This window comes from Polyangium jinanense, from assembly GCF_028435265.1.
Classification (GTDB): Bacteria; Myxococcota_A; Polyangia; order Polyangiales; family Polyangiaceae; genus Polyangium; species Polyangium jinanense.
In genome coordinates this window covers 1-57,671 of the sequence record NZ_JAGTJK010000035.1, presented here as the reverse complement: position 1 = coordinate 57,671, position 57,671 = coordinate 1, and the positions used below count along the sequence as shown (strand labels likewise).

47 protein-coding genes (1 of these 47 running past the window's edge) are annotated in these 57,671 nt (G+C 67.8%); 17 read left to right on the top strand and 30 right to left on the bottom strand.

Annotation, left to right across the window (positions count from 1 at the left end; genetic code table 11):
• Positions 1–82, bottom strand: partial view of a VOC family protein gene (locus tag KEG38_RS38765; RefSeq protein WP_272425480.1) — the 5' end (the start) only. 314 nt of this gene lie to the left of the window's left edge; the window shows 82 of its 396 coding nt (coding positions 1–82); its start codon is at positions 80–82; the stop codon falls past the left edge of the window.
• Between the two features lie 112 nt (positions 83–194).
• Between KEG38_RS38765 and KEG38_RS38760 the strand changes: the two genes are divergently transcribed.
• On the top strand, positions 195–971 hold the full coding sequence (locus KEG38_RS38760; protein ID WP_272425479.1) for a TetR/AcrR family transcriptional regulator: 777 nt from the start codon (positions 195–197) through the stop codon (positions 969–971).
• A 9-nt stretch (positions 972–980) separates the two neighbouring features.
• Here KEG38_RS38760 and KEG38_RS38755 read toward each other — a convergent pair whose 3' ends face one another.
• The 3 genes from KEG38_RS38755 to KEG38_RS38745 all read right to left on the bottom strand — a co-directional run bounded on the left by KEG38_RS38755 (position 981) and on the right by KEG38_RS38745 (position 6,394).
• Positions 981–4,448: an ATP-binding protein gene (locus KEG38_RS38755; protein WP_272425478.1), complete on the bottom strand. Its 3,468-nt coding sequence runs from the start codon at positions 4,446–4,448 to the stop codon at positions 981–983.
• Positions 4,449–4,499: 51 nt separating this feature from the next.
• Positions 4,500–5,093 carry a glutathione S-transferase family protein gene (locus tag KEG38_RS38750; RefSeq protein ID WP_272425477.1) on the bottom strand — a complete coding sequence of 198 codons (594 nt, stop codon included), beginning with the start codon at positions 5,091–5,093 and terminating at the stop codon, positions 4,500–4,502.
• Between the two features lie 152 nt (positions 5,094–5,245).
• Positions 5,246–6,394 carry an iron-containing redox enzyme family protein gene (locus KEG38_RS38745; RefSeq protein ID WP_272425476.1) on the bottom strand — a complete coding sequence of 383 codons (1,149 nt, stop codon included), beginning with the start codon at positions 6,392–6,394 and terminating at the stop codon, positions 5,246–5,248.
• A gap of 425 nt (positions 6,395–6,819) precedes the next feature.
• Here KEG38_RS38745 and KEG38_RS38740 point away from each other — a divergent pair, with 425 nt between their 5' ends.
• Positions 6,820–10,791, top strand: coding sequence for a protein kinase domain-containing protein (locus KEG38_RS38740; RefSeq protein ID WP_272425475.1), 3,972 nt, complete (start codon positions 6,820–6,822; stop codon positions 10,789–10,791).
• Here the strand turns inward: KEG38_RS38740 and KEG38_RS38735 are convergent.
• Complete coding sequence (locus KEG38_RS38735; protein ID WP_272425474.1) at positions 10,781–13,567, bottom strand: DUF4215 domain-containing protein; 2,787 nt, start codon at positions 13,565–13,567, stop codon at positions 10,781–10,783. The genes KEG38_RS38740 and KEG38_RS38735 overlap by 11 nt on opposite strands.
• Positions 13,568–13,761: 194 nt before the next feature.
• On the opposite strand from KEG38_RS38735, the gene nth reads away from it, so the two are divergent.
• On the top strand, positions 13,762–14,550 hold the full coding sequence (gene nth / locus KEG38_RS38730; RefSeq protein ID WP_272425473.1) for an endonuclease III: 789 nt from the start codon (positions 13,762–13,764) through the stop codon (positions 14,548–14,550).
• 6 nt (positions 14,551–14,556) lie between these two features.
• On the opposite strand, the gene KEG38_RS38725 is transcribed toward nth, so the two are convergent.
• Positions 14,557–15,237: a hypothetical protein gene (locus tag KEG38_RS38725; RefSeq protein ID WP_272425472.1), complete on the bottom strand. Its 681-nt coding sequence runs from the start codon at positions 15,235–15,237 to the stop codon at positions 14,557–14,559.
• Between KEG38_RS38725 and KEG38_RS38720 the strand changes: the two genes are divergently transcribed.
• The 3 genes from KEG38_RS38720 (at position 15,236) to KEG38_RS38710 (ending at position 17,367) form a co-directional block, all read left to right on the top strand.
• A complete protein-coding gene (locus KEG38_RS38720; RefSeq protein ID WP_272425471.1) occupies positions 15,236–15,553 on the top strand; it encodes a hypothetical protein in 318 nt (105 codons plus the stop codon). The two genes, KEG38_RS38725 and KEG38_RS38720, sit on opposite strands and share 2 nt — an antisense overlap.
• Before the next feature lie 4 nt (positions 15,554–15,557).
• Positions 15,558–16,034, top strand: a complete 477-nt coding sequence (locus tag KEG38_RS38715; protein WP_272425470.1) for a DUF2243 domain-containing protein — start codon at positions 15,558–15,560, stop codon at positions 16,032–16,034.
• Positions 16,035–16,113: 79 nt separating this feature from the next.
• Positions 16,114–17,367 (top strand): hypothetical protein, encoded by a 1,254-nt coding sequence (locus KEG38_RS38710; protein WP_272425469.1) that lies wholly within the window; start codon positions 16,114–16,116, stop codon positions 17,365–17,367.
• Positions 17,368–17,371: 4 nt separating this feature from the next.
• Here the strand turns inward: KEG38_RS38710 and KEG38_RS38705 are convergent, their stop codons facing one another.
• A complete protein-coding gene (locus KEG38_RS38705; protein WP_272425468.1) occupies positions 17,372–18,436 on the bottom strand; it encodes a hypothetical protein in 1,065 nt (354 codons plus the stop codon).
• Positions 18,437–18,536: 100 nt separating this feature from the next.
• Here KEG38_RS38705 and KEG38_RS38700 point away from each other — a divergent pair, with 100 nt between their 5' ends.
• Entirely contained in the window at positions 18,537–20,801 is a 2,265-nt protein-coding gene (locus tag KEG38_RS38700) for a molybdopterin-dependent oxidoreductase (protein ID WP_272425467.1), read from the top strand.
• Positions 20,802–20,821: 20 nt separating this feature from the next.
• On the opposite strand, the gene KEG38_RS38695 is transcribed toward KEG38_RS38700, so the two are convergent.
• Entirely contained in the window at positions 20,822–22,087 is a 1,266-nt protein-coding gene (locus KEG38_RS38695) for a PAS domain-containing protein (RefSeq protein ID WP_272425466.1), read from the bottom strand.
• A gap of 15 nt (positions 22,088–22,102) precedes the next feature.
• A complete protein-coding gene (locus tag KEG38_RS38690; RefSeq protein WP_272425465.1) occupies positions 22,103–22,927 on the bottom strand; it encodes an ATP-grasp domain-containing protein in 825 nt (274 codons plus the stop codon).
• Between the two features lie 90 nt (positions 22,928–23,017).
• On the opposite strand from KEG38_RS38690, the gene KEG38_RS38685 reads away from it, so the two are divergent.
• The 3 genes from KEG38_RS38685 to KEG38_RS38675 are packed head-to-tail and all read left to right on the top strand — an operon-like array spanning position 23,018 to position 25,508.
• The gene (locus tag KEG38_RS38685) at positions 23,018–23,713 is read left to right on the top strand and encodes a DJ-1/PfpI family protein (protein WP_272425464.1); all 696 of its coding nucleotides are present in this window, start codon (positions 23,018–23,020) and stop codon (positions 23,711–23,713) included.
• Between the two features lie 41 nt (positions 23,714–23,754).
• Positions 23,755–25,080, top strand: a complete 1,326-nt coding sequence (locus KEG38_RS38680; protein ID WP_272425463.1) for a hypothetical protein — start codon at positions 23,755–23,757, stop codon at positions 25,078–25,080.
• A complete protein-coding gene (locus tag KEG38_RS38675; protein ID WP_272425462.1) occupies positions 25,077–25,508 on the top strand; it encodes an STAS/SEC14 domain-containing protein in 432 nt (143 codons plus the stop codon). Before KEG38_RS38680 ends, KEG38_RS38675 begins: the two co-directional genes overlap by 4 nt.
• Here KEG38_RS38675 and KEG38_RS38670 read toward each other — a convergent pair.
• Entirely contained in the window at positions 25,495–26,358 is an 864-nt protein-coding gene (locus tag KEG38_RS38670; RefSeq protein WP_272425461.1) for a fibro-slime domain-containing protein, read from the bottom strand. The two genes, KEG38_RS38675 and KEG38_RS38670, sit on opposite strands and share 14 nt — an antisense overlap.
• A gap of 275 nt (positions 26,359–26,633) precedes the next feature.
• Between KEG38_RS38670 and KEG38_RS38665 the strand changes: the two genes are divergently transcribed.
• Positions 26,634–28,169: an ATP-binding cassette domain-containing protein gene (locus KEG38_RS38665; RefSeq protein ID WP_272425460.1), complete on the top strand. Its 1,536-nt coding sequence runs from the start codon at positions 26,634–26,636 to the stop codon at positions 28,167–28,169.
• Here the strand turns inward: KEG38_RS38665 and KEG38_RS38660 are convergent.
• The 3 genes from KEG38_RS38660 to KEG38_RS38650 form a co-directional block, all read right to left on the bottom strand.
• Entirely contained in the window at positions 28,136–30,172 is a 2,037-nt protein-coding gene (locus KEG38_RS38660; RefSeq protein WP_272425459.1) for an RCC1 domain-containing protein, read from the bottom strand. The two genes, KEG38_RS38665 and KEG38_RS38660, sit on opposite strands and share 34 nt — an antisense overlap.
• 56 nt (positions 30,173–30,228) lie before the next feature.
• Entirely contained in the window at positions 30,229–30,933 is a 705-nt protein-coding gene (locus KEG38_RS38655; RefSeq protein ID WP_272425458.1) for a hypothetical protein, read from the bottom strand.
• A gap of 521 nt (positions 30,934–31,454) precedes the next feature.
• Positions 31,455–31,865, bottom strand: coding sequence for a hypothetical protein (locus KEG38_RS38650; protein ID WP_272425457.1), 411 nt, complete (start codon positions 31,863–31,865; stop codon positions 31,455–31,457).
• Between the two features lie 285 nt (positions 31,866–32,150).
• Between KEG38_RS38650 and KEG38_RS38645 the strand changes: the two genes are divergently transcribed.
• Positions 32,151–32,384 carry a hypothetical protein gene (locus tag KEG38_RS38645; RefSeq protein ID WP_272425456.1) on the top strand — a complete coding sequence of 78 codons (234 nt, stop codon included), beginning with the start codon at positions 32,151–32,153 and terminating at the stop codon, positions 32,382–32,384.
• A 193-nt stretch (positions 32,385–32,577) separates the two neighbouring features.
• Here the strand turns inward: KEG38_RS38645 and KEG38_RS38640 are convergent, their stop codons facing one another.
• The 6 genes from KEG38_RS38640 to KEG38_RS38615 form a co-directional block, all read right to left on the bottom strand.
• Positions 32,578–35,634: an HD domain-containing protein gene (locus tag KEG38_RS38640; RefSeq protein WP_272425455.1), complete on the bottom strand. Its 3,057-nt coding sequence runs from the start codon at positions 35,632–35,634 to the stop codon at positions 32,578–32,580.
• A 478-nt stretch (positions 35,635–36,112) separates the two neighbouring features.
• Positions 36,113–36,715, bottom strand: a complete 603-nt coding sequence (locus KEG38_RS38635) for a hypothetical protein (RefSeq protein ID WP_272425454.1) — start codon at positions 36,713–36,715, stop codon at positions 36,113–36,115.
• A gap of 107 nt (positions 36,716–36,822) precedes the next feature.
• Positions 36,823–36,927: a thaumatin family protein gene (locus KEG38_RS38630; protein ID WP_272425453.1), complete on the bottom strand. Its 105-nt coding sequence runs from the start codon at positions 36,925–36,927 to the stop codon at positions 36,823–36,825.
• Positions 36,918–37,118 (bottom strand): hypothetical protein, encoded by a 201-nt coding sequence (locus KEG38_RS38625; protein ID WP_272425452.1) that lies wholly within the window; start codon positions 37,116–37,118, stop codon positions 36,918–36,920. Before KEG38_RS38625 ends, KEG38_RS38630 begins: the two co-directional genes overlap by 10 nt.
• A gap of 308 nt (positions 37,119–37,426) precedes the next feature.
• Complete coding sequence (locus tag KEG38_RS38620; RefSeq protein WP_272425451.1) at positions 37,427–37,822, bottom strand: hypothetical protein; 396 nt, start codon at positions 37,820–37,822, stop codon at positions 37,427–37,429.
• Positions 37,823–37,840: 18 nt separating this feature from the next.
• Positions 37,841–38,197 (bottom strand): hypothetical protein, encoded by a 357-nt coding sequence (locus KEG38_RS38615; protein ID WP_272425450.1) that lies wholly within the window; start codon positions 38,195–38,197, stop codon positions 37,841–37,843.
• A gap of 793 nt (positions 38,198–38,990) precedes the next feature.
• Between KEG38_RS38615 and KEG38_RS38610 the strand changes: the two genes are divergently transcribed.
• Positions 38,991–39,695, top strand: coding sequence for an alpha/beta hydrolase (locus tag KEG38_RS38610; protein WP_272425449.1), 705 nt, complete (start codon positions 38,991–38,993; stop codon positions 39,693–39,695).
• Between the two features lie 24 nt (positions 39,696–39,719).
• Here KEG38_RS38610 and KEG38_RS38605 read toward each other — a convergent pair whose 3' ends face one another.
• From KEG38_RS38605 to KEG38_RS38580, 6 genes are all read right to left on the bottom strand, one after another.
• Positions 39,720–40,196 carry a hypothetical protein gene (locus KEG38_RS38605; RefSeq protein WP_272425448.1) on the bottom strand — a complete coding sequence of 159 codons (477 nt, stop codon included), beginning with the start codon at positions 40,194–40,196 and terminating at the stop codon, positions 39,720–39,722.
• Between the two features lie 689 nt (positions 40,197–40,885).
• On the bottom strand, positions 40,886–42,124 hold the full coding sequence (locus tag KEG38_RS38600; RefSeq protein WP_272425447.1) for a peptidase associated/transthyretin-like domain-containing protein: 1,239 nt from the start codon (positions 42,122–42,124) through the stop codon (positions 40,886–40,888).
• A 36-nt stretch (positions 42,125–42,160) separates the two neighbouring features.
• Positions 42,161–43,069 carry an RNA polymerase sigma factor gene (locus tag KEG38_RS38595; protein ID WP_272425446.1) on the bottom strand — a complete coding sequence of 303 codons (909 nt, stop codon included), beginning with the start codon at positions 43,067–43,069 and terminating at the stop codon, positions 42,161–42,163.
• 137 nt (positions 43,070–43,206) lie between these two features.
• A complete protein-coding gene (locus tag KEG38_RS38590) occupies positions 43,207–43,833 on the bottom strand; it encodes a dioxygenase family protein (protein WP_272425445.1) in 627 nt (208 codons plus the stop codon).
• A 202-nt stretch (positions 43,834–44,035) separates the two neighbouring features.
• On the bottom strand, positions 44,036–44,881 hold the full coding sequence (locus KEG38_RS38585) for an NmrA family NAD(P)-binding protein (RefSeq protein ID WP_272425444.1): 846 nt from the start codon (positions 44,879–44,881) through the stop codon (positions 44,036–44,038).
• A 27-nt stretch (positions 44,882–44,908) separates the two neighbouring features.
• The gene (locus KEG38_RS38580) at positions 44,909–45,757 is read right to left on the bottom strand and encodes a helix-turn-helix domain-containing protein (protein WP_272425443.1); all 849 of its coding nucleotides are present in this window, start codon (positions 45,755–45,757) and stop codon (positions 44,909–44,911) included.
• A gap of 62 nt (positions 45,758–45,819) precedes the next feature.
• On the opposite strand from KEG38_RS38580, the gene KEG38_RS38575 reads away from it, so the two are divergent.
• From KEG38_RS38575 to KEG38_RS38565, 3 genes are all read left to right on the top strand, one after another.
• Positions 45,820–46,107 (top strand): hypothetical protein, encoded by a 288-nt coding sequence (locus KEG38_RS38575; RefSeq protein WP_272425442.1) that lies wholly within the window; start codon positions 45,820–45,822, stop codon positions 46,105–46,107.
• A gap of 81 nt (positions 46,108–46,188) precedes the next feature.
• Positions 46,189–47,517, top strand: a complete 1,329-nt coding sequence (locus KEG38_RS38570) for a protoporphyrinogen/coproporphyrinogen oxidase (RefSeq protein WP_272425441.1) — start codon at positions 46,189–46,191, stop codon at positions 47,515–47,517.
• A 5-nt stretch (positions 47,518–47,522) separates the two neighbouring features.
• Positions 47,523–48,449: a sigma-70 family RNA polymerase sigma factor gene (locus KEG38_RS38565; protein WP_272425524.1), complete on the top strand. Its 927-nt coding sequence runs from the start codon at positions 47,523–47,525 to the stop codon at positions 48,447–48,449.
• Between the two features lie 320 nt (positions 48,450–48,769).
• Here KEG38_RS38565 and KEG38_RS38560 read toward each other — a convergent pair whose 3' ends face one another.
• From KEG38_RS38560 to KEG38_RS38540, 5 genes are all read right to left on the bottom strand, one after another.
• Complete coding sequence (locus KEG38_RS38560; protein ID WP_272425440.1) at positions 48,770–50,245, bottom strand: lamin tail domain-containing protein; 1,476 nt, start codon at positions 50,243–50,245, stop codon at positions 48,770–48,772.
• A 384-nt stretch (positions 50,246–50,629) separates the two neighbouring features.
• A complete protein-coding gene (gene pheA / locus KEG38_RS38555; protein ID WP_272425439.1) occupies positions 50,630–51,475 on the bottom strand; it encodes a prephenate dehydratase in 846 nt (281 codons plus the stop codon).
• Positions 51,472–52,617: a 3-deoxy-7-phosphoheptulonate synthase gene (locus KEG38_RS38550; RefSeq protein ID WP_272425438.1), complete on the bottom strand. Its 1,146-nt coding sequence runs from the start codon at positions 52,615–52,617 to the stop codon at positions 51,472–51,474. The genes pheA and KEG38_RS38550 overlap by 4 nt, the downstream gene beginning before the upstream one ends.
• Before the next feature lie 66 nt (positions 52,618–52,683).
• A complete protein-coding gene (locus KEG38_RS38545; RefSeq protein ID WP_272425437.1) occupies positions 52,684–53,751 on the bottom strand; it encodes a prephenate dehydrogenase/arogenate dehydrogenase family protein in 1,068 nt (355 codons plus the stop codon).
• Positions 53,752–53,898: 147 nt separating this feature from the next.
• The gene (locus KEG38_RS38540) at positions 53,899–56,232 is read right to left on the bottom strand and encodes a hypothetical protein (RefSeq protein ID WP_272425436.1); all 2,334 of its coding nucleotides are present in this window, start codon (positions 56,230–56,232) and stop codon (positions 53,899–53,901) included.
• A gap of 29 nt (positions 56,233–56,261) precedes the next feature.
• Between KEG38_RS38540 and KEG38_RS38535 the strand changes: the two genes are divergently transcribed.
• Positions 56,262–57,566 carry a hypothetical protein gene (locus KEG38_RS38535; RefSeq protein WP_272425435.1) on the top strand — a complete coding sequence of 435 codons (1,305 nt, stop codon included), beginning with the start codon at positions 56,262–56,264 and terminating at the stop codon, positions 57,564–57,566.
• Positions 57,567–57,671 lie beyond the last annotated feature (105 nt).

Below are 57,671 nucleotides of genomic sequence, written 5' to 3'. Positions count from 1 at the left end.
CCATGTGCCGCACGAAGAAATCGCGTGAAGCCTCGACATCCTTGACGTTGAGCGAAATTGCCGACGCGGTGGTTGCTTGCATGCGTGTGTTCCTCGATCCTCGGGAAGGCCCCTGGTGAAGGTGGACATCAACTGTGTACAATGTACAGTGTACGTAGTACGTAGTTTTCGTCAAGGGGCTGGAGACCGATTTCATGCCGCCGAACAAACCCGCGACCCCGGATCCCGCGCGCACGCTTTCGCTTCTGTGGCGGCACAGCCTGGAACCCTCGCGGACGCGGGGGCCGCGGCCGTCGCTCACCGTGGACCGGGTCGTCGAGGCTGCGATCACGCTCGCCGACGAACAGGGGCTCGACGCGGTCACGGTGCGCTCGGTGGCGCAGGCCGTGGGCGCGTCCCCGATGTCCGTCTACACGTATGTGCCAGGAGGAAAAACCGAGCTGATCGAGCTGATGCTCGACGCGGTGTACCTCCGCGCCGATCGGCCGGCGTGGGACGGGCTCGGCTGGCGCGAGCGGGTGCTTTCCGTCGCGAACCAGAACCGCGCGCTCCACGCCGCGCATCCGTGGCTGATCCACGCATCCACGAGCCGCCCGCCGCTCGGTCCGGGCGTGATCACGAAGTACGAGTACGAACTATCGGCGTTCGACGGCCTCGGTTTGTCGGACGTCGAGGTCGACGCGGCGCTCACGTTCGTCCTCGGCTTCGTGCAAGCGAACGCGCGCAGCGCGGCCGAGGCGGCGGCGCTCCCCGAGGCCACGGCGATGACCGACGCGGCGTGGTGGGAGGCGCAGGCGGAGCTCATCGGCCGGGTCGTCGATCCCACGAAGTTTCCGCGGGCCACGCGCATCGGCGAAGCGGCGGGCGCGGCCCAGGGCGGGGCATATCAGGCCGATGCGGCGTATCGGTTTGGCATGGACCGCGTCCTCGATGGACTCGGTCAGCTCGTCGAGCGTAGGAAAAAGGCTTGACGTCGCGCGTCAGCCGTCGGGGCCCATGTGGAACATCGGGATCACGACCGTAGAGCGCGCGCCGAAGTCCCCACGCTCGACCGCGAGGTATCCGCCGAGTTCCCGGCAAACCGAGGCCACGTCCTCCATCGACACGACATCCATCGTGTCGTCCGTGTCCGTCACCTCGAACCCCACCCATGGCGCGTCGCCGAGACGCCCCTCGCGCCCCTGTCGGACCCGGAACGCGACGCTCCCGGGGCGCGGTCGCAAGGCCCGCCCGCCGAAGACGCGGAGCAGGAGCCAGCGCACCTTCGGTTCGTCGCTCTCCATGAACCCGAGCTCCTCGGGTTGCTCGATTCGCAGCGCGTCGCGTGTCCGCTCGAAGGCGGGCGCCACGGCCAGCACCACCTCGGCGACGAGCGCGCCGAGCGCGAACGGCACGACCACGACCGGCCGCCCGCGCGCTTCCGTCTCGCTCTCCGTGATCACCTCGTGGAGCAGCAGATCCGCGTGCTCCTGGCGCACGCGCTCGCCGAGCGCATCCGTGCCCCAGCGCGAATACGCGTCGAGCGCGCCGTGCACATGGATCCGCGCGCGCGCCTCGTCGCCCCGGGCGCGGAAAAACGCCGCGGCCCTCTCGCGGGCAACGGCGACGTGAGGCGTGAGTCGCGCCGCCTCGGCCGCCTCGACGGCGCGTTCGTAGAGCGGGCCCGCCGCGGCGTGATCCCCCGCGATGCGTGTGCGCTCAGCGGCGAGGAGGAGGTCCTTGTGGGCGAAGTTCGCGGGACAGGCGCGCGCCCAACCGGCGATATGCGCGGCGTTTCGCCCGAAGGTCGCGTACGGCTCGTCCGAGGAGCTCACCCCTTCGGCGCAGAGGCGCGCGGCCGCGAGGCAGGTCAGGTACACGGCATCGGTGGCGAAGTAAAACCACGCCCCCGCCCCGCCTTCGCCAGCGATCACGAGCACGTCCTCGTCGTCGCCGTTCAGGAAGGCCAGCGTGATGCGCGCGGCCCGGTACCACGAGAGCGCGAAATGCACGCCTCGCTCGCGCAAGGAGGCGACGAACGTGTCCTCGTCGAAGCCGTCCCCGGAGAGCGAACGCACGTCGATCGTGCGCCCCGCGAGCGCCGCGAGGATGCGCCGTACCAGCGTCTGGACCGCGATCGACGAGGCGACCTTGGTCCGCTCCATCAATGCGAGGAGCCGCTCGGCCTCCTCGTCGACGTCCTTCAGGGGATCGCCGAGCGCGAGGCGCAAGAGCACGATGTGGCTGCACGCGTAGGACAGATAAATGTAATCGCCGGTCGCGAGCCCCGTGCGGTAGGCTTTCCGGAGATATCCGAGCACGTCGGGGATGGGCTCGAGGAAATGGGCGTACGAGCCGTACACGAAATTCAATCGGCAAGGCTCGCCCGCGCTGCCGCGTCGCTCGTCGAGCCGTAGCGCGAGCTTGCCGAACGCGCCCGCCTCGGCATAACGACCGAGCGACGTGGCGAGGTGCATGCCGTAAAGCATGTACCCATAAATGGATTCGTCGGCGTGCCCGTGTTCGAGCGAGATGTTCGCCTGGATCGCCGCGCAGAGGCTGAAGAGCGCGGGCCGAACCAGGTTCGCCGGCGCGAGCAGGTTCGTGAGGATCTCGAGCTTGGCGCGTTTGTCCGGGTCTTCGAGCGGCGCGCCCTCCGCCAGCACGGAAAGCCCGCGCGCCGCGAGCCGCTCGCGCACCCGGGCGTGCTCCTTCTCCGCGAGGATCTTCGCGGCCGCCTCGTCCCGCGGGATGTCGAGGCCGAGCTCTGCGAGGGCGTCGAGCCCCACCTCGATGGCAGAGGCCGCGCGCCCGCGCGTCGTGCGGACGGCCATGCGGACCCGGCACACGGCGGCCTTTTCGGTGCTCGTTCGTGGCGGGGCCGGCAAGGCGACGAGCAGCGCCTCGGCCTCGTCGAGCTGTCCTCGCAGATACACGCATTCGGCTCGGCCGAGGTGGAGTGCGAAAAGGAGCGTCGGATCGTCCCCGGAGAGGGCGAGCGCCGCGCCCGTCGCATAATAACGTGCCGCCGCGTCGTACGCCGTCCGCGCCTTGGCACGCGCGCCGGCCGCGAGGTCGAGCCGGGCGAGCTCGTCACGCTCGGCCGCACAGGTGATGAGCGAGGCGCCGGCATTCAGATGCTCGACGAATTCGAAGAGTTTTTCGTCGATGACGCCGCGTGCGCGCGCGTCGGCGTACAGACGACGCCCGACGAGGAGCCGGATTCGCGGCAGATCGTCCTCGCCGATGAGCTCGTAGGCGGCTTGTCGCACGCGGTCGTGCAGGAATCGGAACGGAATGGGCGCGCCGTCCGCAGCGCTGATCCGCCTGCGTGGATCGGCGGGCATGACGAGATTTTTCCCCTGCGCCTGCGCAAGGGCCGCGAGGGCATCGGCCGCCGTGGTGCCGCGCGCCGCCGCGAGATCGTTCACGTCGAAGAGCGCGCCGATGCACGCGGCGATCTGCAACGTGGCCTGTGTCTCGGCCGGGAGCTTGCGCATTTCCCGGACGATCAGGGCGACCTCGTCCTCGGGGAGCGGGGCCGTCCGGATCTGCGCGAGATCCCAGGCGAGCGCGTCGGCGGCCGCGCCCTCCGCGATGAACCCCTCCTGCACGAGGAACCGGAGGAACTCCCGCACGAAAAACGGGTTTCCGCGGGTGCGCCGGTGCACCTCGGCCGCGAGCGCCTGGATCTCGGGCCCCACGGAGGTATCGAGCGCGTCGGCGATCATCGCCTCCAGGTGCTCGGGCCCGAGGGGCGGGAGATCGAGCTCCTCGAGGCGCGTGCCGCGCTGCCGGAGCGCGACCTTCGCCGCGGTGACCGGGTGCTCCGGGCCCACTTCCTGATCGCGATACGCCCCGATCAGCAAGGTGTTTCGAATGCTGGGATCACCCGCGACGGCCAGGAGGAAGCGGAGCGAGGCGTCGTCGGCCCATTGCAGGTCGTCGAGGAACAGGACGAGTGGGTGCTCAGGGCACGCGAAGACCGAAAGGAACCTGAGGAGCGCATGCTCCAGCCGGGCCTGCGAATCCGCCGAGCTCGCCGAGGACGACGTCGCCGCGGACGATCGCGATGATGGCGCTCCGATCATCGAGCGCGCGCTCGGAAGCGTCTCGACGAGGATGGCCGTGCCCTCGCCGAGCGCCTCGTACAGGCGCTCTTGCCATTCGGCCGTATCGCCCCCCTCGCCGTCGCCGAGCACGCGCTGCGCCAGATCGTCGAGCGCGCGCAGAAGCGTGGCGAACGGGACGGTGCGGTTGTACTGGTCGAATTTGCCGGCGACGAGGTGGCCGCGCCGGGCGGCGAGCGAGGCGCCGAGCTCCTCGACGAGCGTCGATTTTCCCGCGCCTGCCCAGCCCGAGACGAGCACGATCTCGCTCGCCCCGGTGGCGGCGCGCTCGAAGGCCCGGAGCAAGGCCCAGACCTCGGCCTCGCGCCCATACCGCTTGTCGGGTAGCTGGAACCTCACGCGTCGCTCACCGCTCCCGCAAAAGCTTGGCCCCGAGCACGTCGATTCGAATCAAAGACCCGGCATGGGCACGTATCCAGGCAGCGCGCGGACACGTTCGACCCAGGCAATGACGTTGCGGTAATCGTCGAGCTGTACCTTGCCCTCCCGGACGAGGCCGACGTACGGGAAGACAGCGATATCGGCGATGGTCGGCCGATCGTGCTCGAGCCAGGCGCGTTTGGCGAGGTGGGCGTCGAGGACGTCGAGGGCCGCGCGGCTCCGGTCCTGGGCGAGGCCGAGATCGAGCTGGACGCCGAGGAGGAAATGCAGCCGCGCGAGGAACGGGCCGTGATGGACCTCGTTCGCGGCGAACGAGAGCCACTGCACGACGCGGGCGAGCCCGGCCGCGTCGGAGGGCAGCCACGCCTCGCCCCCGTACTTCCGCGCGAGATAGACCAGGATGGCCTGCGAATCCCGCAGCGTCTCGTCGCCATCGACGAGCACGGGGACCTGGCCGAGCGGGTTCATCGCGAGGAACGAGGGGGTTTTGTGTTCGCCGTTCAGGAGGTCCACCACGATCTCCTCGTGCTCGAGGCGGAGCATCGAGAGCAGGAGGCGCACCTTGTGGCTATTCCCGGACAGCGGATGCGAATAAAGCTTCATATCGGTCGGTATCTTTCCAGCCGAAGCGAATCTTTCCGTGACGTCACGAAAAGCCTCGTGTTCACCCGCGATCCCCTGTGAAACAGCGGACGTCGGGCAAGGGAGGTGCGCTCGTGGCGCGTGCCGGAGTATCGACCGCCGTGCGGGCGCAGTCAAACTACGTGGAGCGCATCGGCGCCGCTGCCGTGCGTCACGGTACGCTCGGCAACGAGGCGCGCGCGCACGGCGTTTCGCACCTCCGCGCGTTGCGCCTCGTTGTCGAGCACGAATTCGACGCAGAAGCCACCATGCTCGCCTGCCGGAGAGCGCACGCGGCCTGGGATCGGGAGCACCGCGTTGAAAAGCCCGTCGATCGATACCTCGATCGTGGCGTCGAGCGGCGGCGGCCGAACCCCGGCGAGCACGAGCCCGAAGGGCCCGAGCGACGTCGCCCTCCCCGCCTGCCACGCGCCGCCCTCGTGCCTCATGCGCACGGGCAGATCGCAATGCCTGCGGCCCGCGTGGAGAGGTGCAACCGGCTCCCGGGCGAAAGCCCCGTCGATCAGCGGGCGAATGCCATCCGTTGCAGACGGGGTGAGAATCTCGGCCGGACACATCGCGTCGAACAACGACCACCACACGTGGACCCCGTAGGCCATCGCGTAAGCAATGCGACGCGCCGACGCTGGATGTTTCCAGCCCTCCTCGCAAAGCGCGAACAGGGAGACGGCGTGTTCGGCGTCGATCTCCGCGTGCAGGCGGTAATGGCGCTGGGCGTCGAGATCGCCCCAGAATCGCTCGTGGATGGTCTGGGCGAGCATCGTCGATATCTTGATGTGCGTATACTCGACGATGCCCGTGGCCGCGGCGCCCATCTCGGCAGGGTTCACGAGGCAGAAATCGAGGAGCGACTGGTAAGCGACGGCGACGCGGATCGGGCACTCCCGCGCCGCCTCCGCCACGTCGAGGCCAATGGCGCGCAGGTACCCCGCGAACGTGTCGCGGTGCGTGCCCTCGAGGGAACCGTGCCCGTGCTCCTCGACCACGTTTTCATACACGGTGGCGAGGCGCCGCTCCATCGCAGGCACGCGCGCGAGCACGGCCGTCAAGGCACGGGAAAAATGTTCAACGAAGTGCAAATAGGGCGCCTGGCTCCGGCGAAACTCCTCGAGCCTCGTCGTAGGCGCTCGCATCCATGAGAAGTACGGGTGCTTGCCGAAATCGTAGACGCGGCTCAACGCCTCGGCGCCGTCGAGGACCGAGGAACCGGCGGTGATCTCCGAAAGCGTGATGTCGGAAACGCGGTGAAGAAGAATGGGCATGGCGTCGCTCCCCGCCTTTTCCAGCTTCCGATGTGACCTGCGAAAGCTACGAAGAGAAGGAAAACACGGCTTCGACGGAGGGTCAACGACGCATTCGTGCGACGTCGCCTGTACGGTCATTGAATTGTCAGGCCCCGTGCACGAAGCTCCCGGCGAGCGCTCGGACACGCGCGCCTCGAACCCGTCGCTCGCATCACAATACATGCTTCGTACCGCGTCGACGCCTTCGCGGCAGCGCGCGCCGTTCGTCCACGATTTTTGATACCCATAGACGAATCCGTCAGAAATATGACTCCCATGCCATCGAAGAAATGCGATCGGAGCAAAAGAAAATCGCTGACGAACTGGCGTAGGCTGCGGTAATGAGCACATTGCGGGGGCTCGAGATCCATCGTGAACGACGAGATCGACCTATGTCCCCGCCGATGAACGGGTCCCACCATGGGCGCGCGCGCCTCGGCCCGGGGGAGGTCGTCGCGGGCCGTTTCCGCCTCGAAGAGCTCGCCGGAAAGGGCGGGATGGGCGAGGTCTTTCGCGCCCGCGACCTCCACACCGGCGCCCTCGTCGCGCTCAAGCTCCTCTATCCCGCCGAGAACGGCTTCGAGCAGGCCGCCCGCTTCGACCGGGAGGCGCGGCTCCTGTCCCAGCTCGGGCATCCGGGAATCGTCTCGTACCTCGCGCACGGCAAAGCCGAGGACGGCCGACCGTATCTCGTCCTCGAATGGCTCTCCGGCCACGATCTCGGCAAGCGCCTCGCCGAGGGGCCGCTCGACGTGCGTGATTGCGTGACCTTGCTCCTCACGCTGGCGAACGCGCTCGCCGCCGCCCACGCAAAGGGAATCCTCCACCGCGACATCAAGCCGAGCAACCTCTTTCTGCGGGACGGCCGCGTCGATCGCGTCACGCTGCTCGATTTCGGCATTGCGCGCAGCGCCCTTTCCGCCACGGTCCTCACGCGCCCCGGCGCTCTCCTCGGGACGCCCGGCTACATGGCCCCCGAGCAGGCGCGCGGCGAGGAGGATCTCCGGCCGAGCGCGGACGTGTTCGCACTCGGCTGCGTCGCGTTCCACGGTTTGACCGGAAAACCTCCGTTTTTCGCGCCAAGCGCGCTCGTGATGCTCGCCAAGGTCCTCTTCGAAGAGGTGCCCCGCGTCGAGCTGCTCCGGCCCGGCACCCCCCGGGCGCTCTCCGACCTCATCGCGCGGATGCTCGAAAAGGACCCGTCGCGTCGACCGGAAGACGCCGTGGCCCTCCGCGACGAGCTCGTGGCCATGGCCACGCGCCTCGCGGACGACGTCGGCGAGGAGGCTCGACGCGTCGATTTCTCGCCCGCTGCGGCGCTCAGCGGCGACGCTTTGCAATTGCTCTCCGTCGTCGTGGCCATTCCGGGGGAGGAGCCGCCTCCCCGCGGGGAAACGGCTTCCACGCGGGCCGCATGGAGCTCGCTCCGGGAAGCCCTCCGCGCGCGCCTCCTCCGCCTGGGTGCGCGCGTCGAATGGCTGGCGAGCGGCGCCCTCGTCGTCGTCGTCACGCCCGCGCAGAGCGCCGTGGACCTGGCCACGCAGGCGGCGCGTTGCGCGCTCGCCGTGCACGCGGCGTGGCCCACGGCCCGCGTCGCCCTGACCACGGGCCGCGGGGTGATGAAAGAAAAGGTCCTCGTCGGCGAGGCGATCGAGCGCGCCTTTTCGCGGGTAGCGCCCGGCGAAACCCCCCCGGTGGACGGAGAGATGGGCGGCCCTCCCGCGGTATCGCAATCGGGCATTTTCCTGGACGAACTGTCCGCCAAGCTGCTCGAGTCTCGATTCGCCATCACGTTCTCCGGGCAAACGCCGATCCTCTGCGAGGAGCGCGTGATCGAGGTGGACGAATCGCGTCTCCTCATGGGCCGTCCGACCCCATGTGTCGGGCGCGAGCGGGAGCTCGCCCTGCTCGTCGCGGCGATCGAGGGATCCATCGAGCAAGCCGAGCCGGCGGGGGCGCTCGTGGTCGCGCCGCCCGGCATGGGAAAATCCCGCCTGCGGCACGAGCTTTTGCGTCGGCTGCGTGCCCGCCCGCTCGAAATGCTGGTGCTCTTCGGGAGCGGCGCGCCGCTCAGCGCGGGGTCGCCGTATGGGGTGCTCGGCGAGGCCTTGCGTAGGCTTTGCGAGGTCGAGATCGGGGATCCGCCGGATCGAAAAGAAGAGAAGATCCGGCAGCGCGTCGGGCGTCACGTGATGCCCGCGGAGCAGAGACGGGTGAGCGAGTTTCTGGCGACGATGTGCGGCGTCGGCGTGGAGGAGCCGACCGCCCTGCTCCGCGCGGCGTTCCGGGACCCGAAGATCATGAACGAGCAGATCCAGCGGGCCTTTCTGGATCTCCTCACCGCCGAATGCGTCGAACACCCCGTCCTCCTGGTGCTCGAAGATCTCCATTGGGGGGATCCCGCGACCGTGAAGCTCGTCGACGCGGCGCTCGTGGAGCGGCGCGAATTGCCTTTTTTCGTGCTGGCCCTCGCCCGCCCCGAGATCGTCGAAATGTTCCCGAAGCTCTGGCAGGGGCGCATCGTCCACCGCGTCCGACTCGGGGGGCTGCACGACAGCGCCGCGGGCGAGCTCGTCACGGCCGTGCTCGGCCCCGAGGTGCCGGCGGCCTCGGTCAAGCGTGTCGTGGAGCAGGCCGCGGGCAATGCGTTGTTCCTGGAGGAGCTCATCCGCGCGGCCGCCGAGGGCAAAGCGGAAGGGCAGCCCGACACGGTGCTGGCGATGCTCCAGGCGAGGCTCTCGTGCCTCGATCCGGCGTGCCGGCGCGTGCTCTCCGCGGCGAGCGTCTTCGGACGAACGTTTTGGCGCGGGGGGGTGCTCACGCTCCTCGGGCGAGCACGCGAGGCGTCGTCGACGGACGAGCGGCTCTTCGAGCTCGTCGAGGCCGAGGTCCTCCAGCGTCGCACGCAAAGTCGTTTTACCGGTGAAACGGAGTACGAGTTCCGCCACGCGCTCCTGCGCGACGCCGCGTATGGACTCTTGACCGAAGCGGATCGCGTGCTCGGGCATCGACTCTCGTGCGCGTACCTGGAGCAGGTGGGCGAGACGGATCCCATGGTGCTCGCCGAGCATGCGCGTGCAGGCGGAGATCTCGCGCGGGCCGCGGACCATTACCTTCGCGCGGCGCAACAATCGTATCATCAGGACGATCTCGACGGAATGTGGACACGCGCGGAGCGGGGCCTCCAGTGCGGCGCCGCCGGCGAGCTGCGGGGCAAACTCCTCACGCTCGAGCTCGAGGCCTGCGTCTGGCGCCTCGACTGGCAAAACGGAGTTCGGATTGGCAAGGAAGCGCTGGCGCTCTTGTCCGAGGGGAGCGTCGCCTGGAACGAGGCGGCGGCGTCTTACCTGGTGATCGTGGTCAACAGGACCATGCAAAACGAGGTGGACATGCTCGTCCGCGTCCTCGAGGACGTCGATCCTCCGCCGGATGCCGTGGCCTCGTGCCTTTTGCTGCTCGGATCGATCACGGCTGGGCTCGGGATGACGGGGAGTCACGAGCGCGCGGCGCGCCTGCTTTCGCGGCTGGAAGCGCTCTCCCCGCGCCTTCCGGAAGGCGAGCTCCTGGCCGCCGGTCACATCCAGCAGGCCCGGGCGATTTTCGCCTTCTTCATCGAGGGGGATCTCTGGGCGACCCTCACGCGCGCCCGTGCCAGCATCGAGCTGTATACGTCGGCGTGCTCTTCGAATTGGTGGGGCATGAGCGTGTGCCTGTCGAGCGCGGCGCTCGCGGCGCTCGGCGACATCGCCGCGGCGGAGCGAGCGATCGAGGACGTCCTCGGGAGCGCGCTCCGCAGGAACGACGTGTTCCTCGTGTCCACGGCGCGTTTTTATCGAATGCTCGTGCTCGCGAAGCAAAACGCGCCGGATCGGCGGGCGGAGGTCGAGGGACTCGCCAGGCTGCTCATCGAGCAGGGCGCGATGGAAGACACCATCGCCGTGTCGTACGGCGCGCTCGCGCGGGTTTTCCTCGCCGAGGGGCGGGTCGTGGAAGCGCGAGAGGCCGCCGAAAAGGCCCTCGGGCTCATGGACTACGTTCGCGGCTGGCGCCCGTCGATCGAGAGGACGTTGATCCTGGCATTGCTCCGCGAAGGGCGTCCGGAGGAAGCGCGTCGTGTCGCGGACGACGTCGCTCGCTGGATGGAAGCGCGAGGCGGTATGGCGGGGTATGCGGAGATCCCGCTGCGCCTCGCGATCGCCGAGGCGCGCGCCGCGACCGGGGACATGCCGGCCGCCCGAGAGGCGCTCGCGGAGGCGATTCGTAGGCTCGAATGGCGGCTCGAAAGAATCGAGGATCCGGTGATGCGGGCGCTTCACCGCGAGCTCCCGGAGCACGTGCGTCTCCGGGAGCTCGAACGAGAATGGCTCAAAGGCTAGGCATCACGAGAGCCCTGCGGCGGCGCGCAGTGATGAGGCCGAGCGCGCAGAGGGCGACGAAGGCGAGCCCCGGGGGGCCGTCGGTCGCTCCGGGCGCCGTCCGGCAGCCGCAGCCGCCTTCGTCCGTCGGTCCGCCGCTGCCGCCGACGCCGCCGCTTCCGCCAGCGCCACCGCTTCCGCCAGCACCGCCAACGCCGCCGCTTCCGCCAGCGCCACCGCTTCCGCCGACGCCGCCGCTTCCGCCAGCGCCACCGCTTCCGCCAGCACCGCCAGCACCGCCAACGCCACCACTGCCGCCAGCGCCGCCGCTTCCGCCAGCACCGCCAGCACCGCCCTGCCCTTCCGTCGCGCAGACCGCGCTGCAGCCGTCCCCGTCCGTCGTATTGGCGTCGTCGCACTCCTCGACGCCCATCTGGACAAACCCGTCACCGCAGCTCGCCACCTTGCAGCTCGCGAGGCACGTGTCCTCGTTCGACACATTGCCGTCGTCGCAGTCCTCGACGCCCATCTGGACGAAACCGTCGCCGCACGTGGCAAGCGCGCACGTCGACGTGCACGCGTCCGTATCGATCGCGTTCCCGTCGTCGCATGCCTCGACGCCGATCTGCAAGTATGCATCCCCGCAGCTCGCGGCCACGCACGTCACGAGGCATGCGTCCTCGTTCGACGCATTGCCATCATCGCAGACCTCGGGGCCATTCGTGAGGGCGTCGCCGCAGCGCGGCCCCGGGCCCGAGCAGTCGGCGTTGCACTTGCCGTATTGCCCGTTCATGGCCGCCCCGTCGTCGCAGGCCTCGCCGAGGCCGACGAGCCCGTCGCCGCACACCGACGGCGGCGTGTACTCGTAGGCGCCCATGTCGAACGCGGGGCCATTGACGAGATCCCCGTCGAGCGGGCGCGGGTTGCCGTCGAGATCCTTGTCCGGCGCGTCCATCGCGTAGCCCTTGTCGATGCACGGGCTGAAGCTCTGGAGCCGCAGGTCCGCCGGCGCCGCGACATAAAACGGGTTCGCGTTGAGGACGCCCACGCCGGCCGTCACGTTGGAATAGTTCGTCGTGTTGTTCCAGACGTCCGAGTGCGTGAGCGTCACCGAGGCGGTGCTGAAGCCCTGGCGCCACACACCAAAGACGTTGTTCGTCACGATCGTGTTCGTGATGTCCGTGAACACCTTCTCCGACACGTCGATCGAGATGCCCGTGCCTCCGTTCTGATGGATCGTCAGGTTCCGGATCTTGAGAATCGTCGTGAATTCGGGGGTGTTGAGGACCTTCACCCCCTCGAGCTCATTGTTCCGGAGCACCGCATTCGAGAGCGAGAGCGAGCCGGCGCCGGCGAAGTAGTAGACGCCGTAACGATTCCCGTGGGATGTGAATCCTTCGAGCGTGTGCGCGCCTTTTTCGATGCTCACGCCGAAGAACGACCGCGTGATCACGAGCCCACGCACGTCGTGGGTCGCCTGCTCGCGGAGCATCACGCCCGTCCATTGATTGACGCCCGCGGCCGTCGACGTCAGCGTCACTGGCTGCGTCTTTGTGCCCTTCGAGACCAGGTTGCCGTGGAGATAGAGGGCGCATTTTGGCGTGCTCTGATCCGCCATCGCGTCGGTCGGCGTGAACTGAAGGGTCACGCCTGCCTCGAGCGTCAGGGTCACGCCCGGCGTCACGGTCAGATCACCCGTCGCCGTGTACGGCGAGCCCGCGAGGGTCAGGGTCGTGTCGGTCCAGAGATATCCGAGCAGCCCGTTCGTCGGGTCCCCCGTGAAAGGCAGCGCGCCGATGTCCTGGCCCATGTCCCCGTAGAAGCGGCTCGGCGAGTTCGAGGTGAGCCGGAGGTTCGTCGGCGCCGAGACATAGAGCGGATTGACGGACGTGACGTGATCGGACGCCGTGGTGTTTTGCCAGTTGGCCGTCGTATTCGACCACCCGTTCACGTAGGACATCGAGAGGCTCGTCGTCCCGCCCGCGGCATTACGATAGAGGCCGATCTTGTTGTTCGTGAAGATCGTGTTCTTCACGACCGCGCTCGCCGTGGCGCCCGCCGGGGCGGACACGGTCACGCCGTTGTTGGTGTTCTGGTGAATCGTCGCCTGGTTGATCGTCACGTTCGCCGTCGCGATGCCGGACGACGACACGTTCACGCCGTCGAGGGTGTTCGATTGAATCTCCGTGCCCGTGATCGAGACGTTCACGGTCCCGGTCGTGGGCGCCACGGAGACGCCGTGCCCCTGGCTCTGGCGAATCAACGCATTCGTGATCGAGCCGCCGCCCGAGCCCGTGAAGAGCACGCCGGCGGTGGTGTTGTTCTGCGTGACGAAGTCGTTCAACGTCACGGTGCCCGCGCTGATCCGGAAGCCGTAGAGCGAGTTCTGGACCGTGAGCTTCGTCGTATGGAGCGCGGCCGTGACGACGTCGACGACGACGCCGTAAAAGGTCGCCGGCGATCGAAACAGCACGGGGCTCGCCGCTGTCCCCTTCACGTCGAGCGTGCCGCGCACCGTCATCTCGACCTTCGTCGGGTCGAGCCCGGAGCTTTGCGCGTCGGTCCCGGCAAACTCGACCTCGACGCCCGCCTCGACCGTGAGCTTCGTGCCAGCCGGGATGATGATGTCGCCCTGCACGATGTAAGGGCTACCGGCCAGGGTCCAGGTCTGATTGATGACGTTGCCGCCCGAAATGGTCGTGGCGGCACGGGCCTCGCGTGGCCCGAATGCCAGGAGCACGATCGCCCAGACAAAAGCGATCCAGGGGGCACCGAGCCCCATCCGACGTTTCGACATGAATGACTCCTCAACGAACGTTTTCGGCCGGCGCACGGAGGCTCCCTCCCCCCGGTGCTCGGCAGGCGGCGCACCCTACAGGAGTCGCTCCAGCCCATCAATGGGCCGCGGCACGCCTCCCGGTCGTACAATGTCCGAGGTCGCCCGAGCGCCGAACGCGTGCGCGAGGCTCGTCGTTTGCATCACGCTCCGACGTGGGCAAACCCAGGCGCGTCGGGGTGAAGCAGGGCGCGGCGGAGCCGGAGGGGCCGCCGCCGTCGGGGATTGTCTCGTCGCCGCTCGGGCAACGGGCCGCGGAGGTCCATGCGCGGCTCGCCCGGGCGATCCCCGCGCCGCGGCTCGAGCTCGATTTTCGCAATCCCTGGGAGCTCCTCGTCGCCACCATTCTCGCGGCGCAGAGCACGGACCGGACGATCAACCTCGTCACGCCCGCCCTTTTTCAGTCGTACCCGACGCCGGCCGCGCTCGGCGCGGCGCCGCAGGACGAGGTCGAGCGGCTCGTCCACGAGACTGGGTTTTTCCGGAACAAGGCCCGCGCGATCCGCGAGGCGAGCCGCAGAATCACCGAGGCGTTCGGCGGCGAGGTCCCGCGCACGCTCGAAGCGCTGATCACCCTGCCCGGCGTGGCGCGCAAGACCGCGAACGTCGTGCTCGCTCATGCCTACCGCATCGCGGAGGGAATCGCGGTCGATAGGCACACGGCGCGGGTCTCGCGCCGGCTCGGGATCACGGAAGAGGAAGATCCAGCGGCGGTGGAGGTCGATCTGTGCCGGTTGTTCCCGACAACCGAATGGATCGATGTGGGCCTCCGCCTGCAGCTCCACGGGCGTTACGTCTGCACGGCGCGGGCGCCCGATTGTCGCCATTGCCCGCTGAACGAGCTTTGCCCGAGCAAGCGCTTTGCTCCCGAGGGCACGATCGACGCGCGCGCGGCGCTCGAAGCGGCACGGATCGCGGCCCAGGGCGAGCCCGAGACGCCGTGACTGGCTTCACTTGCAAGCCGGGCACTCGCAGAGGACGTTCTTGCCCGAGGCCTGGATGCAGGCGAACCCGTCCCCGCAGACGGACTCGGCGCAGGCGCACGAGAGCGGATCCGGTCCGCAAGGATCCGGGGCGCATACGTATTCGGACCCGAAGGCCTGCTTCGTGACGCAGACGTATCCCTCGAGGCACTGGAGCTTGTCGCCGCAGGTCACGGCGCCATTGCACAAGGACGACATGTCGCTGTGCCAGACATTATCGTCGCCGCACGTCACGGTGAACGACGCGCCGCCCGGCGCGCAGGCATAGGTGCACGGCGACGTTTGCCCACACGGACCTCCGAGGCAAGACGTGCCGTCGAGCGGCGGAGACGCGGGGCATGGCACCGGCGGCGGCGCGCACCCGACGGGGAGCTCGACCCAGCTCCCCGCCTCGCACGCGAAGATACCCGGGCAACACTCGCCGTACGAGCACTCCTCACCCGGCGGCACGTCGCACGGCGCGCCCACGGCGGGCTGCTCGGCGGGACACGTGGAATCGGAGCCGCCCGAGCCGCCGGAGCCGCCGGTACCGCCCTGACCGCCGGAGCCGCTGGTGCTCGTCGAGGTTTGATCGACGTCGACCTTCCCGCTGCAAGCCACGAGGACGGGGAGGACGAGGAGAAAAGCGCGAGGATTGGGAAAAAGCATGCGCGCGATCCTACACGAGCTCGTGCGCTCGATGCTCGTTTCTCGCAGCGGATTGGCGGGCACTGCCGTTGCAGCCCCCGCGCGCATGCCAGCGACCGTGGCCCTCGTACTCGCTTGTCTCCTCGGGCTCTGCCCTGCCCTCGCGCTCGCGTGCCCGGACTGCCCGCTCGCGTGGAGGACACGCGCATTCATCCGGGAAGATCCGAATACGTGGGCCCACCTTGCACTTCTGCTCCTCCCTTTCGTGGTCGGCTGGCTCGTGTCGCTCTGGTTTCACAAGCGCGGACCAACCGCGGGAACGGGAAAGGATGGGTGACGTCATGGGACATCGAAAGGACGGGGGCCTCCTCGCGGCGGGCATCCTGCTCGGCGTGGGGCTCGGGGGATTCGTGGACGGCATCGTGTTCCACCAGATCCTCCAATGGCACAACATGCTTTCGTCGCGGCTGCCGCCGACGAATTTGCTCCACATGAAGGTCAACATGTTCTTCGACGGCCTCTTCCACGCGGTCGCGTGGATGACGACCGCGATCGGCCTCGCCTTGCTCTGGCGTGGCTTCAAGAAGGGCACCTTGCCGCGCTCGACGCCGATGTTCGTGGGCGCGATGTCGCTCGGCTGGGGCCTCTTCAATTTCTTCGAGGGCCTCATCGACCATCAGCTCTTCGGGCTCCATCACGTGCGGCCGGGCGAGCGCGAGCTTGCATGGGACATCGCCTTCCTGGTGTCCGGCCTTTTGCTCGGCGGAATCGGGGCGGCGCTCATCCGGAAGGGGCGCGCTACGAACATTGCGACCTGACGAAAACCTTGGCCCAGGCAGCGGTGTGCAAGAAGTTGGGACCTCCACGCGGCCCCCTGTACACTCGCGAGCCGATCCCATGGCATTCAAGAGAATCGCTGCGCAAAAGGCATCGTCCTCCGTCGCGGCGAACTCCAAACCCCCCCATCCGGCGGCGGTGCTCCAGGCGAAGGCGCCCGTCCGGACGGCCGTCCCCGAACGCCCGCCTCATCCGGCCACGGTGGCGCAGGCGAAACCCGCGTTCGGCGCGACCGTCGGGCGCGTGGCGCCTCCACCGCATCCGGCGAAGGGGGGCGGAGGGGGTGGCGCGGTCCAGCGTTACACGCGGGTTGCTCCGGACGCCGAGCAATACCCCGGCAAGAAGCGATGGGGCTTCTTCGCCGACAGCGACACGCCGGACGCCGACTTCTTCGTCCGGCAAGACGAGGTGCACGACAGCTTCTTCAAGGACGAAGGGAAGACCAAGCCGAACCTCGTCACGCAATCCGTGACCGACATCCTCGTCTCCGACAACTGCGATCTCGCCATCGAGGCGACGGGGCCGGGGCAAGAAGCCAAGGTCTTCTTCGCCACGATGGATCGCGTGAAGGAGGCGAACACCGCGCTCAAGGGCAAGATCTCGCTCGTCGCGGGCAACGACTACCTGCACGTGACGCACGGCGGGCGGAACAACAAGCTCTACCGGATCGAGCCGAAGATCAAGGCCACGGGCGTGCAGGGGCTCGCGATCAAGGTGCCGCAGCGGTGCAATGACATGGCCCAGTTCGTCTCCGGCAACCTGAACGTGACCGGCTACTCGGCCCTCGACGAGGGCAACCGGATCGCGCTCGCGCTCCTGGACGAGTTCACCGACCGCACGTGGTCGGACGACTTCGCGGAGCTCAAGCGGCAGGCCAGCCGGGAGCAAAGCAAGCAGAAGGACTACCTCGCCTTCCTCGACGACATCACCACGAACTACAGACTGATCCTCGCAGACCACGGCAACAGCGCCGAATTCAAGAACGAAGTCCAGCGCCTGCATGCAAACCATTACATGGATCCGCCCCTCGGCGCCGCCATCGGCACGGTCAGCCTGGCGACCTCGGCCGAAGTGAAGAACGCGAAGGACGCCCACCAGGACATTTTCGAGTACCACTGGGGCACGGTCGTCGCGAAGAGCGGCACCGATTACGTGACCCTGGAGAACTACGCGCGGTACGAGGGGGACATGAGCAATTGTCCCTTGTATTTCTTCAGGATGCTCGAGATCGGCCCGGGGAAGAACACGTGGCACCTCGCCTCGACGAATGCCGGGTATTTCCTCCCCCCAATCATCTCCTTCACCGCGGCGTAGGCCCTCAGTACGTCGAGAACCCCGCGCAGCTCGACGTGATCTGCATCGACTGCGACCCGCTCGCCACGAAGCTCGAAATGCCCTGATCGCGGTCGTCCACGATCCACACCGTCTTCGGCCCAGCGCCCGAGTACGACGTCGTCGAGTTCGACCCGAGCGACGTCCGCGTCCCGCTGCCGAACTTCGGGTTGTCCCCGAAGAACAATTTTACGCTGCGCGAGCAGCTATTGTGCAGCCGCAGCGAATACGTGGACCCGCCGCCGCCCGAGCTCGAAGCTCCTGCCCGCGCGGCGCGCTCCTCGTCTGCGCGCCTGCGGCTCGCGTCGAAGTCCGCGCGCATCTGCGCCGAGTGCGCCTCCTGCTCGGCCCGGTACGCCGCCTTTTGCTGGACGAACTCGCTGGTCTTTTGGTTGTAAAAATCGATGTCCGCCTGCCCCGCCCACGCGAGCCCCTTCTCTGCCGGGGCCCCGTGCGAATGCTGAAGACAGCTATCGAGCAGCGTGTACCGATCCTCGTCGTCCCGCACCGCCGGGCGCGCCTTCTTGCAATGGCCGAGGACCTCCTCCGATCGCCCGGCGTCGTCGAGCTCCTTGATCAGCGGCACGCACGCGAGCACCGTGGGTCGCGCGGTCATCGAGGCCTCGAGGATCTCGATGGACTCCGCGTTGCGCTTCGCGTGGATGCGCAGGATCCCCTTCGACGAGAGCGCCTCCGCCTTCTGATCGGGATTCTTCTTCGTCGCCTCTTCGAGCGCGGCGTCCGCCTCGACGATCGCCGCCTCGCCGTCGATCTTCTTCCGATCGACGAGCCCCAGGATGAAACAGGCCCCCACGCGTTGCGCAAGCACCCGCGCCGCGTTCATGTCGCCCGGGCTCGCCTTCACGGCGGCGCGTGACTCCTCGAGCTGCGCCAGGATCTGCGCGTCGTTCTGCGCCTGCGCGTCGGCCATCGCCTGCGCCTGCTGCGCCTGCATCGCCGCGGGATCGAAGAGGCCCGCGTACGGGTTCACGCAGCCCGTGGCGGCGACGGAGGCGAGGAGCGTGGCTGTGAGGAGGCCAAAACGTTTCATTACGGACAGCCTTGTACCAGAGCCGCGCCAGGCGGGAAGTGAGAAGCTTTCTGCCGGGCAAACCGCTTCGTGGTACGATGACCTCCGCCGGAGGCCCTCCATGACGACCGAAGCCGGGACGTTCCAGAAGACCGCGTGCATCCTCTGCAGCATGAACTGCGGCATCGAGGTGCTCGTCGAAGATCGCAGGCTCACGCGCGTGCGCGGCGACCGGCAGCACCCGACGTCACGCGGGTATCTCTGCGAGAAGGCCCAGCGCCTCGACCATTACCAGAACGCCAAGGATCGCCTGCGCACGCCGCTCCGGCGGCGGCCCGACGGCTCGTTCGAGGCGATCGACTGGGACACCGCGATCCGCGAGATCGCCGCGAAGCTCATGGGGATCCGCGATACCCACGGCGGGGCCTCCATCTTTTATTACGGCGGCGGCGGCCAGGGCAATCACCTCTGCGGCACCTACGCCACGGCCACGCTCGCGACGCTCGGAGCGGTCTACCGTTCGAACGCGCTCGCGCAGGAGAAAACCGGCGAGTTCTGGGTCGACGGCAAGCTCTTCGGCCGCCCGCGTTGCCACACCGCGCCCGATTTCGAGCACGCCGAGGTGGCCGTCTTCGTCGGGAAGAACCCCTGGCACTCGCACGGCTTCCCCCGCGCCCGCCACGTGCTCAAGGAGATCGCGAGCGACCCCGGGCGCTGCCTCGTCGTCATCGACCCGCGTCGCTCCGAGACCGCGCGGCTCGCGCAATACCACCTCGCCGTCCATCCGGGCACGGACGCCTTTTGCCTCGCCGCGATCCTCGGCACGCTCGTGCAGGAAGACCTCGTCGATCGCCGCTTCCTCGCCGAGCACACGAACGACGCGGAGCCCGTGCTCGAAGCCCTCGCGGAGATCCCCGTCGCCGACTTCGCGAAGCGCTGCGGGGTCGAAGAATCCCTCGTGCGCGAGGTCGCGCGCCGCATCGCCCGCGCGAAGAGCGTCGCCATCCAGGAGGATCTCGGCATCCAGCAGGCGCCGCACTCCACGCTCGATTCGTGGCTGGAGAAGCTCGTTTACCTGCTCGTCGGCAGCTTCGCCAAGGAGGGCGGGATGAACATCCATTCGCGGATGGCGTCGCTCGGCGGGGGCAGCGGCGGGGGCAAACGCGGCAGCACCACGCCCGTCACCGGCGCGCGGATCATCACGGGGCTCGTACCCTGCAACGTGATCCCGGACGAGATCCTGACGGACCACCCGCAGCGCCTCCGGGCGATGATCGTCGAGAGCGCGAACCCCGCGCACTCGCTCGCCGATTCGAAGCGCTTCCGTGAGGCCTTCGCCGCGCTCGATTGCCTCGTCGTGATCGACGTCGCGCTCACGGAGACCGCGCGGCTCGCGCATTACGTGCTGCCGACGGCGTCGCAATTCGAGAAATGGGAAGCGACGTTCTTCACGCTGGAGTTTCCGAAAAACGCCTTCCAGCTCCGCGCGCCCCTCCTCGCGCCGCTCCCGGGGACCTTGCCCGAGTCCGAGATCCACCGCCGCCTCGTGCGCGCGATGGGCGCGCTCGACAGCGTGGATCTCGCGCCGCTCGCCGAGGCGGCGCGCCGTTCGCGGGGCGAGTATGCGATGGCCTTCATGGGGCTCATCGGCACGCGGCCCGAGCTCATGGCGCTCGCGCCGGTGATCCTCTACGAGACGCTCGGCCCGACGCTGCCCCCGGGGGCCGAGGCCACGGCCGTGCTCTGGGGCATCGCGCAATCGTGCTTCATGGCCTTCCCCGAAAGCGTGCAGCGCGCGGGTTTTCCCGGCGCCGACGCGCTCTTCGACGCCATCCTCCGCGAACGCTCCGGCATCACGTTCACCGTCGATTCGTACGAGGAGACGTGGGCGCGGCTCGACACGCCGGACAAACGCATTCGCCTGATGATCCCGGAGCTCATGCAGGAGCTCGTTGGCCTCGCGACGGAGCCCATGCCTTCCCGGGACGAGCGATATCCGTTCATCCTCGCGGCCGGCGAGCGCAGGTCCTCCTCGGCGAACACCATTTTCCGGGATCCTGCGTGGCGCAAGGTCGACCTCGAAGGCGCCCTCCGCATGAGCCCGGCGGACGCGGCGGATCTCGGCGTATCCACGGGCAGCGTCGTACGTATCGTGACCGAGGGCGGCAGCGCGACCGCGACGGTCGAGGTGAACGACGGCATGCGGGCCGGCCACGTGAGCCTGCCGAATGGCGGCGGGCTTTTGTATCCGGACGAGGCCGGCGGAGAGCGAAGGCACGGCACCGCGCCGAACGAGCTCACGCACCACGCGCAGCGGGATTGGCTCGCGGGGACGCCGTGGCACAAGCACGTGCCGGCGCGAATCGAGCGGATCGAGCTCTCGTAGCTCTTCCCGCGCGAAAAACGTCAGCGCGTTTTGCGGATCCCGTAGGCGATTCCCTGTTCCAGACTGCCGAGCGTCACGATTCCCCGGAGATCCGAGCCGAGCTCGATGAGCGTCCGCGCGACCTCGCGGCCCACGCCGGTCAGCACGAGCTCGGCCCCGAGCAGGCCGACGGCGCGCGCGGCCCGCGTGATCGCGTCGGCGGCCTCGGGATCCACCTCCGGGACGCCCGTGACGTCGAGCAGCACCACCGAGGCGCCGCGCTGCGCGACGCCGTCGAGCAAAACCTCGAGCAGCCGCTCGGCGCGCTCGGCGTTCACGCTGCCGATGAGCGGGACCGCGACGACGCGCCGGGCGATCGGCACGAGCGGGGTCGAGAGCGCGCGCAGGGCCTCGTTTTGCGCCGCGATGACCTGCTCGGCGAGCGCCCGCCGCTCCTCCTCGGCGGCGAGCGTCGCGGTCACGTCGGCGATGATGAAGGCCTCGTGGGAGGGCCCGTCTTCTTCGTGCAAGGCGAACGCCGTGAGATGCCCCTGGAACATCGACCCGTCGGTCCGCCGGAAGGCCCCGATCGCGCCCCGCACCTCATGGCCACGCCGAACGGCCTCCGCCACGGGACCCTCGGCCACAAAGGCCGTGACGTCGATGCCTGCCTCGTCGCTTCCGACGCCGAAGAGCGCGCGACAAGCGTCGTTCGCATAGATCGGCTCCCCGCCCGTTCGTGACACGGCGATGGCGCTCGGCGCATGGTCGGCGAGCGCTCGGAACAGCCGGACGGAGCGCAGCGAGTCTTCGAGCTCCACGCGGCGCCGTTGCAATGCCTCCCGATTGAGGTGATCCTCCGTCGTTTGGCGTACCAGCATGACGATCTCTTCGGCGTCCAGGGGAACGATACGCGCCTCGTACCATTCCACCGCCGGGCCCATCGGCAGCGAATACTCGGCCTGCTTCACCTTCCCGCTATCGAGGGCGTCGAGCATCACGCGCTCCAGGTAGGCGCCCACGTCGGCGGGCAACAGATCGGACATCCGTTTGCCCAGGAACACCTCGGGAGGGACGTACAGGTCGTCGGCCGCTCGGGCTCGGTAATCGATGATGATCCCGTCCTTGTCCAGCCGGAAGAAGAGGTCCGGCAGCGCGCGGAAGAGCGCGTCGACGGTCGTGACGTCCTTCCGGTGCGCAGAAAGCGCCTGCCGTGCCTCGTCGCGCTCCTGCTCGAGGCGCGCCACGCGCTGCCGGAGGGCTTCGTTCTCGATGCGGAGCTCACGAACTGCGTCGTCGACGGTCATCTGCGATGTTCTCTCTCAGGAGCGGGGCCGCGCGGAGCCCGCCTCGATCCACGACGCCACGAAATCGAGATACGCTTCGCGCAGCTCCGGGAACACGGTCACGTTCGGGATGTGGTTCAGCTCGAGCAGGTGCTTCGTCCCGTCGGGCTCCACCATGTAATCGATCGCGAACATCTCCAGGCCAAACGCCGCGCCGATCCGCCGCGCGTCCTCCACGAGCGCGGGATCCGCCTCGCCCGCGGGAAGCACCACCGATCCTGCGTGGTGGATCGACTTGAGCCACGTCTCGCCGGCCATGCGGATCTGCCACGCGCGCTCGCCGAGCACGTGGATCCGCGTCGCCTCCCCGCGCACGAACGGCTCGATCAACGTCGGCACCTCCGCGCGCCGTGTCGCCGAAAAGAGCTCCTTGTTCTCTCCACAATGCCACTCGCCCCATTTCGCCACGAGCGTCTCCCCTGCCTTCGGCGAAACGGGCGACGCCCGATCGGCATAACCGCGTCGCATCGCCCCGAACCGCGTCACCGCGAGCGCCCGCACGAGGCACGGGATCCGCGGACGCGCGTCCATCATCCCGCGCGCGAGCGGCAGACACGGCCCGCCCCAGAGCGCGAGCGCGGTCAAGAGCGGCAGATCGTCCTCGAAGATGCCGTGGAACACCACGCGCGACACCGGCACGTAGACCTCGTGCGCGTTCGGCCGCTCGACGAGGAGCTCACCGGCTTCCAGCAGGATACGCGGCAAGACGGGACAGGACACGATCGGGATCTGGGTCGAGAGGCGCGCGCGAAGATCACGCACCTCGGGCTCGTCGAGGCCCACGAGAAGGAGGCGGTTCATGAAGGTTCCCCGGTGCCCATCGGGCAACGGATCCCTTGGCGTGTCAATCACCAAACGTTCACACTGCACCCCCCTGGAGGACGGAATCCCATGCGCGAACGGACCATCGCTTTCCTCATCTTCCCCGAGATCACGCCCCTCGACCTCGTCGGGCCCCTGCAGGTGCTGAAGGCCCTCGAAGGATCGTCCGATCTCCGGACCGTCACCGTGGGCGAGCGCATCGAGCCCATCGAGACCGATCTGCCTTTTCGTATCGTCCCCGAGCGCACGCTCGACGACGTGCCCGAGCCCTACGGCATCGTCGTCCCGGGGGGCCTCATCGGGCCCTTTCACGCGATGGCCAGCGATCGCATCATGGGCTGGCTCGGCAGAGCCGCCGCGAAGGCCTCCTTCGTGAGCTCGGTGTGCACGGGCTCGCTCGTGCTCGCGGCGCTCGGCTTGCTCGAAGGCAAGAAGGCCACGACGCACTGGTCGTTCTTGCCGCACCTCGCGCGCTTCGGGGCGACGCCCGTCAAGGGGCGCTGGGTCGAGGACGGCCGGGTGATCACGGCGGCCGGCGTCTCGGCGGGCATCGACATGGCGCTCGCGCTCGGCGCTCGCCTCACGAACGAGGCCTCCGCCAAGGCGGCCCAGCTCATCCTCGAATACGAGCCCGAGCCCCCGCTTGGCCCGATCGCCTGGGAGGGCAGCGAGACCCTCGTCCAGGGCATGGGCGCCGTCGTCGCGCAGAGGCTCCCCGGAATCCTCGGCAACAAGCCGGAACTGCTCGCAAAGTTCGCGCCGTAACCCTCGTCCTCGTGGGCGTGGATGTGCAAGGATGCGGACGCATGCCGCTCCCGAACATGCTCCTCCACTTCAGCTGGAGCGAGCTCAAGCCTGGCCCGGTGCGCGACGCATTCGAGCGGCTCTTCGCGGAGGGCGTCGAGGACGACGAGCGCGTCCGGATCGCGCGGAAGATCCTGGCGCAGGACATCGTCCTCGCGCATTGCCTCCTCTTCGATGTCTACCAGCGCATGGCCATGGACTCGCGCTGGGGTGTTTCGAACCTGCTCGACGATCTCGTCGGGCCGATGCGCGTCAAGGCCATGGCGATCCTCCGCCGCCCCGACGGACACGATGGACGCAAGCACGTGGCGGCGGCCCAGATCGTCGCGCGCACCGCGAAGCCGAAGGACATCCCTCTTCTCCTCGAGCGCCTCGATCACCCCGGCCACCCGGAGCTGCCCATGTGGATGTACTGGGCGCTCCGCCATGTCGTGGAGGATCTTCCCTCCGCGGACATGACGCTCATCGCCGCCATGGAGAAACGCCTCGTGCCCGGCCGGGACCGGGAGACGTGCAACGAGCGCGTGGAGGCGAGCCGCACCCTCGGAAGGTATCGCGTGGCGGCTGCCGAGGAGGCGCTCCTCCGCGCCATGGAAAAGCTCGCGCCCGAGGAGGCGATCCCCGTCGCGACCGCCCTCCTTTGGCACGATCCCGTCCGGCACCTCGACCTCGCGCGCCGAATCCGCGATGCGCTGCCGAAAGGATTTCCGCGGGACGAGGACCAGGACAGCGGAATGGGGTACCCGTTCACCGACTTCCGCATCACGATCGAGGAGTCGGAGGAGCAGGGGGCCCTGGAGATGGAAGAGCGCGCGCGGATCGCGGCGATGCGACGCGACCTCGAAGCCGATCCCCGCGCGGCCTTGTCCAGGATCCTGCCGGACCTCGATTGCGACATGAGCTTCGAGCTCACGCCGACCTTGTGCCGGCTGCTCGCCTCTGCGGACGCGGCCTTCGCGCGTGACGTGCTCCGCGCGCTCGGGCACAGGGCGTCGCCGACGTACACCTTGTTCCACGCGATCGAGCCGTGGCTCTGGCACGAAGACCTCGAGCTCCGGGGCCTCGCGATGCGCGTGGCGCTCGCGAGCCACTCCGAGCAGGCGCGGGCCCGGCTCCTTTCCCGGCTCCGCCGCGCCTGCGTGAACGACGCGGAGGACGCGTGCACGATCCTCCGGGCGCTCGCGGCCACGAATCAGCTTTATCGGGGGGATGCCGCGCTCGCGACGTCGAGCCCTCTGCCCGAGGTGCGGGAGACCGCGGCTTTTCTCGCGGAAGACAAGGCGGGGGACACGCCCACAGCAAGCCCGAGTTTGGAGCCCGAATCATGACTGAAGACGAACGAGCGCGGACCCTCCAATTCGGTACCCACCGCGCGCGCTTCGATCCCCCCGACATCGTCCGCGTGTGGTGGATCGGCCCTTCCATCATCGGTCAGATCGACAAGCTGTACACCTGGACCGCGGAGCTGATCCCGGATGGTCGACCTTATTTCGTGGTCGCCGACATGAGCCAGCTCGAGGAGGTCGGCCCGGCGGCGCGCAAGGCCGCGGCGGGAGATGCGCGGGCGCGGAGGATCGCCGGGCTCGCCATCATCGGCGCGAGCTTTCACATGCGCGTGCTGATGGGCATGTTCTTGAAGGCCCTACGTGTCTTTTATGGCCAGAAGATGTTCCAGATGAAGTACTTCGAACGGGAAGAAGACGCCCTCGTCTGGGTCGCCGCCGAGCGCGCCCGACGCGCGGCTACTTCGGGATGATGATCGGATCGCAGTTCGTGAAGCTCAGGGTCGACTGAACCTTGAAGTTCGACCCTGTGCTGTGCCGCTCGGCGTGGAAGAAGTCGAGCGCGTACTCCTTGCCGGGCTCGATCCCGAGCTCGGCAGCCTTCGCGTCGAGGTTCAGCGTGTCGGCCTGCGGCGGATGCAGGCCGCCGAGATCGATGGCGAGCCGGTTGTTCACGAACACCCAGAGGTCGTCGTCGCCGCTGAACGCGAACGTCTCGCCGCCCTGGTACTTGAACGTCATGTGGAGCTCGTACGTAAACCCGTAGTTGTGGTCGAAGTCCTCGTTCCCGAAGAGCTGGTTGTCGATCGGGAAGAATGCGGTGCTCTCGAAGGTCGCGATGCCGGTCGCCGGGTCCTCGGTCAGCGTCACCTTGAACGGCATCGACATGTTCACGCCGTCGACGTCGCGGTACCATTGATCGAACTCCGCGGGGCCGGTCGTGTGCGCGGTGGGGCCGTCGTGCGCGTAGACGGGCTTCTTGTCGGGGCCGAGGTCGAACTTCACGATGCCCTTGAGCCCTTCGCCGCCGAAATGCTCGAAATCGGGGTGACCGTTCGGGTAGCCTTTGAAATCGCGCACGACGCCCACGAGCTCGGGCGTGCAGTTCCCGCCGCCGGCTCCGCCGGAGCCGCCCGAGCCGGCGAAGATGATGCCGCCCTCGCCGCCCTGGCCTCCTGTGCCTCCCAGACCGCCCTGGCCTCCCGAGCCGCTCTGGGAGGAGGAACTGCCGGCGCCCTGGCCGCCGGCCGCGCTGCCGCTCGAATCGGCGGTGCCGCCGCCGCAGCCTATCGCGGCGCCGGCCAGCACCAGCGAGGTGGTCATGGTCAAGGTCAAAGCCGCCTGTCGTAAAAGCATATTTTCTCCTCGGTGAAGCAGAAACGCGTCCGCGTCAGCAGACGAGCGCGAGCGTACAGCCTGAAATTCTTCCTTGCGAGCAAGAACATGGCTGCTATCTTGCTCGCGCCCTTCGGAGGATTACGCCGTTGCGCCTGTTTTCCTGAATCCAGCCGTTCGTAAACGTGCCGTGACGCCCGGCGCCGGTCCCGACGAGAGACGAACTCGGGGACGCGCGGGCCACCGATTCAGGAGAACAGAATATGTTATCGCTTCATGCGCTGCGCGTAGCGTTTTCCCATGGGGATGCCACGTCCTTGCTCGAGGACGTCGAGCTGCACCTCGGGCCGGGATGGGCCGGCATCGTGGGCGAGAACGGCGCCGGCAAGACCACGCTGCTCCGCCTGCTCGCGGGTGAATTGCGGCCCGAGCGGGGCCACGTGCGGCGTGATCCGGCGGAAGCACGCGTCGTGCTCTGCCCGCAGACCGTCGATTCGCTCTCCGATGCGATCCTGCGGTTCGCCGAGGATCTCGATGGAGAAGCGGCCGCGCTCCGCGGCAGGCTCGATCTCGCGCCGGAGGACCTCGAACGCTGGCCCACGCTCTCGCCCGGCGAGCGCAAACGCTGGCAGATCGGCGCGGCGCTTTTCGAAGCGCCCGAGATCCTCTTGCTCGACGAGCCCGCGAACCACCTCGATGTCGAGGCGCGCAAGCTGCTCGTCGGGGCGCTCCGCCGCTTCGACGGCGTCGGGCTCTTGGTTTCGCACGACAGGACCCTGCTCGACGCGCTCACCACGACGACGCTGCGCATTCATCAATGCCGCGTCCATGTCTATCGCGGCCGATATGCCGACGCGCGCGCCGCTTGGGAAGCCGAGGCGGCCCACGCGCGGGACGAGCGCGAGGCGGCCAAAGGCGAGGAGAAACGCGCGGCGCGCAGGCTCGATCAGGCGCGGCGCGAGCACGCCGCGATCGACGCGTCGCGGAGCATGAAGACGCAGATGAAAAACAAGAACGATCACGACGGCCGGGGCATGCTCCGGAAGATCGCGATCGAATCCGCGGAGAAACGCACCGGGCGCACCGTGGGCGTGGCGCGGGCCGATCTCGAGCGGGCGAGCGCCGAGGTCGCCCGGCACCACGTCGAGAAGGAGCACGGCGGCGAGATCTACGTCGGCTGGGAGCGCCCTTCGCAGCCCTGGCCCTTCCTCCTCGAGCTTTCCGTCCTTCGCGCGGGTGATACGGAGCTCCTCCACGACGTGCGCCTCTCCGTCCCGCGCGACGGCCGCATTCGCATCGAGGGTCGGAATGGCGCGGGCAAAAGCACGCTGCTCGGCGCGCTCGCGGCCGCGGCGCGGATTCCGCGCGAGCAGGTCCTCTACCTGCCGCAGGATCTGCCGGCGGAGGCGCGGCGGGCGCTGCTCGCGGAGGTCCGCGCCCTCGGACCCGAGGCGCGCGGGCGCACGCTTTCGCTCGTGGCCACGCTGGGCACGGATCCCGAGCGGATCCTGGCCTCGGCCGAGCCGTCGCCGGGCGAGGCGCGCAAGCTCGCCATTGCGCTCGGCCTCGGCAGGAAGGCCGCGGCGCTCCTGCTCGACGAGCCCGAGAACCACCTCGACCTGCCCTCGCTCGAACGCCTCGAACGCGCGCTCACGGGGTATCCGGGGGCGATCGTGATGGTCAGCCACGACGCCTCGTTCGCCCGCCGCGCGACGAGCGTGGTCTGGCGGATCGAAAATGGGCGTGTCCGCGAGCTCGACCCCGCTCAGGGCACGGCGATCTCCACCGGCGTGTGCTGAATGGGATCGCGGTCGCCCAGATCGAACACGCTCCCCCAGCAGTAGATCTCTCCCTCCCGCGTGCGGGCGCAATCGCGCGCGATCTGCACGATCGCGCCCGCGGGCAGCCCCTCGATCCGCCGGAACTTCGCGATCTCGCCTTTTTTCGTCGCCTTGCGGTCGAAGCAAAACACCTCGCCTCGCTCGGTGCGCGCGCAATCGGTGTCGACCTCCGCCACCTCGGTCTGCATGACCTTCGGCCCATCGGGCGCGCCCATGCAGACGAGGCGCGCGCCCTCGTCGACGACGCAACGCGCGGCGTCCAGCAAGGCGCGGAACTTTCCGGGGACCCGCGCCTTGTCGCCGAAGGAGTCGTCCTGGAAGATGGCCGTCCCGTCGGCGAGGACGGCCCTGCGGAAGGGGGTGAGGTACGTGGCGTTCGCCAGCTCATCCTTCGGGTCGAACCATTGCACACGGAGGGGCTTCGGGTTTGCCTCGTAATAGAACCACCCCGCGCCGCCGCCGCGCTTGGCGACCATGATGCCGACCCCGTTGTGGACCTTCACGGTGACGTCCTTGACCGCCGCGCCGCGGGTGTCGACGAGCAAGGCGAAGTCGTCCTTCAGGTTCCCCTGGATGAACCGACCGTTCCGGCAGTACCATTGCCCCGACTTCGCGCCGCGCACGCAGAGCGGCATGCCACCCACGATGGCGTCGACGGCCGGCTCGGGAAGCACGAGATCACGCCGGGGCACGTGCAACGCGTCGGCGATCGCGCCCCAGCAGGAGACGCGGGTCATGCCGAACCGCGCGCAGACGACGCCGCCCTCGGCGCTGATCTCGCTCGCGCCCGTGATTTCGGGGACCATCGCGGCGCGTTCGAGCTCGCGCGACACGCCGTCGCCGAGCAGGCCGCCATTGCGCGCACCGAAGCACCGCACGCGGTGATCCTTCCCGAGCGCGCAGACGTTTCGCGGAAGCACGGCCACCCCGAGCGACGCATCGACCGTCGGGAGCACTTCGTACGTCTTCTCGATGTCCACGCAGGGCTTCTCGAAGGAGCAGGAGCAGCGCGACACGCCGTCCTCGCGGGTCACGCACACGCTGTTCCAGAGGCCCGTGAAGAGCCGCGTCACCCGCTTGCCCTCGGCGAGCTCCTTGAGCTTCCGGTCGACGAGCGAATCGTCGCAGAAGACGGTGCCGTCGGGCCGCCGCGCGCATAGCTGATGCCCGAGGTTCCGGACATGGGCGACGACCGCTTCTTCCACGGGCCCTTTCAGGGGCATGGGCCCCACGCCGTAGCCGGGGATGGGCTTACCGAAGCGCGTCGTTTCGTGTCTCTCGAGGTTCCAGCAATAGAAGCCGCCGTCCACGCCCATGCCGCATGCCTCATCGGAGAGGGCGCGAATGGGCGGGGCCGGCACCCGCAGATACGGCCCATCCGTGTACTCCATGCGGAGCGAGCAAAAGACCTCGCCCTTGTCGGACAGCAAGCAATCGCGGCTGCCGGCGACGATCTGCGCGGTCCCGGGGGTATTCAAGCCCCACGTGTACTTCGCGATGTCCTCGGGCTTGGGCTGCACGACCCGGAAGCCCCGCACGACGCGGAAGGGTTTCGTCGCGTCGTCGCGCACCACCCGAAACAGCGTGCCGTCCGCGTCCCAGCCGACAATCTGGCCGCCCGTGAGGATGGTGAAGCCTTTCAGGTTGGGGAAACCTTCGATGCGCACGGGGCGGTCGTGCGAGCGTTGGGCCATCTCGCCGGGGAGGGCCATGCTGCCCCAGCAATAGAGGGAGCCGCGCTCGGTGCGGGCGCAAAACCCGCCCTCCCCGCCGCGGACCTCGACGAACGTGTGATCCTCCGGAGGCGGCGCGGCCGGGGCGGAGGTGGGCGTGGGTGCCGGAACGGAGATCGTGGTGGAAGGCGCGGGCGTGAGGTCACGCGCGGTGGGCGGCGGCGGCGGCGCGGCGGTCGTGCAGCCGAGGAGGACGAGGGCGGAGAGGGGGGCGAGCGCGCGGCGCATGGCGGTCACTGTACCCCAGGGGGCCGTGATCGCGGAAGCATCTGGGGGGCGCGGGATCAGCGCTGCGCGGCGGAGCCGGGGGCGCCCTCCGGCTTGGCGCCGTCCGTGGGCGCTTTGCGCTTCGACTGCGAACGCTCTTTCTCTCGCAGGAAGAACGGCTCCGCTGCGGAAGGATTCGCCTTGTAATGGTCTCGCAGCCGGCCGTAAGCGCTTTCGAGCTGCTCGCGCACCGATCGACGAACCGCGCGCTCCTCGGCGAATCGGGTTTCGAGCTCGGCCGCGGCCAGGGCCACGGTGTCGAGCGCAGCGCGATGCTGCATCTCCGCGTGGTCGAGACCCGCGATGGCATCATCCATGTCTCCCTTGCCGGCGAACGGCGCGAGCCGGACACGCAGGGCGGGCAAGACGTCGAGCTGCGCCTGACCGTCGGGCTTGATCACCGGGCTCAGACCGGCCGGGAAGATCGTGCGTCGCGCGGCAAGAGAAGGGTCCTTGCGGTCGAGCTTCTTTGCGGCAGCCTCGATCTCGCGGATCCCGTTCTCGACGTTCACCTCGGCGCGGGTGAGCTGGGCTGACGCGGTCGTCGCCGCATCCTCGGCGTCCTCTCGCGCGCGCTGGGCGTCGCGCAACTGCGTGTAGAGGACGCTCGCCTCGGCATGCAGGGTGTCGTGCAAGGGACTCACGCCCTTGCATGTGGAGAGGTGAAAACGGACGTGGCGGCGATGAAGGGAGCTCCCATCGGTCTCACGAAGGCGTCGCATGGATCCTCTCTTCCCCTACCCCCGCGAGCGGGAGCGGGGTCGTCTCGGGTTCGCGCGTTAGACGTTCGGAGCAGATCATTCATCCCGGAGCGGAAGCAACCGAGCACGAAACCGTCGGGAGCCGACCCGGAAACGGAGCAACGAACGTTCCCGAGAGTTGGAACGCGCCACGCCGCATCCGCGCGGTGTTTTTCCGAAAAAGGGAACGTGCTGCGATGCGGATCCCGGAAGCGTTGCACGGCGGGGAAACGCGCCCGGATACAGCGGCAGGGTGCGTTGCAAGAAAGGGGAATCCTACCGTAAGCGAGGACGGGAGCATTGCGACACGGCGGGAACGCCCTCGGGTGCGGCGCGAAGCGCGTTGCGAGACGGAGGAATCGACGGGGACGCGGACGCGGGGAGCGTTCCGAGAAAGAGGAACGTCCCGAGATCCGGAGCCGGGAACGTTGCGACGGCGCGGAGCTTTGGGCGCCTGCGGTTCAGCCTTGGCCGCGGGTCTGGATCGGCGAGGGAAACTTGGCTCAGGCTCGCTCCACGTCCTCGAACGTCGTCCTCGCGGCGTTGGCCGTCTCGTCCAGGTTGAGCAAGACCCGCAAGGCATCGACTTGCCAGTCGTCGCCCGCGATGCGGCGGACGGTGACGGGGCCCGGGACGCTTTCGTAAACGGCGTCCAGGATATCCATGAGGGCGTAGACGCCTGCGTCGTTGCAAAACGGCATCTGCGTGAAGTCCATCCGGATCGATGCAAAGGAGCACTTCGCCAGGATCCGGCCGAGCTCGTCGAGGAAGATCCGCAGGGAAGGATCACGGTAGTGGAGATGGAGGGGGCCTACGAACGTCAGCACGAGGCGAGCCTCGTCATCCTGGGCCGCCACGACCTCGAATGCGGCGCGTCCGCCCTCCATGACCGTTCCGCGCGAAAGGACCTTCATCGGCCCTCGATGCTACAGGAGGCGCCCCGTCCAGCCAATGGCGACCTCGGCGGCTCTCCCGGAAGGTCCGGAGCTAGGACACCGATCGGTTTGCAACCGCTCGAGGTCCTAGCTCTTTTGTCCCGAGGGGGACGCCTCGCGTCCCCCTCTCGGCCAGGCGAAGCCCGGCCGATTCACCCCCCGAGAACGGTTCTAGCACCCCTGACCCGGCGTAACCTGCTGGATCCGCGTCCTGATGACGACGGATCGGCACCGTTGGCGCGTGTTGGTGCCACTTCAGACTCCGTGGCCGCCCTTTGGGGCATCCCTGGAGCCGACCCACGCAGGACCCTTCTCGCCGTCCTCGTCCAGGGAGAGGTCACGGCCGCGGCTTTGGGCGATGTCGAAGCCGCGGCGGTGGCTCACGACGCGGCTGAAAGGCTTCTGGCACTGCTGTCGGACGCCGACGAAAGCATGGCCGCCGCGCGAGCCGCGCACGATGCCGTCGGCAAGGTGCTCCACGCCATCCAGCGCCGGTAGGTTCCTGCGCTGGCGGGGTCCCTCGGGAGCGAGGGGGCCCGCAGCGGCGGGCGCCCCTCGTCTCCGAGGGTCGAAGGGCCTCGGGACAGACCCCCGTCCTCGTTACAAGCAGGGACAAGGGCTGCTTCCAAAACACCCTGGCTCTCGATCTTCCCCCAGGGCCGCGCGGCTCTGGGCTGGCGGTTGCGCGGGTTTACGTCGACTGACGGCGAGTCACAGCTCGATCGCTTCGCTCTCGACCGCCTGCCTCCTGCTCCTGCTCCAGCTTCGTAACCGCCTCCCACCGGGTAATCTCCTCTGATAGTTCGCTGTAAGCATGCGGCAGGAGTGCGCGGCGCTCCGCCTCGTCCCAGGGGATGACGGGGTGACGGATGATGTCCTCCCACGCCTCCGCCAAAGGGCTCATAATCATGTCCTCGTCGGGTAGGTCCTCGTTGGGTCCCTCGCAATCGAACCAGATGCCGATGGGGTTCTCTATGCCCTCGGGAACGATGGTGGCAAGGCGTTCAAGGTCGAGGAGCTTGCGGTTGTCTTCACCAGTCCACTCAAGAACCCAGTGCTCGCCCACTGAAGCGTACTGGATGGTTTCGGGGCGAGGATCGATCGCGCGCCATGCTTCCCACAGAGCGCGACAGACGATGAGCAGGGTGGAGCGTGGCGTGAGGAGGCTGAAGGGGCCGAAGATATCCGGACCTCGTTCGAAGGGCTTATCATCGACGACAGCCAGTGGATCATGGAACATTACCATCCATTGGGCCATTATATTGTGTAGATCTTCGCGACTGTCGTGCTTGAACCCTTGAAGCTCGACGACACATTCAGTCTTGAGCACCTGCCAAACCCACGACACTGCGGGCATGCGATCGGTTCCTCGAAAGATAGGAGCGAAGCAGATGGGATGCATTGCGATCTGGCTCGCCATAGCGCCGTCCGCAAGCCCGATGCCGGCCTGACTCCACCACAGCCAGCTCCATCCGAACATCTTTGTTCCTATGCTCGGATGCAAGCCAGCGCGAAACCGATCTGCGATAACCAGAGGTATCATCTCGTTCGGCACAGCTGGAGTCCTGACGAGCAGAGCACCTAGGATATCCCGGCAAACGGATTGCAATACGACTGCATCAACCGGTGTATCGCCCGTTGATAGCCCAGTCCGGACAAGGTTTACTGGCATCTTGTTGGTGCGATCGAAAATGGAGATTCGTGGACGGCGTATAAATTCCGACCATCCGTATCCGTACCATAGATGTTGATAGTCGTCGCTGGTGAGGTCAGCGCTATAAGGCTCGCGAAGCACGAATCCATTGTGTACATACGTGCCGTGGCCGCCCTCGTTCCAGGTGTATTGGATGTCATCGAAGTCGGGGTGACACGTCCTTATCCAGTAGAGTGGGAGGGGAGCGCCATGCAATGGTATCAACCTGCGCTTCAATACAACCTCGCCATCCGTAGGGCCCACTGAATTGGGGTAGCTCTCGTACTCGTTGCGCAGTAGGATTTTCCTGACAAGAGTGGGCCGCTCAAGCCAGTACCAATCCCACGACTCACCCTCGGCTCGACTCAGCAGTCTATCCATGACTTCGCTATTCGAGATCCTCACGCGAACTGTCGTCCCAGGCTTCCGCTCACACCATCGCAGCTCGATCGCCGGCTCGTCCAACCGTGCTGTGAACGCGACCCCTCGGTCTTCCTCCACATGACGCGTGGTAACCTCCATCTCGTCCCCGAGCAGAAATGCCGCCAGCGCCCCCACCCCGAACCGTCCCGCTCGAAGCACGCGCGGGGTTCCACTTTCATCGTCATGCTGCCGGTGCCATGCCTCGCTGTTGCGGAAGGACGCCCCAGCCGTGAGGAAGTACTTCTGCACGACATCCGGGCTCATACCAATTCCCCGGTCCTCGACCGTCAGCCACCCCGTGCCGTCGTCGTTGTCCTCCAGCAGTACGACGACGTCTGCCTCGAGTTCCGGCAAGTCGATCCGCCTGTCCGGGTTCTGACGCTGGTAATCTTCCCTCTCCCGGCACGCATCCACCGCGTTCTGCATTAGCTCCCGCACCCCAAAAGCAGGCTCTTCCTCGTAAAGCGGTCCCACCAGAAGTTTCAAAACCTCTCCGCCCGAGACCCGAAACCTCGCATCCACGGGCAGGTAATCCACGGTCTTGCCGAAGGCTGCGACGTCATCGAGGGTGGAACGAAGACGTCGCACACGCAGCCCAAGTTCGCGCAGCCGTGTATCCGCACCGTAGACCTCACCCAGCACGGCCCAGCACGCATCCAGCTCCGCCTGGATCCCCTGGAAGAGCCGCCTGAGCCCTAGGAACGTCTTGACGTCCGTTGGTTCTGCATCGACGAAGAGCGCCTCTGGATCCGCTTCATCCTGGCGAACGTGCACCACCGCTTCGTGTTTGCGCCACTCGGCCTGCGAGATCGGGCTTTTCAGACTGCGCACGCGGAGCAACTCGCGGGGTGCGCGGGGCGCCTCGATTTCAAGGTAGTCGGCGATCCGTAGAACGGCCATCGCAAACGGAGCATGGACCTCGCGGTAGTTCCGCCGTCCGTTCTTGGGCATGAGGTCTGCACTGGCACGCAGGTCAAGGTTGTGGCTGCGCGCGACAAAGCCCGCTAAATCCCTGAGCCACTCGTCCATCTGCGCAAATCCCAGACGATCGATCCCTGGTCCAGGGATGCCGAGCAGCGCGATCTCGTGCGCGAGCCGGGCGTGGTGGCGGCGCATAAATTCGCCGATGAGGAGACGATCGCGGTAAGTCCACTTCTTCCAGTCTGTATCCGGGTTCCGCGCGGGCTCGGTGTCACCGAAAAGCGAGCGGAGCTTGCCCTCATCGAAGCGCGCAGCTTCACGCAGAAACTCCTGCCAGAGTCGCGGCCAGGGATGATCGCCCATTCTGTCTAGAAAGAGGCGCCCCCGCGGCTTCCATGGCGCTCCTGCGGACACGAGGGCGAGAAACCCATCCTCGCTCAGGTGCATGGCGCAGTCGTGGAGCAGGATGGCAAGGAGGAGCGTGGCCGCGTCCTGCGCCGTGAGGTGCGGCCAGGCTTCCTCACGGATGAGCGCCTCTGCCCCGTGCATCACGCTCTCCACATGCTCAGGGCCATGGTCGGTGTACTCCGGGAAGAAGACAACCTTGTTGTCCTTGAGCCAAAGCTCGAAGACGCCTAGCGTCTGCAACACGACGCCGTGGAGACGCTGGTCCTTGTCGAGGAGCTTTTCGAGGTGAGGCGGGATCTTCATCTGACGGTTCCAGGATACCCTCGACGGGTACGTCCAGTCACCATCTCCGAGTTGGGCACGGCTTACCGCAGGGGGAGGCCCCCCTGCCGTGGGTTCACGCCTGTCCGACGGTGAGGGTTCTGCGGCGGCTTGGGGGGCTCCGACGATGGGGCATCCTGCTCGTCGTCGCCGCGACGCTCCGGGTCCCCCTTTATTTCCGACGACGTCGAAGCGCGAAGGGCAGGAAGAATATCATGGCCAGGAGGATGACGAACGGCAGAGGGCCGGCGCCCAAGAGCCCAATCGGATCCTGCCGGGGTCGGCGAACCGGATCCTGCGCGGGTCGGCGAACCGGCCCCCGCGTACGTGATGGAGCGCCTGAGGGACTTCGGCTCGCGGGTCGAGCACCTGCGCTGAGCACGCTGAACGAGCCCGCGCGCAAGGTGCGCGCGCGTCAACCTCGACGAGCCGGTCTTATGCAATCGGCCGGGCCAGATCATCACGGTCGAGGTGACTGGCCCGACCATCGAACGTCGGCCGGTAGCTCCACGCACGTCATCTGACGGGCCCCCGGCGCCGTCGCCTCGCCTGCATACTCCCTGCAGAGCACGTGTCGCTCTTTCCAGACCAGCTCGCACGAGCCCCTGGTCGCGCTCGCGCCGGTCTCGGGGGCGGGGTCACCGCAACGGTACCGCGTGATCGACCGATCACCATAGGTATCGAGGCGCACGTCTTCGTAATAACGAACCTCGCACCCCCCCTTGTCGGCACGCGTGGTGACGACCGCTGACCAGTAAAACGGCCCGCTATCGACGCCGTCGTACGAGCCATCCACGCGCGCTGGTTGGCAGGCGCGGAACGCACGGGCGAGGCAGCGCCGGGGCTCGCTGTCGTGCTGGACGAGCTCGTCGTACGAGCTCGCGACCTCACCGCAGTCGAGCGCCGGCGACGTCACCACCCCGCCGAGATCGTCGGCCACGGTTTGTCGGAACGAGCGCAACACCTGTCCCCGTTGCGACGGCGGCCCCGCGCACGCCGCAGCCAGCGCGAGCGCCACGCCGGTGCCGGCGAGCATGGTCGCGCTGCGAGATCCGGATGCCATGACCACCTGTTACCGCACCGCCCGGCGCGGCAGTCGCGATGCTCGCACGCTCGATCACCGTACGTCAACGCTCATAACGCTTGCCGTGGAGCTCGCGGAGGCTCGGCTCACGGGCAGAAGACGACCTCGAACCCCGTATCCGAAGAGCATTGATGCAGCCCGTTTTTGTCGTCGTACGAATAGCTGTACGCGCTCGGACACATCACGCGCATCGCGGCCACGTACTTGGGTGCAGGCCCGGCTCGGCGCTCTCCGGCTGGCCGAGTCCGAAGGGGCTCGGGTAATTCCACTTCTTGCCTTCCCGGCAGACGACGAGTTGGACCGTATCGCGGATCTCGCCCGCAAGCTGCCGAAGGGCGAGCGCCGAAAGCTTCGGAAAGACCTCGAAGCGCGCAGGATGCACGAGCCCCCGACGTAATTACATCTCGCCCTCGGCATAACGCCGCGCCAGCTCCGGATCGGGCTCCTCGTCCAGTTGACGACGAGCCTTCGGTACTGCCCGAAGATCAGCGCGGCAGCCTCTTGCAAGGTCGGAACGGGCGTGAAGGGGGGCAGCACGTATCGGCTAAACCCCATGAACTTCTCACCGTGCCGCACGTGGCCGATGCGCTGGCCTTCGCCGTACGGCCGCAGTTCAACCATGAATTTACGCTGCGTCATCGTCGACCATCCGGAGCCGCAAACGGCGTGCCCGGCGTGATTCGCACCAGGCTATGCCGCGGCACGCTTGCGCGCGAAGACTTCGACGACGACATTGGATGCGATACGGTGTAGTTCCTCGGCCGCGCGGGTTGCTTCCTCGGGAGTCGCGGCGAAGCCCCGGAAGACGTCTCGCCCCTCGGCGTCGATGAGCCCCTCTCGGACGTAAATGCACCCATCGCTCCCGAGCGCGAGCGGATGCACGATTGCCCAGAGGAGCAAGCCCCCGACGCCAAACTTCTGGGCCTCGTCGGCACGCAGCGCATAGCCCACGAACACCGAACGGCCCGGCGGCGGAGCGTTCTCGAATGCGAAATATAGAATGCCATCGCTGGCGAGCGCAAACGCCGTGGCCAACTCCGCAGGTTCGTCGGTCTTATTGGTGCTGCTCGTGGTTTTCGTGCTCATGTTGCTCTCTCCTGTGCTTCAAAGGGGGACCCGGAGTTGTACGCGCTCGGGTCGGGCATGGTCGGGCAAGAGAGACACGATGCCCGCTCTCTCCAGCCGAAGCAGGGCGGGCACGAGCGCGCCCGAAAACGATATCTCTGGCAGCCTATCCCGCAGCCGCGCGACCGAAACGAAGCCGTTGTTGTCCACCCGCATCCGTAGCAGCGCGAAGTGGAGGAGCCCTTCGACATGGGCATCCGCGCCCTGCTTCCGCAGCGCACAGGCGTAATACGCGACGCGGATCGCGGCCTCCTGATAGATCGGGTCCGCCCGCACGATATCGAGGAGAAGTTGTTCGCCGCGCTGGTCGTACGGGACAACGCCCACCGCGGCCAAGGTAGACCTCGTGGAGCGCGACGGCGGAAGCGGAGGGAGCTGATCCGACAAACGGCGAGCGCGAAAGCGCTCGCGAACGCGGTAGAACAGGGCATGGGCGAGGGCCCCGAGACGACTCCGGAGCGACGGGGGATCGAAGACCGTATCGCGAGGCGGCGGCTCTGAATATGCGACGCTTGGACGAACGCCGCTTTGCGGCGGGAGCACTGGACGGTCCATCACGGTCGTCGCGGCGTCGTCGTCAGTGTCGTGTCGTGCGCTCATGTTCCTCCGTTTGGCGTCGCCGACCCGAGGCGACGGCAAATCGATGGCGTGCGCGCGTGAAGGGCGCCTCGACTCGCAGCCGCCTGAGATCGGCGACAAACGACCCCCAGGAGAGGGCGAAGGGCTGCGCTCGCCCAGAGAAGCATGCCCATCGCCCCCTTCTGCGGGTCGCTTGTGCCGAAAGGGAGCGAGATGCTCGCCCCTTCAGGAGACAAACAATGCGCGAGCGGGCACGAGGTAACTCGGGCGCTGTCGTTTTGTGGGAGAGTGTCGTACCCGAGAGGCGGGTCTACGTCCGGCCCGTGACGCAGAAAGGGGTGGACCATGGCAACCCGTAAGGCCAAAAGCGCAAGCGGGTTCAAGATTCGGTTCGGGCGCCGTGTGCAGGACCTTCGCGCCGAGGCGGGGATCGCGCTGTTCGAGGGCCAGGCTCGCGAGCGACGTCGAGCCGCTCCTTAGCAATGCAAACGCTGGTGCGCTGAACGAGCCCACGCTTCTCTTCGAGCGCGAGGCTCAGTAGAATCGGCCCATGAACACCGAGCAGGTCGTCGTCGAAGGCAAAGACTACACCCGTACCGTCTGGTTCATCGCCGGCCCCCAGGCGACCGAGCACCCGCTCTGCGTGTTCCTGGACGGAGAATACTATCTCGAGCGCGTCGGCGCCCTGCCCATCCTCCAGGAGCTGATCGCAAGTCAACGCATTCCGCAGATGTCCTTCGCCTTCGTTCCGAGCAATGGCCCCCAGTCGCGACACGAAGACTTCGTCTGCAACGATCGCTTCGCTCGATTCATCTCCGAAGACCTGGTTCGCTGGGCCAGGAACCGAGCGAGCACCATCCGCGGCGAGAGAAATCTGGTCTGCGGTCTCAGCCTAAGCGGCCTCGCCAGCGCCCACATGACCCTGACCCATCCCCACGTCTTTTCGTCCGCGCTGAGCCAATCCGGCTCCTTCTGGTGGGAACGCAAACGGTTCGCGAGCCTCGCACGCGCATTCCCGAAGATCAGCTCCCGCCACTGGCTCAGCGTCGGCGACCAGGAGCTCGAGGACAACGCCACCCATCCACCCACGGGAATGCGCCAGGAGTTCACGCAGGTCGCCGGAGTGCAATCCGCCGTCGATGCGCTCAAAGCCAGCGGCGCCAAGGTGAGGCACCACGTGTTTCACGGAGCACATGCGTTCGAACCTTGGCGGGCTGAACTGGCCGACGCGCTTCAGTGGCTGTGCAGCGCTTAGGACAAATACGCGACGAGGCGGGTATCAGTTGATGAGGTAAAACGGGTAGAGGCAGCAGAAGGTGACGGCTCTCGTCATGTCCTTCTTGGCCTCGCCCTTCGGCGCTCCGCCGGTAGCGGCGCACGTGCCGGGCACGTATTCGAGGTCCGTGATCGCCTTGCCGGCGATGGCATGCCCCGGGGGAACCGTGTCCTGACACTGGTCATCGGGGGACACCAGGCCAAACTGCTCCGATTGAGAGGAACAGAGCGGCCCCTCGTAGAGGTGAAACGACGCCGTACAGGCGCTTGCCTCTGGCGGCCCGCACGCGCACTCCTCGCAGTTGCGCTCGTCGATGACGGCATCTTCGGGGTACATCTCATAACGGGCCCAGTTGTAGTTTTCCGGGCAGGGGGCGTCGGCCCCTTCGCGAACGACACATTGGAGCCAGCCAGGGCCGGGATCGTTCACGCAATACTGCGTCCCTGCGTCGGCGCAGGCGTCGTCCACAGTATTATTCATGCACGCGAGGCCCGCGGTCTTCCACTCCCTCGTCGTGGTGAACGCAGGTGTCTCGCTCTTAGGGCTGCACCCCTCCTCGTTTGTCGGCCCGGGGAGCGGTGAAACCCACACGGACTGGGCACACGGCTCCCCCCCGCACTGCGCACCGGCCGGAAGGGCGTTTTCGCTCGTGCAGGAGCCATCCCAACCGGCCGGAGCATCAAAAGGGAGGCTGGCGGCCCCGCTTTCCCCGCACGCCCCCGCGCGGATCTGCATCTTCTCCGGCAGTGCTTTGCACGCGCCGGTCGAGGGGCCGCACTCGCAAGGCTCGCACGCGGCGGCAGGGGCGTCGAGGTCTGCGAGGAGGCGCCACTTCTCCGCGGAGGCACCCTCTGGGCATTCCGGAGGTTCTGCCATTGCATTGGTAGGGTATACGAGGAGCGAGACCGCGACCTCCGACCAGTAGCCCGCGTTTCCGCTGGGTACCGGGACGCACCGGCCGGGGCATGCGGATTGAGCCGCGTCGGGCTCATCGGGCGCGGCATCCGCGTCGCTCCCGGCATCCGTGCCCCCGTCGGGGCTACACGCGGGCGTCGGGAAAAACGAGTCTGGATCGCACTCGCCCTCAAAGAAAGAGGGAGCCGCCGTACAGGACGCACCGACCACTCCGAGGCAAAAAAACAACGAACAGGCAAGAACCGTACGCATGTCTAAAACTCCCACCCTCCGCCAATCTGCACGCCGAACATGACCGGCGGCTGATCGGAGAGGATCGTTGGTCCAACAACCACCTGGACGCCGCTCGACAATCCGAGGACGTCGGCTGCGGCTTGGATCGTAAAGGACTCTGTGACTCGAATCTTGGCGCCGATGCGCCCACCCGCTCCGGGTTTAACATCAGCGAAACTTGCCGGCTTGTAACTGCGCGACGTGAACTCGACGCGAATCACGCCTAGATGACCGAGCGCGCAGCCGAAAAACCACTTGTAGTGCCCACACAAGCTTGCCATCCCGCCCGCCGTCATAGCATTGATGGGCTCGTCTGCGACACCCGTTGTCAACCACGCCCCGCGTGCCTCTAGCCCAATCGAGAGATGCTGGTTGACCTGCAAACCACCGCCGATCATCGCCCCCACGGCGGGCATCCACGAAGCGACACCAAACACGACCACCGGCCCCACTCCCAGGAAGCCCCGCAGGCCCTTTCTTTCGGTGGCCGTTGTCGGATCCTTCGGCTGCTCCTCGTACGCGAAAGGGTCTTCCTGCTTCGTGAACTCCGGCCCGGCCACCACAGCGGACAAAGTCGCGGTCGGGTCCTTCTCCGGCACATAGACCGCCGGCTTCTCCTCCACCTTGTGCGCCGTCAGGGGGACGGGAACCTTCATGTCCTGCCCCTTCACGGCCGTGAACTTTACGACCGCCTCTTCGAAGCCGTCGAGGGTCGCGCGGATCTCGTGCTCTCCCCCGGCCACGAACGTCCAGAAGGCCGACCGCCCCGCGTCGTTCCGATCGATGCCGTCCACCGTCACACGCGCGCCAGCGTGAGAGACCATCACCTCGACCCACGAGCCATGAGCGCGCGCCACCTCATGGGCCTCGAAGAAGCGCTTGCGCTCTGCCCGCTCCGCGGGCGTGGCGGCAGGGGCCCGATGGATCGCATCGAGCAGGAGCTCGGGCGCGTCCTCGGGTCTACCGCCCTCGACCAGCACCATCCCTAGACGCCCTGCGACAAGGGAATCGTGCCGAACGTTCAGCGCCTGTCGGTAGGCCCTCGCGGCTTCACGTAACCGCCCCGCGGCGCGCTCGCGATCGCCGAGCTGCGCCAACGCCTTGAACCGGAGCTCGACCTCGGCCTCGCGATCCTCCTCGACGTCAGGGCTCGGAAGACTCTGCGCCCATGCTGAGGGCGACACGAGAAGCAGTGTCGAGACCACGATCACGGAACGCATGGCTCTGGATCCATAGCATACATGCAGCCGCGAAAGCTAGAAGGACGTGTCCCCGGACGAACCCCAACCGCCCTTGGACAAACCTGCCTTCGAACAGCCTTGCTTGTCGCTGTCGACCAGGGGACGTCGTGGCGCGTGCGTCTGCTTCGTCGGCGTGGGCGGCACCATGACGGGCACGGGTGAACCAGCGTGCTCGAACGACGGCGCCGGCTCCGCGGCCGCCGCACGCGCGACGTCCACGGCGGACGCTGCCACGGCGCGCGCCGCGCCCGTGGCCGCGGCGTGAAGCTCGCCGTCAGGCTCGCGCGGCGCGAGCGCGAGCGACGCGAACACCATGGCCATGAGCATCGCCCACAGGTGGCCGAGTCGCTGAAACCAGTCGAAGAGCAGCACGAGCAGGGGAGGCGGGACGGAGAACAGATCCTTGCCGAGACGCTCCCGCAAGGTCTCGCGCGCGCGAGAGAGCGCCATCTTCGCCGCGTCCTCGGAAATCCCGACCTTCGCCCCGGCCTCCTCATGCGATCGACCCTCGACGCACACCATCCACAAGACCGCCGCTTGGGAGGGGGGCAGGTCTCCGACAGCATCCATCACCTTGTGAAGGGCCTGCTTCAACTGCGCCGCGCGCTCGGGCGAGGGGTCCAACGTCGCGAACTTGGCCACGCGCCCAGCGTCGGATTCGAACACCTGCCGGTGCCGGCGAGTGATCCGGCGCGCTGTCCCCATCACGTTCCGCGTGATCGTCACGACCCACGGCTTCATGCCGTCAGGGTGCGGGGCGTAGTTGGGGAGGTCGCCGAGCGCGTTGGCGATCACCTGCTGTTCCTTGTCGTCCGCGGAGTCGCGCGTGCGCGCCTTGTCGCTCCGGACGATGCGCCGGACATCGAGCCGCAAGCCGAGGAGCTCGTCGCGTCGGCTGCGTGAATCGGGTTTGGACGATCCCATGCCTACAAACAATGCGCGGGGAAGCGAGAGGTAACAGAAAATCGAACGCGGCCCGTCGACGCAAACCCGGCTGGCGTTTTGACTTACAAACCTATCAGCGTTCGGCCCGTCAACGAGGACGCGCTGCTCCGCCGCCGCTAAGCTGGGTGCCGCTCAAGCAGGATGTCGCGCACCGCCAGCAGCCGCCCGTCGGCCTCGCGGTCCAGCCGGACAATCCCGTCGCCCCCGCGATTCTCCATCCGCCGGCGATAGGCAGCATCGACCAGCGCATCGTCGTCGAAAACGATGTCGTCGATCCAGTAGGGCCGCCGCCCGGGCTCGAACATGGTCAGATGGACATGCGCGGGCAGGCTTCGGTCGGGATAGGGCGCGGGCTTGATCGTCTCGAAGCGGTAGCGCCCGTCGGCTCCGGTCTTCGCCCAGCCGCGCAGCCGGCCGTGCCGGCGGCTCCACTCGGTCTCGGGCGTGCCGTTGGCATAAAAGCCCGCCGAATTGGTGTGATAGGCGTAGATCGTCACGCCGGCCGCAAGCCTGCCGTCGAGCGCGATCACCGTTCCCGCCAGCACCAGCGGTTCGCCCGGCTCGCCCGGCGGCGCGATCCGCGCGCTCGAAGCGGTCGGCTGCCGCTCGAACACGCCCTCGCAGCCCTCGCACCGGTAGAGATCGGCGCGCGCCGCCGATTGCCGCGGCTTGCCGTCCGCCGCCCGGCACGCGCCGAGCGCCACCACGCCGCCCATTCCCAAGATCAGTTGCCGACGGTCCATTGCGCTCCCCTTCGCGAGCGCGCAGCCTATCAATCCTCCGGCGTCTCCGCCACACCGGTGCCGAAACGATCTCGCGATGCGCGGGCCACGTTCGTCACGCTGGCGACCCCGGGTCAGAAGGACCAGAACTGTTCCCCGAGGGAAGATCGCTTCGCGATCTTCCGAGCATCGAACCGGTCGATGCTCTAGGGCGTCCCGTCCGTCACGGGACCCAGCTCGACGCGTGCTCGCGCGCGAATTCCTCGAAGGAGCGCGGCCGCGTGCCGGTCACTTCGAGGACCGCATCACTCGTTTTGGGTCCCCTGCCCTCCTGATGGTAGCGGAGCATCGCCGTGATCCCGTCGACGTGCTCTCGGGACACGGCATACGGCAGCATCGCCTCGCGGAATGCGTCCGGCGAGATCGATTCGAACGTGACCTTCCGGCCGGTGAGCGCGGAGATCTCGGCGACCATCGCCGAATACGAGATCGGCCGCGGCCCGCAAAGCGTGAGCGCCTGTCCCTCGAAGCGATCCGACGACAGGCATTCGGCCGCCACCCGCGCAATGTCGCGCGCATCGATGACGTTCTCCGCGAAGTCGTCGCAAGGCAGGCGAAGGACACCCTCCGTTCGGATCGCGTGGCCGTAGTAGTGGACGAAGTTCTGCATGAAGCCGCCAGGCCGGAGGAGCGTGTATGCGATCCCTGAGGCTAGAAGGCCGCGCTCGATCGCGCGATGAACGCGCGCATAAAAAAACGCTTCGCTCTCCGCGCTCATGATCGAGAGTTTTACGATCCGGCCCACGCCGGCACGCCGCGCGGCTTCGATCACGCGGAGCTCGGCGGAGACCTGATCGATCATGTCTCCCGTCGCCAGGAAGACCGTCGTCGCCCCGACGAGGCTCGCGTCGAGCCCGTCACCCGTTTCGAGATCAACACGCGCGACCTCGCTCGCGTGAGGTCCCGGCTTCCTCGAACGATAGATACCACGCGTGGGTAAGCCCTTCTGGTGAAGCTCCGCAAGGACCGCGCTTCCCACGACGCCACTGGAACCAAAGATGACATGCATGCGCGGGAGCTTGGATCAGGCGCCGGGTCAACGAATAGGAAGCATTTGACCCCTCTCGGCCGGCGGAACAGCGCTCGCGCCTCGTTGCTTTTCGAGGAGCTCACGCGGCGACAGCCCCGCGTGCTTGCGGCACTCGAGGAGCCAGTGCGATTGGTCGGCGTACCCAGCCTCGTAGGCGAGGTCGGCCCCGGCGCGTCCGCTCCGCGCGGCGATGCCGAGCGCCCGCTGGAACCGCTGGACGCGAAGGAAATCACGAGGCGTCAAGCCAACCTCGCGGCGAAACAGCTCGATGAACCTGCGGTGGCTCAACCCAGACGCCGCGACCTCGGTCGCAATCGCAACGTCCGAGGAGCCACGCTCGGCCCGTCGAATCATGGCCGTCACAGCAGGGTGCGAGGCGCGGCTCGCTCGTGCACGCTGGAGGAAAAAAGCGCTCAGCATCGCGAGTCGTTCCGCGTCCGATGCCGCATCGTCAATGCGCTCCGCGAGCTCGCGCGCGGATGCGCCCAAAAGGTCTTCGAGCGGGTGGTGCCGGTCGGCGAGGGCATCCATGGGAATCGCGAGGAGCGGCCACGCGCCGCCCGGATGAAAGTGCACGCCGACGAGCCGCCCCTGCGGCGCCGTGGGCACATCGAACGCAATACGCCGCGGGCCCGACACGAGGGCGGTGCGGCAAGTCCCGTCGCGGCCCGAGAGCTCCCGCCAGGCAAGTCGTTTGCCGCCGATGGGGACGACGATCTCGAGCGTGCCGGTGGGCAGGACCCGATCGAGAAGGTGCGCCGGATGGTACCCGTCGTACACCCAGAAGCTGCGGATGAACGGACGCAGCGCATCGGGCGGCGGTATCGTGCGGTAGAAGGAGGTTCGGTCCGTCACGGCGAAAGGCCAGCGTATCTTAGCGCCTCGCAGAGGAGACCGGCGCTGCTAGCATCCTCCCCATGTCCGGCGGCCTGATCCACCACGACGACGGCCCTCCCGTCGCCCGCTGCGTCCGTTGCAGCGCCGTGGCCGCCGGTCCCTGCGCGCGTTGCCAGTCCCCCGTCTGCGGCGACTGCTGCGTCCTCACGGAAGGCGGCGCCCGCGTCTGGGCCATCTGCCTCGCCTGCGAGGACCGCGGCGGCCGCTCCCTGCGCCGCGGCTGGATCACCTTCCTCGGCTGGATCGCCGTCCCCATCGCCGGGCTCGCCGTCCTCGTCGCCCTCCTGGAGTGGCTGGCCCGGAAGTAACCCGCCTCCCACGATCACGTCGCGTCGATTCCGCGTAACCTTTCCGGACCCCTGGACGTGCCTCCTCTGAGAGGTGCGATCATGACGACGAACACGGCGGCTCGGGTGGTGGTCATCGGCGGCGGACTTGCGGGGCTTTCGGCGGCGGCGTATGCGGCGCGGGCTGGCCGGCGGGTGACTGTGCTGGAGAAGGCTTCGGAGCTCGGGGGGCGCGCGGCGACCCACGAGAAGAAGGGGTTTTCGTTGAACATCGGTCCGCATGCGCTCTACCGGGGCGGCGAGGCAGAGCGCGTGCTCGGCGAGCTCGGCGTGCAGACGAAAGGCGCGCCGCCGCCGACCAGCAACGGGGCGTACGCTCTGCATGGGGGCATTCTCCGGGCTCTGCCGACTGGGCCTGTGTCGCTCTTGACGTCGTCGGTCTTGCCGCTCGTCGGGAAGATTGAGGTCTCGCGCCTGCTTGCCGGCCTCGATGCGCTGGACCTCGCTTCGCTCGCGGAGACGAGCTTCGAGGCGTTCCTCACGAAGAGGGTCCGCACGCCCGAGGCGCGGGACGTGATCCGGGCGCTCATTCGGGTCTCGACGTACAGCTCGGATCTGGAGCGGCTCTCGGCGGAGGCCGCCATCTCGCAGTTCCGGCTCGGGACGACGCGCGGCGTGATCTACCTGCACGACGGCTGGCAGACGATGGTCAACGGGCTCGCCGACGTCGCGCGGGCCGCGGGGGCGGAGCTCCTTGCGGGCGCGAAGGCCGTGTCCGTGGTGCGGGAGGATGGGCGCGTGAAGGCGGTGCGGCTCGCGGATGGGGCGGAGATCCCCGCGGACGCTGTGATCATCGCGGCGAGCCCTTCCCTCGCCTCCTCGCTCCTGCCCGACGTGCCGGCCCTCGCGGCGTGGTCCGCGGCGGCGATTCCGGTGACGGCCGCGTGCCTGGACGTCGCGCTCTCGCGCCTGCCGCAGCCGCGGAACACGTTCGCGCTGGGGATCGATCGGCCGCTCTACTTCTCGGTGCACTCGGCGTCCGCGCGCCTCGCGCCCGAGGGAGGCGCCATGATCCACGTGGCGCGGTACGGCGCGCTGGAGGATTCTCGGGCGGTGGAGCGAGAGCTCGAAGAGGTGCTCGAACTTCTGCAACCGGGCGCGAAACACCTCGTGGTCGAGCGGCGGTTCTTGCCTTCGATCACGGTGACGCACGATTTCCCGCAGGCAGCGCGCGGCGGCACGCGTGGCAGGCCCGGGCCCGCGGTGCCAGGCGCGCCCGGGGTGTTCGTGGCGGGCGACTGGGTGGGGCACGCGGGCATGCTCGCGGACGCGAGCTTTGCGAGCGGGCGGGCCGCGGCGCAGGCCGCGACGCGGCGGGAGGTGAATGTGCTTGGCGACGTGGGCCGAAAGAGCTTCGATGCGAGGGCGTGAACGTGATGGCGGACGGGGACGGGCTCGCGCGGGAGCATCGGCGGTATCTGTGGGGTCTTTGCTACCGATTGACGGGATCGGCGGCGGACGCGGACGATCTCGTGCAGGAGACGCTCCTCCGCGCGATCGAGCGTCCACCGGCCCGCACGGATGAACCCGTGCGGCCGTGGCTGACGCGCGTGGCGGTGAACCTCGGAATCGACCGGCTACGCGCGCGGCGGCGGCGCGCATACGACGGGCCGTGGCTGCCGTCGCCGGTCGAGACAGACGGAGACGGCGTGCTGGAGATCGGGATCGAGCCGGTCGAGACCGAGGGGCGTTACGATCTCCTGGAGAGCGTGTCGATGGCGTTCCTCGTGGCGCTGGAGGCGCTGACGCCGCGGCAGCGGGCGATCGTGCTTCTGTGCGACGTGTTCGACTGGTCGGTGAAGGAGGCGGCCGACGCGCTGGGGATGACGGAAACAGCCGTGAAGACGATGCACCACAGGGCGCGTCGGGCGCTTTCGGCCTACGAGTCGAGCCGGACGCGGCGCACGCCCGAGCTCGTAGAAAAGACACGCGAGGCGCTGGGGCGGTTTCTCATGGCGCTCGGGACCACGGATGGAAAAGCACTCGAATCGATGCTGGACGCCGAGGTCCGGCACCTGAGCGACGGCGGAGGCGAGTTCTTCGCAGCGCGCTTGCCAATCCTAGGGCGAGATCGGGTCGGACGCTTGTTCGTGGGGCTCGGCAAACGGCACAACATGGGCGCGCAGTTCGCATTTCGAATGGTGAACGGGATGCCCGCCGTGGTGCTGGAGCACGCGCCGGGGCGGAAGCTCGCGCCGCGCTCGGTGCTGCAATGCGAGATCGGCGAGGATGGTTCGATCCGGGCGATTTATTGGGTACTGGCGACGAAGAAGCTTTCGGCGGTGGGGCCTGTTGTCAGCTGAAGCCGCTTCGCTGGGGCTTTGCCCCAGACCCCAGCAGGGGCTATCCGCCCCTGCACCCGGACCAGCGCAAGCGCTGGACCCGGGGTCGATGAACTGCGCGATGCGCAGTTCATCGAACAGGCCGAGTCAAGACCAGCTACGACCCTGCCAACCAAGACCGCCGTGACTGGCAACACCGTCCCTGGTCTTGCATCGGCCTGTGGGAAGAACTGCGCATCGCGCAGTTCTTCCCAAAATGGTCCAGGGCTTGCCCTGGTTCGGGTCGAGGGGCGAACAGCCCCCGCGGGGTCCGGGGCAGCGCCCCGGCTCCACGCCTCTGCTCAGAAATCCGCCCCATTCGCCCGTGTGCCAGGCGAGCTTGCGGCTGCGACGAGGGCAGTGTGTAGAACGAACGTTGCGCTCTCGGCGGCGTCGGGACTGCGGTTCATGCTGACGCCGTCGACTGCGGCGAGGGAGGCGGGGTAGCTGAAGGAGTCCTTTGTCGTGCCTGCGGCGTCGCGCAGGTAGACGGCGTCGCCGCCGTTGGCGAGACCCAGGTTGCTCGTGCTGCTCGCGATTGCGTTTGGTGTGCCTGCGGGAATGCCGGCGGCTGTGCCGAAGACGACGAGACTCTTGCCCGCGGCGAGGGTCGTGCCTGCGGCGAACGTGTGCCGTACCGACGAGGCGTCCGAGAGCGTCCAGCCGTCGAGTGTCGCGGGGGCGCCGCCGATGTTGACGATTTCTACGAATTCGCCTGTCACGCTGCTCCCGGGCTCGTTTGCGCAGATCTCGTTGATCACGATCTGGGCGGGCTTGGCGGCGGCCCAGGTGTAGCGGCTCAGGATGGGGAAATGATCGCTCGTCGTGGAGGCGTAGCTTGGGATGAATTCGGAGACACGGTAGGCCTCCACGGAGCCGGGCACGAGGGATAGGGCGAGCTCGTTCGTGATGAGGTGGTGGTCCAGGGTCGCGCCGCCGCTCGATGTCGACGAGATGTTTGCGTCCGTGAGGACCTTCGTGGCGAAATGGTAGTCCGCGCTGTCGGCGAGGTAATTCGCGTAGGGCGTGGCGCTGCCCGAGATCGACTTGTCGAGGTCGTCGTTGAAATCGCCGACGACGAACACCTTCTGCGTCGGGTAGTTCGTGTCGAGATAGGATTTTAGCGCGGCGGATGCGTCGAGCCGACGCTGGTAGCTCGCGGAATCGGAGAGCGCCTTCATGTGGAGCACGATGACGACCACGTTGTCGGTCGTCCCGTTCAGCGTCACCGAGAGCTTCACCTCGAGCGGAGGCCGGCCGGCGAACTCGTAGTCGTAGGCCGTCAGGATCACGCGCGCGCTTTGCACCGTGGCGATCGAGGTCTTGTAGAGGAAACCGAGTTTTTGTTCGGACGTGGTGTAGTACGAAGACCCGCTCGTCACGATCGGGTCGTTCGAGAGGAACCCGGCGTAGCCCGTGAGCTGCGATTTGAGCGTGTTCCACTGCGACACGCTCACGATCTCCTCGACGCCCCAGAGATCCATGTCCGCGCCGGTGATCACGTCGTACGCGTTCTGCCGCTGCAGCGTGTCGTTCGTGGGCCCGCGGCTCGTGTCGCCGAACCACTCCAGGTTCCAGGCGGCGACGTCGAGCGTCGTCGCCGTCCCCTTCGCCGGGACCGTGTATGCGAACGTCGCCGTCTCGACGGACGGTTCGTCCACCTCGGGCGCGACGCACGCGGGCGCCGCGATGATCACGAGCGATGAAGCGAAAACGACGAGCGATGCAGAAGCGCTCGTGCTGGATCCAGACCTCGGCCGACCGTGCGCGTATTCCATGGTTTCCATGGTACGCGAGGAGCCTTCGAGGGGGCGAGGAAGTTCCGATCAGGGACGCGCTGGGGCGTTGCCCCAGGCCCCACCGGGGCTATCCGCCCCTGGGCCCGGACCAGCGCAAGCGCTGGACCGTTCGTCGATGAACTGCGCGATGCGCAGTTCATCGAACAAGCCCGAGGCAAGACCGCAAGCAGCCCTGCCCATCAAGAAAGCCGCGCTGCCCTTTCGACGGGCAAGGCTCTCTCACGGGCCCGTTGGAAGAACTGCGCATCGCGCAGTTCTTCCACCCTCGGTCCAGGCCGTGCCTGGTCCGGGTCGAGGGGCGGACAGCCCCCGCGGGGTCCGGGGCAGAGCCCCGGCGAAGCGCCTCCCAGATGAGACCAATGCTCAGCAGGGACGCGCCATCGGGTACGAGCCGAGGACCTTGAGGTAGCCCGCGCGTGCTTCGAGGTCGACGAGGGCGCGGTGGACGGCGGTGTCTTCTGCGTGGCCCTCGATGTCGACGAAAAAGAGGTAATCCCAGAGACCTCGCCGCGAGGGGCGTGATTCGAGCTTGGTCATGCTGACTCCGTGCCGCGAGAAAGGGCGGAGGAGCGCGACCATCGAGCCCGGGCGGTTCGGCGCTGACATGACGAGCGAGGTCTTGTCGTGGCCCGAGGGGGCGGCGCTGGTTTCGCCGATCACCAGGAAGCGCGTGGTGTTCGTGGGATCGTCCTCGACCCCCTCGGCGAGGATGGCGAGCGCGTGGATCGCGGCCGCGCGCTTGCCCGCGAGGGCGGCGCAGCCGGGCTCGAGCGCGGCGAGGCGCGCCGCCTCGGCGTTGCTGGAGACCGCGACACGCTCGGCCAGCGGGAGCGTCTTTTTCAAGAATCGCTGACATTGCGCGAGGGATTGCGCGTGCCCGTAGACACGCGTGAGCCCGTGGAGATGCCCGTCGCGCCGGAGAAGGTGTTGCCGGATGGGGAGCGCGACCTCGCCGGAGATGCGGAGCGGCGAGGCGACGAGGCGGTCGAGGGTATGGCCGATCGCGCCTTCGAGGGAGTTTTCCACGGGCACGACGCCGAATGGGGCCGCGCGCGCTTCCACCACGTCGAAGACGTCGTCGATCGAGGTGCAGAAAAAGGGCTGGGCGTCCTGCCCGAAATGACGCGAGGCCGCCTCCTCGCTGAATGTGCCCGAGGGACCGAGGCAAGCGACCGAGATCCCCTCCACGGCGCCTCGGGCCTCGATCAAGCGGCGCTCGGCTCCGACGACGATGCGGGCGGCGGCGCCGTGGCCGCCCCGAACTCGCGGACGATTCCTGCGTATGCGAGCCGCACGCTCTCCACGTACCGCGCGAAACGCGGCAAGGCCTGGAGCTCGAGGGCCTGCGGGCCGTCGCAGAGCGCTTCGTCGGGCCGCGGGTGGAAATCGATGAGCACCATGGACGCGCCGGCGATGATCCCCTGCCCCACCACGTGGAAGATGTCGGGCAGGCCGTCGGGCGCGTTGTCCATGCGGCCGACCGCGTGCGAGGGATCGATGCACACGGGCAGGCGCGTCTGCCGGCGGACGACGGGCACGTGCGAGAAGTCGACCAGGTTCCTGTGCGGATCGCCGAGGTGCGTCTTCACGCCGCGCAGGCAAAACACGATGTTCGGGTTGCCCTCGCTCGCCACGTATTCGCAGGCATTCAAGGATTCTTCGAGCGAGATGCCCATGCCGCGCTTGAAGAGCACCGGGAAGCGCTTCTGCTGACCCACCTGCTTCAAGAGCTCGAAGTTCTGGGTGTTGCGCGTGCCGATCTGGAGCATGACGCCGGTCGGATCCCCCGCCGCGGCGAGCGCCGTGTTGATCTCGTCGATGTGCCGCGCGTCGGTGACCTCCATGGCGATCACCTTGATGCCGTGCTTGCCCGCGAGCTCGAACACCCAGGGCAAACAGGCTTTGCCGAGGCCCTGGAAATCGTAGGGGCTCGTGCGCGGCTTGTACGCGCCCATGCGCGTCGTCCGGATGCCCGCTTGTTCGAGCGCGGCCATCATCTGCCCGACGTGCTCGCGCGTGTCGACGGCGCAGAGGCCGGCGAAGACGTGGACGCGTTTCTCGTCGAAATGGACGCCGTTGTACTCGAACCCGTGCGTCTCGGCGTCCGGATGGTGCCGGCCGATGAGCCGGTATTTCCGGGAGACGCGGACGACCTTGCGCACGCCGGGCAAACTTTCGAAGGGCTCCGTCGGCACGGCGCGCGTCGAGCCGATGAGGTGCACCTCCGTGATGGAAATGGATTCGCCGCGGAAGACGAATTTCTGGACCGAGACCCCCGGATACCGTGCCGCGAGGCGAATGACCGCCTCGGCGCGCGATTCGGGCGCGTCGGGCTCGAGTGTGACAATCATGTAAGTTCCCCCTACAGTCCGTGTCCTGTTGGATGCCGCGACGGCCGCGACAGGGCTACAAAAAGATCAGTCCGCTTCCTCGGTGGGCTCCTCGTGCTGCAAGCGCCTGGAGAATCGGAGAATGGCGTCGAAGATCTCGTGCACCGAGGCCGGATCGAGCTCCCGCTCGGCCGCCCAGCGCCTGCGCGCATCGAGGAGCTCCGCCTCGCGCTCGGGATCCCGCACGGGACGGCCGAGCTTCGCTTTCTCCCGCGCCGCGCGTCGCGCGAGCTGCGCCCGCCGCCCGAGGAGCTCCACGAGATCACGATCGAGGTCGTCGATGAGATCGCGCGTCTCTCGCAAGGCTTGCGTGCCCGCCTTGGAGGGCAAGACGAGCGCGGAGGACGGCGGCGGAGCCATCCCGTCCGTTCCGGAGAGGTTTTGATCGGCGGCGAGGAGCGCATCGACGAGCTTCCGGCGGGCCTCGGCGGCATAGGGATTTTCGCGATGGAGCGCGGCATAGAGGTGCCCCGCGTCCGAGCGCGCGGCCTCCACGGTCCGCGCGAGCGCCTGGAACGAGGGCGGCGCGTACGGAATGTCGAGGGGCACGGCCGCGTCGAGCATACCCTTGGCCACGAAGAATGCGAGGGCATGTGTCCAGGCCATGTTGCGATCGTGCGTGGCCTCGTCCTCCAGGACGACCGTGCAGCCGATTCGCTCGTAGAGTTTTACCACGCGGTCGACGGCGGCCGGGTGGGTCGCATTGGGACAGACGACCGCGACGAGCGGTCGCTCGCCTCGCGAGAGGCTGATCGGTCCGAACAAGGGATGCGTGGCGACCCAGGGGATCTCGGCGCCGAAGCATTCGTTCATGGCGGCCGAGGGGCCGAGCTTGACGCTGCCCACGTCCACGACGATCTGCGAGGGCGACAGCAGCGGCCGCATCGCCCCGAACGCGCGGCGCATGGCGGTGACGGGGACGGCGACGACCACGAAATCACGGCCTCGGACGAGATCCGGGAGCGACGTGGCGCGCATGTCCTCCGGCACATGGGAGCGATCGTCGAGAGCTCGCACGTCGACGTTCGCGTCCCGGAGGAGCGAGGCCATCGCCGCGCCGAAGCGGCCGTATCCGAGCAGTGCGACGTTCGTCATGACACGTGTATGGGGCCGATACCCACACGTAGCATAGCGGATGAACGGCCGCGTGGGCGAGGAGGCGATACGGGAGAAAATCGTTCCGTCGGGGACGAGATCAATTGCGTTTTCTACGTGTTTTGTCGATTCCGACGGAAATGCCGTTCAGGGGGCGCGGGGCGACTCGGACTTCGTCACGACGAAGGCCCGGATCGCGGCGATGGCGTCGTCGCGCCGCGGCTCGACCCAGTACATCTGGAACGGCGCGGCCGATCCGATGCGCCGCGCGAGGACGCTTGCGACGCGATCACACACGCGGAGCGGCATCTTCGTGTTCGAGGGCGCGGCGCCGGGATCCCGCGGATCGACCTGCTCGTGCTCGCGATCGAATTCCCGAGCGCCGTCGAGGCCCCATTCGGCTTCTCCAAATTCGTCGATCTCGATGGTGCCGACCGCGGCCCTGTCCTCCAGCGCCGGGAGGACGAGCTCGCGCATGCCGGGGATTCGCAGCAAGGAGGGATCGAGCAAATCGTCACGCTCGCCACGCCGGAAGCGACTTACCCATGGCGAGGTTTTGGTCGCGAACATCGCGCGGCCTGCGGCGACGATGGAAGGGCGCGTGGGCCGGAGGGCCAGGGGCGCGAGGAGCGTGCCTGATCTCGGGGGCACGGTCGCGGGATCGATCTCGCGGATGAAGGACGCGTATTCGTCGAATGCCTTTTCGTCCCCCGAGGCCGATCGCGCCACGTAAAACACGGCGAGGCACTGGCGCAGCTCGTCCGCGCCTTCGGGGTCCTTGATTTCTTGAAAGCTCTTGCGCAAGGGTTCCGTCCCCTCGCGGAGCGCGCGCGTGGCGCCCTTGGGATCCCAGAGCGCGAGGAGGAGGCCCATCTCGCACGAGGCCCGCAGGTATCCGTGCCCCTTCATGTCGGCGAGTTGCTTCATGCGCCGCGCGAGGAGCTCGGTGACCGATGGATTTTTCCGAGACGAAAGGCCCGCGAAGCGAGGTTTGAGCGGCCCGTCGACGCGCAGGAAAAGCGCGAGGAAATCCGAGGCGTCGGGGCTCCGGCGGGGCGCGTCCGTGGGTCCGACGATACGCGTGGCCGCCTGCACCCACCGCAGAGGTCCCGCGGTTTCGTCCGCGAGAGCGCGGAACCAGCGCTCGTCCACGGGGACCGATTTGAACGTTTCCGCGGCCTTCCGGAATCGTTCGGCCTTCTGTTGCTTTGTCTCGTCGGGCGGCGCGGGCGCGAGCGGGAGATCCGCGGCGAGCGTGTCGAGGGCGAGCTCGGCGACGTCGCGGACCGTGAGCAGCACGATGCCGTGCGCCTCGTACCATATCGATCGCGTGTATCGTTCGTCGTTCGCGAGCGCCTCCGCGAGCGGCAGGACCGCCGCTTCGCCTTCCGCGAGGAGCGCCTGCAAGATCGGGTCTGCAAGGACTTGCGTCTGCGCGCCAGACCGCCCGAACGCGGGCTCGCGCACCTCACCGAGCGCCGCGACGAGCGCCGCCACGCGCGCCGTCGGATCCGCGGGCAAGGGCAAAGGCAAACCTTTTGGTGCCGGCGTCGGCCGCGCGGCACGTTTTTCCTGGTCCGCGAGCAAAGGCCCCGGCGGCTCGGCGAGGATGCTTATGGTTGGCTCGCCGGCCCCGAGCGCGGCCGCGCGCGCGGAGAGCGCAGGCGAAAGCCGGGCGAGGCCACGCAGGTTCGCGAGCGCGAGCGCGTCGTCGCCGCGCACGTGGGCCCAGAGCCCGCGGTCGCGCAGCACATGCAAAAAATGCTCGGCGAGGCACGCGAAAATGTCCCGCTCGCGTCCGGAGATCTCGGGGGTGGTCTCGAGATCCCCGCCCGCGATCCAGATCTCCCAGAGCGTTCGCGCGAGGGTGTCCTCGCCGAGCTGCACGAGCATCGCGACCTGCATCGGCAGGATCTGTTCGAGCTTGTGGGACTGGAGCTCCGGCCGGGGCCCCCGCGTCCGGATGCAAGGCATTCCGGGGAAATGGGCCAATTGCTGGTCGCAGATGCGCTTGTCGCTGGCCCGGAGCGATTCGATATCGGCACGCAGGTCCGCCGGCGGGCCGACGGCGACGAGCGGAACCACGAGTCCATTCCACAGGATCCCGAACCGCGGCCCGCTTTCGGGCCCCGGGAGCACGAACGCCTTCGTTGCGACGGTCTCACCCGGGCCTTCCGGCTGCGTCGTGAGCGTGATGGCGGCCTCGTGATACGGCAGTCCACGCGGATCGGCGAGCCCGCTCCGGAAGAGCGTCTCCACGGCGCGCACGAGCCCCTCGGGCAAACCGGGGCGCGGGCCGGGCTCGGTCGGCGTTCCCTGGGCCGGCGGCGCGGGCAGGATGGTATCCGCGAAGGGCCACGGCGGGGGCGCTGTGTTTTCGGGCGCGTTTTGTGGTGTCTCCGTGGGTCGCGGCGGAGGCACGCTCGCGGGGCCGCAGGCGGCGAGGGCCAGGAAGACGAGGCGAAACGCGCGGCGACGCATCACGGAACGAACGTACCGCAGCGCTCGGGGTGCAGGCAATCACGAGCACCTGGATCCTGCCGGCGTCGCGGGATACCGTGGGCGGGATGGAGAAAACGGGGGACGTCGCGGCGCGGGTGCTCCTGGGGATCACGGCATTCAGTCATGCCGCGGGAGGTTTCGCGTACGCGCTCTCGCAACCGCGGGGTTTTCCTGTTCCATCGGCGGCCTTCTTCGAGCATCAGGTCCTCGGGCCACTCATCGTCGTGCTCGCGCTCGTCCTCGGCTTTGCACTCGTCACGCGCCGGGAAAAGCTGGCCGCCGCGGGGACCGCCGTGCTCGCAGGGTTCTGGTTCATCGCGGCGGGGTTTGGTTTGTTCACGGGCACGACCTCGTACGCGCGTCTCCTCGTGCTCCCGTTTGCAGGGGCATTCGTGCTCGCCGCGCTTGCTCATCGAATGCATCGGCGCGTGGTCCCCGTTGCGATCCCAGCACTCGCGGGCGCGCTGATCGGAGCTGGGTTCTGGGCCTCTGCGCATGCCCCGAGGGCCTCGACATCTCCTTCGAACCATTCCCCGAAGGCCGGCCCGCTCCCCGAAGGCGAGCCGGCGCTACAGAAGGGCGGGCTCCGCGCGCGGGTCGACGGGACGTCGATCGTCGTGGACGCCGGGATTCATCGAGCGCAGATCGTCCCCTCATTCGATTACGACGCCGTGGCAGACGGCTGCGGGCTCACGGTCCTCGACTTCCGATCAGCAAGGCCCCCAGCGTTCCAAGCCGGCAGCGACGGCGATCGAATCATGTTCGCCGCAGAAAACACCGATTTCGAGGTGTTCGGCGTGGTCGAGATCCAGGGCGCGTCCACCGTACGAATCGAGGTCTCCACGACCGTGCGGCGCGAGCTCTGCGCGCACCTCGGGTCGATCGTCACCATACGGCTGTCGCAGCTCCGCGGCTCCGCCGACGGGACGCAGCATCAAGACGCCTCGATCAACGGAATTCCCTGGCCCTCGGGCAGCGCGGGAGAGCCGGCCCATTTCGTGGCCTACCGGGGAGACGAGCTAGGTTTCTTCCAGGCGACGAGCGACGAAAAAGGCCCCTTCATTCAGCTCGGCAAGATCGACGAGCCCGTGATCACGGCCAACGGCTTCCGAATCCGCGTGCCCTCCTGGAAGGATCAAGCCTCACGCGAGCCCTCCCCCACAGCCGGCTGGGGTATCTCGCAAGGCGCCATCGAGCATTACGGCGAATGGTTCTCCTGGGAAATCGCCGCCACCTCGATCGGCCGCGGCTGGCACACCGTACGGACCGCCCCCGGCACGTACATGACGACGATCCTCGTCGAGAAGCTCTGAGCAGGGAGCGCAGCGCCGGGGTTTCACCCCGGACCCCGACCAGGGGTTGTCCACCCCTGGACCCGGACCAGCGCAAGCGCTGGACCCGGGGTCGATGAACTGCGC

Excerpts from the sequence above, each read along its gene's own strand:
- KEG38_RS38560 (WP_272425440.1), bottom strand. The coding sequence starts at position 50,245 with ATGGAATACGCGCACGGTCGGCCGAGGTCTGGATCCAGCACGAGCGCT.
- KEG38_RS38760 (WP_272425479.1), top strand. The coding sequence starts at position 195 with ATGCCGCCGAACAAACCCGCGACCCCGGATCCCGCGCGCACGCTTTCG.
- KEG38_RS38635 (WP_272425454.1), bottom strand. The coding sequence starts at position 36,715 with ATGGCATCCGGATCTCGCAGCGCGACCATGCTCGCCGGCACCGGCGTG.
- KEG38_RS38620 (WP_272425451.1), bottom strand. The coding sequence starts at position 37,822 with ATGAGCACGAAAACCACGAGCAGCACCAATAAGACCGACGAACCTGCG.
- KEG38_RS38600 (WP_272425447.1), bottom strand. The coding sequence starts at position 42,124 with ATGCGTTCCGTGATCGTGGTCTCGACACTGCTTCTCGTGTCGCCCTCA.
- KEG38_RS38610 (WP_272425449.1), top strand. The coding sequence starts at position 38,991 with ATGAACACCGAGCAGGTCGTCGTCGAAGGCAAAGACTACACCCGTACC.
- KEG38_RS38595 (WP_272425446.1), bottom strand. The coding sequence starts at position 43,069 with ATGGGATCGTCCAAACCCGATTCACGCAGCCGACGCGACGAGCTCCTC.
- KEG38_RS38565 (WP_272425524.1), top strand. The coding sequence starts at position 47,523 with ATGGCGGACGGGGACGGGCTCGCGCGGGAGCATCGGCGGTATCTGTGG.
- KEG38_RS38670 (WP_272425461.1), bottom strand. The coding sequence starts at position 26,358 with ATGACCACCTCGCTGGTGCTGGCCGGCGCCGCGATAGGCTGCGGCGGC.
- KEG38_RS38665 (WP_272425460.1), top strand. The coding sequence starts at position 26,634 with ATGTTATCGCTTCATGCGCTGCGCGTAGCGTTTTCCCATGGGGATGCC.
- KEG38_RS38710 (WP_272425469.1), top strand. The coding sequence starts at position 16,114 with ATGGCATTCAAGAGAATCGCTGCGCAAAAGGCATCGTCCTCCGTCGCG.
- KEG38_RS38570 (WP_272425441.1), top strand. The coding sequence starts at position 46,189 with ATGACGACGAACACGGCGGCTCGGGTGGTGGTCATCGGCGGCGGACTT.
- KEG38_RS38660 (WP_272425459.1), bottom strand. The coding sequence starts at position 30,172 with ATGCGCCGCGCGCTCGCCCCCCTCTCCGCCCTCGTCCTCCTCGGCTGC.
- KEG38_RS38725 (WP_272425472.1), bottom strand. The coding sequence starts at position 15,237 with ATGCTTTTTCCCAATCCTCGCGCTTTTCTCCTCGTCCTCCCCGTCCTC.
- KEG38_RS38585 (WP_272425444.1), bottom strand. The coding sequence starts at position 44,881 with ATGCATGTCATCTTTGGTTCCAGTGGCGTCGTGGGAAGCGCGGTCCTT.
- KEG38_RS38700 (WP_272425467.1), top strand. The coding sequence starts at position 18,537 with ATGACGACCGAAGCCGGGACGTTCCAGAAGACCGCGTGCATCCTCTGC.
- KEG38_RS38720 (WP_272425471.1), top strand. The coding sequence starts at position 15,236 with ATGCGCGCGATCCTACACGAGCTCGTGCGCTCGATGCTCGTTTCTCGC.
- KEG38_RS38750 (WP_272425477.1), bottom strand. The coding sequence starts at position 5,093 with ATGAAGCTTTATTCGCATCCGCTGTCCGGGAATAGCCACAAGGTGCGC.
- KEG38_RS38705 (WP_272425468.1), bottom strand. The coding sequence starts at position 18,436 with ATGAAACGTTTTGGCCTCCTCACAGCCACGCTCCTCGCCTCCGTCGCC.
- KEG38_RS38605 (WP_272425448.1), bottom strand. The coding sequence starts at position 40,196 with ATGAATAATACTGTGGACGACGCCTGCGCCGACGCAGGGACGCAGTAT.
- KEG38_RS38735 (WP_272425474.1), bottom strand. The coding sequence starts at position 13,567 with ATGTCGAAACGTCGGATGGGGCTCGGTGCCCCCTGGATCGCTTTTGTC.
- KEG38_RS38540 (WP_272425436.1), bottom strand. The coding sequence starts at position 56,232 with ATGCGTCGCCGCGCGTTTCGCCTCGTCTTCCTGGCCCTCGCCGCCTGC.
- KEG38_RS38640 (WP_272425455.1), bottom strand. The coding sequence starts at position 35,634 with ATGAAGATCCCGCCTCACCTCGAAAAGCTCCTCGACAAGGACCAGCGT.
- KEG38_RS38745 (WP_272425476.1), bottom strand. The coding sequence starts at position 6,394 with ATGCCCATTCTTCTTCACCGCGTTTCCGACATCACGCTTTCGGAGATC.
- KEG38_RS38590 (WP_272425445.1), bottom strand. The coding sequence starts at position 43,833 with ATGGACCGTCGGCAACTGATCTTGGGAATGGGCGGCGTGGTGGCGCTC.
- KEG38_RS38690 (WP_272425465.1), bottom strand. The coding sequence starts at position 22,927 with ATGAACCGCCTCCTTCTCGTGGGCCTCGACGAGCCCGAGGTGCGTGAT.
- KEG38_RS38685 (WP_272425464.1), top strand. The coding sequence starts at position 23,018 with ATGCGCGAACGGACCATCGCTTTCCTCATCTTCCCCGAGATCACGCCC.
- KEG38_RS38740 (WP_272425475.1), top strand. The coding sequence starts at position 6,820 with ATGAACGGGTCCCACCATGGGCGCGCGCGCCTCGGCCCGGGGGAGGTC.
- KEG38_RS38655 (WP_272425458.1), bottom strand. The coding sequence starts at position 30,933 with ATGCGACGCCTTCGTGAGACCGATGGGAGCTCCCTTCATCGCCGCCAC.
- KEG38_RS38715 (WP_272425470.1), top strand. The coding sequence starts at position 15,558 with ATGGGACATCGAAAGGACGGGGGCCTCCTCGCGGCGGGCATCCTGCTC.
- KEG38_RS38630 (WP_272425453.1), bottom strand. The coding sequence starts at position 36,927 with ATGCGCGTGATGTGTCCGAGCGCGTACAGCTATTCGTACGACGACAAA.
- KEG38_RS38650 (WP_272425457.1), bottom strand. The coding sequence starts at position 31,865 with ATGAAGGTCCTTTCGCGCGGAACGGTCATGGAGGGCGGACGCGCCGCA.
- KEG38_RS38675 (WP_272425462.1), top strand. The coding sequence starts at position 25,077 with ATGACTGAAGACGAACGAGCGCGGACCCTCCAATTCGGTACCCACCGC.
- KEG38_RS38680 (WP_272425463.1), top strand. The coding sequence starts at position 23,755 with ATGCCGCTCCCGAACATGCTCCTCCACTTCAGCTGGAGCGAGCTCAAG.
- KEG38_RS38545 (WP_272425437.1), bottom strand. The coding sequence starts at position 53,751 with ATGACGAACGTCGCACTGCTCGGATACGGCCGCTTCGGCGCGGCGATG.
- KEG38_RS38575 (WP_272425442.1), top strand. The coding sequence starts at position 45,820 with ATGTCCGGCGGCCTGATCCACCACGACGACGGCCCTCCCGTCGCCCGC.
- KEG38_RS38695 (WP_272425466.1), bottom strand. The coding sequence starts at position 22,087 with ATGACCGTCGACGACGCAGTTCGTGAGCTCCGCATCGAGAACGAAGCC.
- KEG38_RS38550 (WP_272425438.1), bottom strand. The coding sequence starts at position 52,617 with ATGATTGTCACACTCGAGCCCGACGCGCCCGAATCGCGCGCCGAGGCG.